This is a genomic window from Aeoliella mucimassa (assembly GCF_007748035.1).
Lineage (GTDB): Bacteria > Planctomycetota > Planctomycetia > Pirellulales > Lacipirellulaceae > Aeoliella > Aeoliella mucimassa.
The window spans coordinates 2,941,246-2,998,916 of record NZ_CP036278.1 but is presented as its reverse complement, the minus strand read 5'-3'; the positions used below and the strand labels follow the sequence as shown (position 1 = coordinate 2,998,916).

Annotated in this window: 50 protein-coding genes and 1 tRNA gene (1 of these 51 running past the window's edge); 21 read left to right on the top strand and 30 right to left on the bottom strand. The window is 57.4% G+C overall.

Annotation, left to right across the window (positions count from 1 at the left end):
- A protein-coding gene (locus tag Pan181_RS12025; RefSeq protein ID WP_197529200.1) for a CAP domain-containing protein crosses the window boundary here: on the bottom strand, window positions 1–188 show its start. The gene continues 892 nt to the left of window position 1, outside the view; the window shows 188 of its 1,080 coding nt (coding positions 1–188); its start codon is at window positions 186–188; its stop codon lies off the left edge, out of view.
- Between the two features lie 338 nt (window positions 189–526).
- Here Pan181_RS12025 and Pan181_RS12020 point away from each other — a divergent pair, with 338 nt between their 5' ends.
- Window positions 527–1,327, top strand: a complete 801-nt coding sequence (locus Pan181_RS12020) for a hypothetical protein (RefSeq protein ID WP_145247065.1) — start codon at window positions 527–529, stop codon at window positions 1,325–1,327.
- On the opposite strand, the gene Pan181_RS12015 is transcribed toward Pan181_RS12020, so the two are convergent.
- Window positions 1,290–1,949 carry a gluzincin family metallopeptidase gene (locus tag Pan181_RS12015; protein ID WP_197529199.1) on the bottom strand — a complete coding sequence of 220 codons (660 nt, stop codon included), beginning with the start codon at window positions 1,947–1,949 and terminating at the stop codon, window positions 1,290–1,292. The two genes, Pan181_RS12020 and Pan181_RS12015, sit on opposite strands and share 38 nt — an antisense overlap.
- A gap of 351 nt (window positions 1,950–2,300) precedes the next feature.
- Here Pan181_RS12015 and acnA point away from each other — a divergent pair, with 351 nt between their 5' ends.
- Window positions 2,301–4,997: an aconitate hydratase AcnA gene (gene acnA / locus Pan181_RS12010; RefSeq protein ID WP_145247063.1), complete on the top strand. Its 2,697-nt coding sequence runs from the start codon at window positions 2,301–2,303 to the stop codon at window positions 4,995–4,997.
- 137 nt (window positions 4,998–5,134) lie between these two features.
- Here acnA and Pan181_RS12005 read toward each other — a convergent pair whose 3' ends face one another.
- From Pan181_RS12005 to Pan181_RS27025, 9 genes are all read right to left on the bottom strand, one after another.
- The gene (locus Pan181_RS12005) at window positions 5,135–6,637 is read right to left on the bottom strand and encodes a sialate O-acetylesterase (RefSeq protein ID WP_197529198.1); all 1,503 of its coding nucleotides are present in this window, start codon (window positions 6,635–6,637) and stop codon (window positions 5,135–5,137) included.
- 191 nt (window positions 6,638–6,828) lie between these two features.
- Window positions 6,829–7,281 (bottom strand): TadE/TadG family type IV pilus assembly protein, encoded by a 453-nt coding sequence (locus tag Pan181_RS12000; RefSeq protein WP_145247061.1) that lies wholly within the window; start codon window positions 7,279–7,281, stop codon window positions 6,829–6,831.
- Window positions 7,282–7,339: 58 nt separating this feature from the next.
- Window positions 7,340–8,482, bottom strand: coding sequence for a pilus assembly protein TadG-related protein (locus tag Pan181_RS11995; RefSeq protein ID WP_197529197.1), 1,143 nt, complete (start codon window positions 8,480–8,482; stop codon window positions 7,340–7,342).
- A 90-nt stretch (window positions 8,483–8,572) separates the two neighbouring features.
- Window positions 8,573–9,190, bottom strand: coding sequence for a hypothetical protein (locus Pan181_RS11990; RefSeq protein WP_145247059.1), 618 nt, complete (start codon window positions 9,188–9,190; stop codon window positions 8,573–8,575).
- A 354-nt stretch (window positions 9,191–9,544) separates the two neighbouring features.
- The gene (locus Pan181_RS11985; protein ID WP_145247058.1) at window positions 9,545–10,090 is read right to left on the bottom strand and encodes a hypothetical protein; all 546 of its coding nucleotides are present in this window, start codon (window positions 10,088–10,090) and stop codon (window positions 9,545–9,547) included.
- A gap of 129 nt (window positions 10,091–10,219) precedes the next feature.
- On the bottom strand, window positions 10,220–11,854 hold the full coding sequence (locus Pan181_RS11980; protein WP_145247057.1) for a DASS family sodium-coupled anion symporter: 1,635 nt from the start codon (window positions 11,852–11,854) through the stop codon (window positions 10,220–10,222).
- A 137-nt stretch (window positions 11,855–11,991) separates the two neighbouring features.
- Window positions 11,992–13,263, bottom strand: a complete 1,272-nt coding sequence (locus Pan181_RS11975) for a lactate racemase domain-containing protein (RefSeq protein WP_145247056.1) — start codon at window positions 13,261–13,263, stop codon at window positions 11,992–11,994.
- On the bottom strand, window positions 13,260–14,387 hold the full coding sequence (locus tag Pan181_RS11970; RefSeq protein ID WP_197529196.1) for an NAD(P)/FAD-dependent oxidoreductase: 1,128 nt from the start codon (window positions 14,385–14,387) through the stop codon (window positions 13,260–13,262). Before Pan181_RS11970 ends, Pan181_RS11975 begins: the two co-directional genes overlap by 4 nt.
- 46 nt (window positions 14,388–14,433) lie before the next feature.
- Entirely contained in the window at window positions 14,434–14,649 is a 216-nt protein-coding gene (locus tag Pan181_RS27025; RefSeq protein ID WP_145247054.1) for a glutaredoxin family protein, read from the bottom strand.
- Window positions 14,650–14,962: 313 nt separating this feature from the next.
- Here Pan181_RS27025 and Pan181_RS11960 point away from each other — a divergent pair, with 313 nt between their 5' ends.
- Window positions 14,963–15,673: a hypothetical protein gene (locus Pan181_RS11960; RefSeq protein ID WP_145247053.1), complete on the top strand. Its 711-nt coding sequence runs from the start codon at window positions 14,963–14,965 to the stop codon at window positions 15,671–15,673.
- A 119-nt stretch (window positions 15,674–15,792) separates the two neighbouring features.
- On the opposite strand, the gene Pan181_RS11955 is transcribed toward Pan181_RS11960, so the two are convergent.
- Window positions 15,793–15,981, bottom strand: a complete 189-nt coding sequence (locus tag Pan181_RS11955; protein WP_145247052.1) for a hypothetical protein — start codon at window positions 15,979–15,981, stop codon at window positions 15,793–15,795.
- A gap of 408 nt (window positions 15,982–16,389) precedes the next feature.
- Between Pan181_RS11955 and Pan181_RS11950 the strand changes: the two genes are divergently transcribed.
- Entirely contained in the window at window positions 16,390–16,755 is a 366-nt protein-coding gene (locus Pan181_RS11950; protein ID WP_145247051.1) for a hypothetical protein, read from the top strand.
- On the opposite strand, the gene Pan181_RS11945 is transcribed toward Pan181_RS11950, so the two are convergent.
- From Pan181_RS11945 to Pan181_RS11920, 6 genes are all read right to left on the bottom strand, one after another.
- Window positions 16,752–17,552, bottom strand: coding sequence for a DUF1295 domain-containing protein (locus Pan181_RS11945; protein ID WP_231943822.1), 801 nt, complete (start codon window positions 17,550–17,552; stop codon window positions 16,752–16,754). The two genes, Pan181_RS11950 and Pan181_RS11945, sit on opposite strands and share 4 nt — an antisense overlap.
- Window positions 17,553–17,554: 2 nt before the next feature.
- Window positions 17,555–18,586, bottom strand: a complete 1,032-nt coding sequence (locus Pan181_RS11940) for an SAM-dependent methyltransferase (RefSeq protein WP_145247050.1) — start codon at window positions 18,584–18,586, stop codon at window positions 17,555–17,557.
- A 49-nt stretch (window positions 18,587–18,635) separates the two neighbouring features.
- Window positions 18,636–19,898, bottom strand: coding sequence for an SAM-dependent methyltransferase (locus Pan181_RS11935; RefSeq protein ID WP_145247049.1), 1,263 nt, complete (start codon window positions 19,896–19,898; stop codon window positions 18,636–18,638).
- Window positions 19,814–20,608 (bottom strand): DUF1365 domain-containing protein, encoded by a 795-nt coding sequence (locus Pan181_RS11930; protein ID WP_145247048.1) that lies wholly within the window; start codon window positions 20,606–20,608, stop codon window positions 19,814–19,816. The genes Pan181_RS11935 and Pan181_RS11930 overlap by 85 nt, the downstream gene beginning before the upstream one ends.
- 22 nt (window positions 20,609–20,630) lie before the next feature.
- Window positions 20,631–21,959 (bottom strand): NAD(P)/FAD-dependent oxidoreductase, encoded by a 1,329-nt coding sequence (locus tag Pan181_RS11925; protein ID WP_197529194.1) that lies wholly within the window; start codon window positions 21,957–21,959, stop codon window positions 20,631–20,633.
- A 122-nt stretch (window positions 21,960–22,081) separates the two neighbouring features.
- A complete protein-coding gene (locus Pan181_RS11920) occupies window positions 22,082–23,524 on the bottom strand; it encodes an aldehyde dehydrogenase family protein (RefSeq protein ID WP_145247047.1) in 1,443 nt (480 codons plus the stop codon).
- Window positions 23,525–23,731: 207 nt separating this feature from the next.
- Here Pan181_RS11920 and Pan181_RS11915 point away from each other — a divergent pair, with 207 nt between their 5' ends.
- The 6 genes from Pan181_RS11915 (at window position 23,732) to Pan181_RS11890 (ending at window position 31,946) form a co-directional block, all read left to right on the top strand.
- Window positions 23,732–24,247 carry a hypothetical protein gene (locus Pan181_RS11915; protein ID WP_145247046.1) on the top strand — a complete coding sequence of 172 codons (516 nt, stop codon included), beginning with the start codon at window positions 23,732–23,734 and terminating at the stop codon, window positions 24,245–24,247.
- A gap of 141 nt (window positions 24,248–24,388) precedes the next feature.
- Window positions 24,389–25,927, top strand: coding sequence for a c-type cytochrome (locus Pan181_RS11910; RefSeq protein ID WP_145247045.1), 1,539 nt, complete (start codon window positions 24,389–24,391; stop codon window positions 25,925–25,927).
- A gap of 184 nt (window positions 25,928–26,111) precedes the next feature.
- The gene (locus tag Pan181_RS11905; RefSeq protein ID WP_145247044.1) at window positions 26,112–26,831 is read left to right on the top strand and encodes a hypothetical protein; all 720 of its coding nucleotides are present in this window, start codon (window positions 26,112–26,114) and stop codon (window positions 26,829–26,831) included.
- A gap of 61 nt (window positions 26,832–26,892) precedes the next feature.
- Window positions 26,893–28,671, top strand: a complete 1,779-nt coding sequence (locus Pan181_RS11900; protein ID WP_145247043.1) for a HEAT repeat domain-containing protein — start codon at window positions 26,893–26,895, stop codon at window positions 28,669–28,671.
- A gap of 511 nt (window positions 28,672–29,182) precedes the next feature.
- A complete protein-coding gene (locus Pan181_RS11895; protein WP_145247042.1) occupies window positions 29,183–30,154 on the top strand; it encodes a hypothetical protein in 972 nt (323 codons plus the stop codon).
- Window positions 30,155–30,728: 574 nt separating this feature from the next.
- Entirely contained in the window at window positions 30,729–31,946 is a 1,218-nt protein-coding gene (locus Pan181_RS11890) for a glutamate-cysteine ligase family protein (RefSeq protein WP_145247041.1), read from the top strand.
- Window positions 31,947–31,953: 7 nt separating this feature from the next.
- On the opposite strand, the gene Pan181_RS11885 is transcribed toward Pan181_RS11890, so the two are convergent.
- From Pan181_RS11885 to Pan181_RS11870, 4 genes are all read right to left on the bottom strand, one after another.
- Window positions 31,954–35,811 carry a hydantoinase B/oxoprolinase family protein gene (locus tag Pan181_RS11885; protein ID WP_145247040.1) on the bottom strand — a complete coding sequence of 1,286 codons (3,858 nt, stop codon included), beginning with the start codon at window positions 35,809–35,811 and terminating at the stop codon, window positions 31,954–31,956.
- Window positions 35,812–36,148: 337 nt separating this feature from the next.
- On the bottom strand, window positions 36,149–36,361 hold the full coding sequence (locus tag Pan181_RS11880) for a hypothetical protein (protein ID WP_231943821.1): 213 nt from the start codon (window positions 36,359–36,361) through the stop codon (window positions 36,149–36,151).
- 292 nt (window positions 36,362–36,653) lie between these two features.
- Window positions 36,654–37,394, bottom strand: coding sequence for a hypothetical protein (locus Pan181_RS11875; protein WP_145247038.1), 741 nt, complete (start codon window positions 37,392–37,394; stop codon window positions 36,654–36,656).
- Window positions 37,395–37,550: 156 nt separating this feature from the next.
- Complete coding sequence (locus tag Pan181_RS11870; protein WP_145247037.1) at window positions 37,551–38,231, bottom strand: PEP-CTERM sorting domain-containing protein; 681 nt, start codon at window positions 38,229–38,231, stop codon at window positions 37,551–37,553.
- A gap of 1,247 nt (window positions 38,232–39,478) precedes the next feature.
- Here Pan181_RS11870 and Pan181_RS11865 point away from each other — a divergent pair.
- Entirely contained in the window at window positions 39,479–39,913 is a 435-nt protein-coding gene (locus tag Pan181_RS11865; RefSeq protein ID WP_145247036.1) for a transcription termination/antitermination NusG family protein, read from the top strand.
- On the opposite strand, the gene Pan181_RS11860 is transcribed toward Pan181_RS11865, so the two are convergent.
- A complete protein-coding gene (locus tag Pan181_RS11860; RefSeq protein ID WP_145244898.1) occupies window positions 39,914–40,855 on the bottom strand; it encodes an IS5 family transposase in 942 nt (313 codons plus the stop codon).
- Between the two features lie 569 nt (window positions 40,856–41,424).
- Window positions 41,425–41,498, bottom strand: a tRNA-Asp gene (locus tag Pan181_RS11855).
- A 357-nt stretch (window positions 41,499–41,855) separates the two neighbouring features.
- Here Pan181_RS11855 and Pan181_RS26110 point away from each other — a divergent pair.
- From Pan181_RS26110 to Pan181_RS11840, 4 genes are all read left to right on the top strand, one after another.
- Complete coding sequence (locus Pan181_RS26110; protein WP_197529193.1) at window positions 41,856–42,017, top strand: hypothetical protein; 162 nt, start codon at window positions 41,856–41,858, stop codon at window positions 42,015–42,017.
- Window positions 42,018–42,074: 57 nt separating this feature from the next.
- Complete coding sequence (locus Pan181_RS11850; protein ID WP_145247035.1) at window positions 42,075–42,953, top strand: GGDEF domain-containing protein; 879 nt, start codon at window positions 42,075–42,077, stop codon at window positions 42,951–42,953.
- Window positions 42,954–43,113: 160 nt separating this feature from the next.
- Window positions 43,114–43,866, top strand: a complete 753-nt coding sequence (locus Pan181_RS11845; RefSeq protein WP_145247034.1) for a heme-binding protein — start codon at window positions 43,114–43,116, stop codon at window positions 43,864–43,866.
- Between the two features lie 309 nt (window positions 43,867–44,175).
- Complete coding sequence (locus Pan181_RS11840; protein ID WP_145247033.1) at window positions 44,176–44,553, top strand: VOC family protein; 378 nt, start codon at window positions 44,176–44,178, stop codon at window positions 44,551–44,553.
- Window positions 44,554–44,757: 204 nt separating this feature from the next.
- Here the strand turns inward: Pan181_RS11840 and clpX are convergent, their stop codons facing one another.
- On the bottom strand, window positions 44,758–46,041 hold the full coding sequence (gene clpX, locus Pan181_RS11835) for an ATP-dependent Clp protease ATP-binding subunit ClpX (protein WP_145247032.1): 1,284 nt from the start codon (window positions 46,039–46,041) through the stop codon (window positions 44,758–44,760).
- 430 nt (window positions 46,042–46,471) lie between these two features.
- The gene (locus tag Pan181_RS11830; protein ID WP_145247031.1) at window positions 46,472–46,897 is read right to left on the bottom strand and encodes a DUF2244 domain-containing protein; all 426 of its coding nucleotides are present in this window, start codon (window positions 46,895–46,897) and stop codon (window positions 46,472–46,474) included.
- A gap of 275 nt (window positions 46,898–47,172) precedes the next feature.
- Here Pan181_RS11830 and Pan181_RS11825 point away from each other — a divergent pair, with 275 nt between their 5' ends.
- The 4 genes from Pan181_RS11825 (at window position 47,173) to Pan181_RS11810 (ending at window position 50,253) form a co-directional block, all read left to right on the top strand.
- The gene (locus Pan181_RS11825) at window positions 47,173–48,942 is read left to right on the top strand and encodes a hypothetical protein (RefSeq protein WP_197529191.1); all 1,770 of its coding nucleotides are present in this window, start codon (window positions 47,173–47,175) and stop codon (window positions 48,940–48,942) included.
- 68 nt (window positions 48,943–49,010) lie between these two features.
- Window positions 49,011–49,253 carry a hypothetical protein gene (locus Pan181_RS11820; RefSeq protein WP_197529190.1) on the top strand — a complete coding sequence of 81 codons (243 nt, stop codon included), beginning with the start codon at window positions 49,011–49,013 and terminating at the stop codon, window positions 49,251–49,253.
- Window positions 49,250–49,702 carry a type II toxin-antitoxin system VapC family toxin gene (locus Pan181_RS11815; RefSeq protein WP_145247028.1) on the top strand — a complete coding sequence of 151 codons (453 nt, stop codon included), beginning with the start codon at window positions 49,250–49,252 and terminating at the stop codon, window positions 49,700–49,702. The genes Pan181_RS11820 and Pan181_RS11815 overlap by 4 nt, the downstream gene beginning before the upstream one ends.
- Window positions 49,703–49,881: 179 nt before the next feature.
- Window positions 49,882–50,253, top strand: coding sequence for a hypothetical protein (locus tag Pan181_RS11810; protein ID WP_231943820.1), 372 nt, complete (start codon window positions 49,882–49,884; stop codon window positions 50,251–50,253).
- Window positions 50,254–50,315: 62 nt separating this feature from the next.
- On the opposite strand, the gene Pan181_RS11805 is transcribed toward Pan181_RS11810, so the two are convergent.
- Entirely contained in the window at window positions 50,316–51,131 is an 816-nt protein-coding gene (locus tag Pan181_RS11805; protein ID WP_145247026.1) for a glycerophosphodiester phosphodiesterase, read from the bottom strand.
- Window positions 51,132–51,877: 746 nt separating this feature from the next.
- On the opposite strand from Pan181_RS11805, the gene holA reads away from it, so the two are divergent.
- Window positions 51,878–52,933 (top strand): DNA polymerase III subunit delta, encoded by a 1,056-nt coding sequence (gene holA / locus Pan181_RS11800; protein WP_197529189.1) that lies wholly within the window; start codon window positions 51,878–51,880, stop codon window positions 52,931–52,933.
- 15 nt (window positions 52,934–52,948) lie between these two features.
- Here the strand turns inward: holA and Pan181_RS11795 are convergent, their stop codons facing one another.
- The gene (locus Pan181_RS11795) at window positions 52,949–53,914 is read right to left on the bottom strand and encodes a type I phosphomannose isomerase catalytic subunit (protein WP_145247024.1); all 966 of its coding nucleotides are present in this window, start codon (window positions 53,912–53,914) and stop codon (window positions 52,949–52,951) included.
- A gap of 214 nt (window positions 53,915–54,128) precedes the next feature.
- Here Pan181_RS11795 and tatC point away from each other — a divergent pair, with 214 nt between their 5' ends.
- Window positions 54,129–55,121: a twin-arginine translocase subunit TatC gene (gene tatC / locus Pan181_RS11790; RefSeq protein ID WP_145247023.1), complete on the top strand. Its 993-nt coding sequence runs from the start codon at window positions 54,129–54,131 to the stop codon at window positions 55,119–55,121.
- Window positions 55,122–55,154: 33 nt separating this feature from the next.
- Here tatC and Pan181_RS11785 read toward each other — a convergent pair whose 3' ends face one another.
- Both Pan181_RS11785 and Pan181_RS11780 read right to left on the bottom strand, forming a co-directional pair.
- Window positions 55,155–56,678: a coiled-coil domain-containing protein gene (locus tag Pan181_RS11785; protein ID WP_145247022.1), complete on the bottom strand. Its 1,524-nt coding sequence runs from the start codon at window positions 56,676–56,678 to the stop codon at window positions 55,155–55,157.
- Window positions 56,672–57,655, bottom strand: coding sequence for a DUF6384 family protein (locus tag Pan181_RS11780; RefSeq protein ID WP_145247021.1), 984 nt, complete (start codon window positions 57,653–57,655; stop codon window positions 56,672–56,674). Before Pan181_RS11780 ends, Pan181_RS11785 begins: the two co-directional genes overlap by 7 nt.
- Between the last annotated feature and the right edge of the window lie 16 nt (window positions 57,656–57,671).

Sequence of the window (57,671 nt, the reverse complement as noted above, 5' to 3'; positions counted from 1 at the left end):
GACTGCATGGCCTCGGCCAGCACAGCCGCCTGGGCTGTCTGATCGCGGCGGGCGCGGCGGAACTTTACCACCAATTGGCGTACCGCTCGCTTTTGGCTGGGAGTGAGTTGCTGCGTCGGCTGCTCCGCAGGCTGCTGCTCCTGAGCTACGTCGTTATTGTCCGCATAAGCGCATGCAGAAGGTGCCATTAGACAGGCCATGGCCATTAGGCACGCCAAGAGAGTGCGCATGGATTGCTCCGTTCGATTGTTGCCTCAAGTGTTCCTTAACTCCACCTCTAGTTTATCAATGGAACGATAGCAGTGCTACTTTGGTTGGTCATGAGCTCTTTTTTTCACAAATTCCCCGTAGTTTTTACCCTATTTCGCCAATCTTCCACGGTTCTGCAGGCATCTGGTTGACACCCGTCAAATAGCCAGCCACCTTAGAATGGAAAGGTCGGCGCGCCTATGATGAAAGGCACGCCGTGTGTCGTGTTTTAGGTCCCTCTCCCCGTGTACCGATTTCGCCTGATCGGAGTATCGCTATGGTTTGCCGCTGCCTTACTGCAATGTTCCTTGGCCTGGCCGTTGTGACATCCTCCGGCTGCGATATGTTTTCGTCCGGTCCCTCCTTGGCCGCTGCCGGTGCGACGTCGCCTGATGCCAAGCAACAGGAGGAGTCGGCCCCGGAGACGACCACCGAAGAGATGTCGGGGGATACAGCTGGTTCGCTACCTGGCGAAGCACCACTGGAGGAAACCTCGTTCCCCAATAACGAATCCCCCGAAGCTGCAGCCAAGCCCACAGCGGAAGAGCAATCGGGCCCCGACCTGAGTGCTCCGTCCCCCGAGGAACCACCCGTCGCGAACGATCGCGTGGTAGCCACGCCTGCGGAAGCGAAGGTGGAAGAACTGACCCAACGTGTCGTCGCGTTGCAAACTGAAGTCGAGGAGCTGAAAGCCACGCTCTATTCGCTGCAACAATCGATCGCTCGCAATGAAGACCCCACTGTGTTTGGCGAGCGGGCACTCGGTGCGATGGCCGAAGACTCGGATCTACGGAGCAACCTTGGCCAGATGCTGCAGGGCAAGGTGCGACTCATCAACGAGACCGAGCAAAACGCAGTGGTCTATATCAATGGCACTCCTTGGACCGTACTAACCGGTGATAGCTACGTGCTCGCCCCTGTAGGAACTGTTTCGTTCCTTCGCGATGGAGAGACCGAAGCGACGCTAAAAGGCATCCAGGAGTGGAAAGAAAACTCCGCGACTGGGCAGTTCGAGCTGGTCTATCGGTTGGAAGATACCGCTACCGAGCATAGCGTGATGCGGAAGTCGGCAGAGTAGCCACCGCTTCGGAAGATCGCTTTTCGTCTAACGACTCGCGTACATGCTGCTGCCAGGATGTCTGCAGCTCGCTGAACGATTGAATGGCGTAATACTCGTTGAGCGAATGGGCGGGGTCCGTAGAGCTGTCGTTCAGAAATCTCACGAACTTCTCTGCTCCTCCTTGAGCGATTAGGTAATCGCTAACGCTCACGGCCGATGCGTATTGCCATCGCTGTCGTACAGGGCTTTCGAAGAGCGTTTTCAGATCGGGCCAGCTATCGGTCGCGACGAACTGGGCTAACTGGGTTTGCCGCAGGTCGTGACGGCGTTGGTTATCGTAGCGACTGGCGATGCCTTCGTTGCCCCAAACCGGCAGAGACTCGCCAAATTCGGCCCCCAACACCACGTGGACTAACTCGTGGTGCAAAAGATAGTCAGTTACCGCCTCTTCGGAGCCGACGAGCCAGACCATGTGCCGTTTCCCCAGGGGATCGATCACAGTTCGGGCGAACGACCGCTTGGGGTCGATTTCTACGTAAATAGAAGTGGGCGTGCGGGTGGCTGGGAGATGTCCGCCCAGCCACTCCGCACGTATCCGGGAGCAGTACTCTTCGGCTCGCTCGACTACCTTGTCGGCCAACCGACTGCTAGAAGTAAGAACATAAAATTGCTGGCTACTAGCCACCGCGGCAGCGTTGGCTGGCAGACACTCGGTTCCACTCCATAAAATAACAAGGGCAATAAGTCCCTTAATTCGTTGCATTCCTTGCAACATAACTCTGAACCTCCTTGTTCAGACTGGGAACGTCCGTCCGTGGTTGTCCCCGAAGCGTTGGGCCGATTATGGGTGCTAGCAGCGACCTTCTCCAATAGCGATTATGAAAAAACTTCTTGATTGATTGTCGGATGGCATCCCTCCCGATTTGCTAGCAAATCGATTAGAATTCGCCTGATTCCCGTTTCCATTGAACCTCAAGCCCCCCGCTCCGACATGTCCGACGCTTTCTCCGCACGTAGTACGTTTGATACCGGCAACGGCACCGCCGATTTCTATCGCCTTGCAGCGCTGGAAGAAGCTGGGCTGACCAAGGTCGACGCCTTGCCCTATTCCATCCGTGTGCTCTTGGAGAGCGTGCTTCGCAACTGCGACGACTACGTGGTGACTCAGGACGACGTGAAAGCGCTCGCCGCCTGGGCCGACAGCAAGGGCTCAGCAGCCGTGGAAATCCCGTTTAAGCCGGCTCGCGTCGTGCTGCAGGACTTCACGGGTGTTCCCGCCGTGGTCGACTTGGCCGCCATGCGATCGGCCATGCAGCGGCTCGGTGGCGATCCCAACAAAATCAATCCGCTGGTCCCGGCCGACTTGGTGATCGACCACTCAGTACAGGTCGACTACTTCGCCGGCAACACTGCCTTGGATCTCAATATCGAACTTGAGTTCGAGCGCAACCGCGAACGCTACGAGTTCCTTCGCTGGGGACAAAAAGCGTTCGATAACTTCCGGGTGGTCCCCCCTGGTACCGGTATCGTACACCAGGTGAATCTCGAATACCTGGCGAAGTGCGTGTTCGTCCGCGATGGAGTAGCAGTACCCGATTCGCTGGTGGGAACCGATAGCCATACGACCATGATCGATGGTCTTGGCGTTGTTGGTTGGGGCGTTGGTGGTATCGAAGCCGAAGGCGTCATGCTTGGCCAGCCGATCTACATGCTGATGCCACAGGTTGTCGGTATGGAACTCACCGGCAGCCTGCCCGCTGGGGCGACGGCCACCGACCTGGTGCTGACCGTTACCGAGATCCTCCGCAAGGAGAAGGTGGTCGGCAAATTTGTCGAGTTCTTCGGCGACGGTATCAAGAACATGTCGCTTGCTGATAGGGCGACGATTGCAAACATGAGCCCCGAATATGGTGCCACGATGGGCTTCTTCCCCATCGACGATGGAACGCTGGAATACCTGCGACTCACTGGGCGGACCGACGAGGAAATCGAACTTGTCGAGCGCTACACGAAGGCCAACTCGCTGTTCCGCACCGAAGCTGCCCCGGTTCCCACGTTTACAAGTGTCGTCAAACTCGATTTGTCGACAGTCGAGCCCTCGCTTGCAGGCCCCAAGCGTCCTCAGGACCGTATCGCCCTATCGGACATGCAGCCCGCTTTCCGTAAGGCGCTTCGCGATCCGGTTGGCCCCCAAGGTTTCGGCCTGGAAGAGGAAGCCACCAAGAGCACCGCACCGGCCAAACTCGAGGGCACTGGCACTCACGACCTGACCCACGGCGACGTGGTGATCGCTGCCATCACCAGCTGCACTAACACCAGCAACCCCAGTGTGATGGTGGCTGCCGGACTGGTGGCCAAGAAAGCCGCTGCCATGGGCCTGGCGGCCAAGCCATGGGTAAAAACAAGCATTGCTCCTGGTAGCCGAGTGGTCACCGATTACTTCGAAAAGTCGGGCCTCGACGAAGAACTGGCCAAGGTCGGATTCTTCACGGTTGGCTATGGTTGCACCACCTGTATCGGCAACAGTGGTCCGCTGCCGGAACCGGTAAGCGACGCGGTAGTGAAGGGCGACCTCATCGTGTCGGGTGTGCTGTCGGGCAATCGCAACTTCGAAGGCCGCATCAATCCGCACGTAAAAGCCAATTATTTAGCGAGCCCCCCGTTGGTAGTGGCATACGCCTTGGCGGGTACCACCGATATCGACTTGGTGAACGATCCGATCGGCACCAGCGATAAGGGTGAGCCGGTATTCCTGAAGGACATTTGGCCAACCCACTCAGAAGTACGCGAGGTCGTCTCGTCCTGCGTTCTGCCAGAGATGTTCCGTAAGCAGTACGACGGAGTCTGGAATGCCAACGAAAAGTGGAACGATATTGCTACCAGCGAAGGTGGTATCTACGAATGGGATGGAACGAGCACCTACATTCAAGAGCCTCCGTTCCTGGTCGACCTCACTCCCGAAGTGAAGCCGATTGCCTCGCTCAATGGTGCCCGCTGCTTGGCATTGCTAGGAGATTCGGTCACGACCGACCACATTTCGCCTGCAGGGTCGATTGCCAAGGACAGCCCCGCCGGCAAATACCTTCGCGAAAATGGAGTCGAACCTGTCGACTTTAATAGCTACGGTAGCCGTCGTGGCAACGATCGGGTGATGACCCGCGGCACGCTTGCCAATATTCGCATTCGCAACCAACTCGCCCCCGGCACCGAAGGTGGCATCACCCGCTACTTGCCGTCGAACGAGGTAATGCCGATCTACGACGCCTCGATGCAGTACCAGGCCGATGGTACTCCGCTCGTGATCGTCGCTGGCAGCGAGTATGGCACCGGTAGCTCTCGCGACTGGGCAGCCAAGGGCACTTTCCTACTGGGTGTACGGGCGGTGCTGGCGGCCAGTTACGAGCGAATCCATCGCTCCAACCTGGTGATGATGGGTGTGTTGCCGCTGGAGTTCGAACCTGGCACCACCTGGGAAACTCTGGGGCTCACCGGCGAGGAAACATTTGCCATTCCGGCGCTCGACGACTCGCTGCAACCGCGCCAGAAGCTCACAGTCACCGCGACTTCTGCCGATGGCTCCCAGAAAGAGTTCTCGATGCAAGTACGTATCGATACGCCTGTGGAACTCGACTACTACCGCCACGGCGGCATTCTGCAGTTTGTGTTGAGAAAACTGCTGGCCGACTAAAGCAGGCGTGTTGCGGCATGCCTCTAGGCATTCGATTCGAGACGCATAGCGAGCGTGAGGCAAAGTGCCTCACGCTCGCCTTTTTTGTTTCCCTAACTTTTCCTAGCAGTATTCATTGTTTGCTGAAGTGTGTCGAATCAATGCTTGCCCGCAGTCACCATCGGCCAGTCGTCGGTGCGGAACGGAGTAACCGGCAAATCGTGGGATGAGTTCAGATTGCAGACGGGATTATCCGCCCAAGCATATCGCACCGCGACCGGTTCAGGAACCTCGTCGCTGGAGACCTCCACTTTGTTCCGCTTGTTGCCAGTAATACGGGCCTCGGCCCACACCCAATTGCGCTCTTCCCCCGCGATGGCAAAACCGAGTACTGGTTTCTTATCATGCGTCTTTAGCCCGCCCCCTACGTTGTCTAGCTCGACCACGATACTCCCTTCTTTCACCTCCATCGAAACGAAGCGGGGGTAGAGATAGGGAACCTCGATGCCATAGTCACGCGTCAGGGCAATGCGAGCCAGTCGGTCGCCAACCAGTTGCTTATCGCTGGGGTGCACATCGATTCCATCTCCAGCATCAATGATCACCACTTGAGCGGTGTTGGCAACGCGATCGAGTGTGAAGGTCTGGGCTTCGCGCAGCTCAGCCCAGTCGCTTTCGCTGGGGTGCTCGCGTTCCGCCCGGTAGTCCGCTAATTGCACCCAATAGAAGGGGAATTCACCTTGCCCCCAATGCTCTCGCCAGGTATCGATCATCAACGGGAACAGTTCACGATACTGCTCCGCCCGACTGGCGTTCGTTTCCCCTTGGTACCAAATCACACCACGAAAAGCCATTGGCATGAGTGGTTCGACTCGAGAGTGATAGAGATTCGAGGGCCGCTTTTGGCTGAGTAATTGATGCCTTGGGCGCTGCCAATTGGGAATCGGCTCGCCAGCGGCCACAGCTTCTAGCATCCGGTTCTTCCAGTCCTGATGAATCCGGGCGTACTTTTCTCGCTCCGCAGGTTCATCCGATTCTGCTACCAAGTCGTCCCACCGCTTCAGCAGCGGCTCGTAGAGTGGATTGCCGCTAAGCTCTTCGCGAGGCACCCAAGCTTCGCAGGACGATCCTCCCCACGAGTGATCGATCAAGCCGATTGGCACTCCCAGTGTTCCTTGCAGACGGTTGCCGAAGTGGTACCCGATTGCCGAGAACTCTTTGCGAACTCCAGGCTGGTCGGTTTCCCAGGCACCGTCGAAATCATCACAGGTTTTTTGGGTACCGACTCCGTTTACCGTGAGATAACGCAGGTTGGGGTTCGGAAGATGTAGGGTATCGAGATCGCCATCGGCATTTGCAGCAAGAGCGTACTGCATATTCGATTGCCCGGAGCAAATCCAGACTTCGCCAACCAGTACGTCCTTCACTTCCAGTCGATCTTGCTTCGCTTCGACCACAAGCGAACGCGGGTCGCCGACCGAGAGTGGATCGAGCGTTACTTGCCAGCGACCATTCTCGTCGGCAGTGGTAGTCTTGGTCTGCCCTGCAAAGACGACATAGACCGTCGCTTGCGGATCCGACCATCCCCATACCGGCACCGGCTCATCCCGCTGCAGTACCATGTGATCGGTAAACAGCGATGGCAAGCGAAGTTCCGCCACGGCGACGACCGTGAGCTGGCAAAACAGTATGTTGCAAAGAAATAAAGTACGAATAGTCCGCCAGTGCATAATAGGATTCCGCGAGAAAAATGAACCAGATCGGCTGACCTGTTACAGGTTGCCCACTCGTCTAACTGTAAGTGCGACAACGGCTGTTTTCAATCTTCTCGCGGAAATGGAGCGGTTGTTGGCTACTCAAACCCTTCTTTGCGCATAACCGATTCGGCTTCAAGCGTCGTACTCCCCAAAAACCAAGGGGAAGGGACCCATGACACTTCCGTGTAAGGCACGGATACATTCACCGTGATTTCGGTTCCGGCCGAGGCTGCCCCCGGATCAGGGGATATGGTCACGGTGACTCCCGGTACCGAGGCACCCTCGGCATATTCCTGGGCGGCCGTCCTAGAATCCGCTTCGGAAGCATGCAGCCCGATCGCTTCACGCACGCCCACCCGTGAAGCATTGGTAAGTACTTGCTGCACCATCAGCCCACGGCCTAGTTCGATAAAACCGATGACCATCAGAAAGAACACAGGTGCGACCACAGCAAACTCAACTGCTGCTACGCCGCGTTGCAGAGCAACTGCCCGGGTGAGATTGCGAGCCTTGCGGCGGTTGCTGGTTGGATGAAGTCTACGAAACATGGGAACGCCCCTGTTCTTCTTTGTTAAAAAATGATTCTATGCACCTTGGTTCAAGGCGTTACTCGATGAGAATCACTGGTGAGTACACGTAGCTACTTCCACCGACCGTGGTCGCAGGAATCACTCCCCGTCCCACTGCGGGAGCCATTTGGATAGTCACGTGTTTCTTCCTCATCGGGCCGGTCAACTTGACATCCATGATACGGATTCCTTGCCAAGCGACGATCGTATAGATCGCATTATTGCCAGGACCATTGACCTCTTCGAAGATCGGAATCACTCGTGGATCACCGATGATGCTGGCGAGTTCATCCTTTACGCCAGCACTAATCCCGGTATCGCCGTTCAAGTACAACTTGCCACATTGATCGAACACCAGGCTACCACCATGGTGAGCCAAGTCTTCTGGCGAAATACCGTAGACAATCTGGCGGGCGATGTCGGCAGTGCTGTTGTTGTTGCTACCGATGTCAACCATCCCCCGGTTACCAGGCGAGCCGTTTCCTTGCGGATAGAGATTTACTTCCAGACGACCATCACCACCGGCGGCTACGGAGCCAGTCTCCTTATTGTAAGTGTAGCCATCTGAACCAGTAACTCCGTTCTTCCAATCGACCCAAGTATCGTAGTCGAGAGCAATGGGGAGTATTTCGACCCAGCTACCATCGGAAGGAATCTCAAAACCATCCACGTCCCGAGCGAGTGCAGCCGTGGCATAGGCCTCGATCGCCTGACTTTCGTTGCCAAAGATCCGAGCGAAAAACAGCGGCAACTCGCCATTCACATTTTCGTCGCGTCGCACCTTTACCCGCACCGCGTTAAAACGGTCCGGCTGCGTGGTATCAAAGGGAATGTTCGGATCGGTAAAGTCCGAAATATAGCCGAATACCAGGTCACCACTCGGGGTGTTACTAGGATTCAAGTCGACTGCTGGAGCTACGGTACCTACGAAGTTGGCAGCACTCGGTGTGTTTGCTTCTTGACGAGCGTAGGTTTGTGCGTCGGCGGGATCGTATCCCTCATTGATGCGGTCAATAAACTCCCAAGCAGCAGCTAGCGCCGAAGCATCCGCGGTACGCTGAATCTCTTCCTTACTTGAGAGCACATAGCCGATGTCCACGGCAAAGGCAACCATGCCGAGCAGCACCACGCAAAAAACAGCCGCGAGAATAGTCAACGCACCCCGACGATGGCGGAACACGTATTGAGACCGAGTAGGGCGATTTCCAAGATACATAACAGAGTCCCCAAAGCAAGTGGGAATGGAATAGAGAACCGTGGCTAAGCGAGACTAGGGGTCGATATCGGTATCGATATCAATTGGTGCCACGAGTTCGTTCGACGTACCGTCGGCCGTCTTCCAGACTAGTTTCTTTAGTACTAGTGAGGAGACTCGATTGCCGGCAAAGGTGATTCCTGATTCGCCAATCGAGACGGCAGGACGGTAGTCGTTTAAGCGTTCCATATTGTATCCGGTCCACATGATGAGACCGTCTCCGTTGCCGAAATTGCCCCAGGTACTGGAGACTCCATCGTCAACATCAAAACATACTCGGTTGTCGCGAATACTTAGCTTCTGTACCCACGAGACCGTTTCGTTGTCGTACGACAGAAGGTCGGTCTTATTCGAGTTCGCAGTGTAGATCAGTTCGTCTCCGTTCCAACATTGCATCTGCAATCCACCAGCGACAAAGGTTGGCGAGGTCGAATGATTCAGCAAGAAGACGAAGTGCAAGGCTTCCATTCCGCCGGTAGGAGACATGACCAAAGAGACCTGCGGAGCACAGCGGTCGATTTCGGGACCACCGACCGTAAGTTCCCAATGCTCCTCGATGTAGATCACATCATTCGGATTGGGCACCTCCTCAGCGACTGCGGCGGCGCTGGCCACCATTGAAATTAATCCCATAACCCAGATGCGCAGGGACAAACGATGGCGACCAGTAACCATGGGTAGGCCTCCGAAGCAAGATGTAAGGCGAGGAGCAGGTGCTGGCAGTGAGGATCACCGGCAGCGAGGAAAAGTGGGGCAGGGGAGCAGTTAACGTCGCTGCAGATGCAACAAGTGGCTAACTTCTTTCCCTAATATGAAACCTATGTCGACTCTTCTCGTGAGGTCGGAGGTATTATTAGAATTGCGGCCAATCCAAACTGCAGCCGAAGCATAGACTTTATAGACACATCTGCATGGATATAGATGTGTCCCCATACCGCTGGCCGCTATCGACAGAATGGGTGCTTTGAAATACCACAAAGGACAGCATTAAGCACCGACTACCAGCTCATCGCTGTGCTCGTCCGACAACTCCGCTTCACTTTGTGGGTGAATCGAATCAGCAATACTACGATCGAGCTGTTCGCGAAACTCTGGCGACATAGTATCGGCCAAGCGTTCGCTATTGATGCGAGAAACGAGATCGTTAAACGCGTTCGCTAAATCGTGCCAGTCGTCTTCATCACGAAACTCGATCGGAACGAGCTCGCCACTGTCCGCGGCCTCTCGCAAGTGCCGGCGGAATCGCAACAAAGGACCAGCAAATCGGTTGGTATCGCACACCATCTTCCATAGCATGAATGGCATCACCAACAGCGAAGCGACCGCTCCCACCAACACCATCGGCAGGATGCTCGACATGAACTCGTTGGGCCCAATAAAGCCACCCAATCCGGGCGTAATAAACATCCACCCCAACACAGTGAGAATGCCCGCGGTCACCAAGCTCATCGCCCAACATCGCACAAAAAGGCCAACCAACCGACCTTGAACTTTGCTATCGACGAACTTGTGCTGACGAGCATGCGTGGACATTCAGAAAACCTCGCTAGTGGCAGAAAAGTGGGTACAATCCCAACACAAGCATAGCTCACAATTCGATCTCCGTCGGTAACGATTTATTTCTTTAGAGATCCTGCAATCAGCGTACTTCCGGGGCCGGTTTTACCACCAGCCCAGCAATTTCCACCACAAAAGGCCGGGGCCGAGCCATACCAGCAGGTGCAGAAGCGACATCACGAAGCCTATCCAGAACCAGCGACGAATCGGCACGTAGCCTTGTCCAAAGTAGATGACCACGGGGCCAGTCGAGTAGTTTGTGGTGCACCCACACAGATTCGAAAAGTAGGCCACCAAAGCGATCATCACCAATGGGGGGACCGACATGTCGCCGGCAACGGCAAAAAACACCCCCGTAAATGCCAAGATATGCCCGGTGAGCATGCTGAAACCGTACATCGAGTAAAAATAGATCACCGCCAACAGCACTGCGGCCATGATGCCGGTGATCCCCCCCAGATTGGCCTGCACTTGCTCTGCAAACCAATCGACGAAGTGAGTTGCCTTGAGAGCATCGGCCATGGCAACGAGCCCCCCCAACCAGAGCAAGGTATCCCAAGCCGAGGAGTTGCCAGTCACCTTCTCGTAAGGCAGAACGCCAGCGACGACGAGCGTCAGCACTCCACTCATCGCTACCCAGGTTGCGTGAAGCTTACCACCAAGTAGCAGTTCTTGGATTGGACCGGTCGCCCATAAAAACAACATGACCATCAACACACTGCCCATGATGATCTGATGCCGAGACCACTTGCCCATTTCGTTCAGTTCGTTTGCTACCGCTTCTTGGGCGGCATGCGAATCGCTTAGCTGCGGTGGTGCCAGGCGGTACAACACCCAAGGCACTACCCCCAAACTGATCAGCCCTGGAACAATGCTTCCTTTCAGCCACATCCCCCAACCGAACTCGACTTGCAGGATGTCACTGGCAGCCTTGCTAACCAGGGGATTCGCAGCCATTCCGGTTAGAAACATCGCTGCAGTGATAAGGTTAAGATGGGCTCCACAGAGCACTAAGTACTCGCCCGCGCGGCGTGGCGACTCGTTGGGTGTTGATCCCAATACCTTGCTCATCGAATCGACGATCGGCATCATTAAACCACCCCCTCGGGCGGTGTTCGATGGCACAAACGGGGCGAGCACCAACTCGGCTGCCGCCAGCGCATACCCTAAGCCGAGAGTAGTGTTACCCAACTTGGCCACCATCATCAAGGCGATCCGCCGCCCTAGTCCGGATTGGATCATTGCGCCAGAAATAAAGAAGGCCGCCACGACTAGCCATACTGTCGTGTGACCAAAACCGCTTAACACCGCCTCAAGCGATTCCTGCGCTCGTTGCTTGTAGGTCTTGTCGACAAGGGTTTCGCGGATCAATATCTTCGTATCGTAGTTGGGATGGTACTCGACCAACGTTGCTGGTTGACTTGGCGACCGCGACACCTGCACCAGGTTGTCTTCGTGCAAGCCAAGTTTGATCATCCAGTCGTCCTGCGCCGTGGTGGCGATGGTTCCGGTGCCGGCCAGCACCAGCATTCCTAGCAACACGCTGGCACCCATTGGCAATGGTCGTAGCAGAAAGCTCAGAATCGTGGCCACAAACACCGCGAAGGTGCGCCAGGCCGCCGGGTTCAGCCCCTCGGGAGCAGGCATGAACCACATGACCGCCCCCACGATCAGGCACACCGATAACCGTAACGCAAAGAGGGGATCAACACTGGAACCAGTGTCAGGAGCATTTTCCATGCGGCTACCGCAGATGAGTGAATGAGAAGCGAGAAAGGACGTGATTAGCGGTATAAGCTTAAGGACAATACTGTCCGGACGCAATCTTACTGCCTAATTCTCGTCGGTTCACTCAAACAACTTGGCTTCCATGCCCGCTAGGGGACTCGATCGGCACTTGCCCAGAGCCCTAAGGCTGGTTTGGGAATGAAATAGATATCTTCGCCATCCACCACATTCGGGCCAGGCTCGAGTTTCTCTGGATCGTACCGCTCCAGCATCTCATCTAGATTGCCAAACTGATAGCCAACGGCTTCGATCTCTTCCTTCGTCAAATGACCGGGACAATAGGTCACCTTAAAGCGATTCTCCGACGATCCATGAATGAGATGGGCCGCGGCCCCCAAGTTGCATCTTAGATCGGCGTTCTGCTCCACCGCTTCCATCACCTCGGGAGTCGTTCGGTACCCATATTTATAAATGAGTCGATCGATGAGGCGGTCTTCACCAAACGTACCGACACCTGGGCCGAGGACGACGAGTTCTCCGCCATCGGCCACCGCCATCCGGGTGCGATAGATCGCCTTGTTCCCCAACCAAGTACTGTGAAACTTGCTTTCATCGAGATACACCACGAACTTCTTGGGTGGAGTTTCGAGTACGGTGAAGTTCACTTTTACCGATAATTCAGCCGCTCTCTCAAAACACTCGACATCGTCCCCGATAAACAGGCCTCGAATCGCCAGGCCTCCGCCCGGCTTAGCGCCGATCACGGTCAACACATACACGAGTGGCCAATCGCCACAGAATGTATCCTGGGCGTAATTCAGGATTCGCCGCAAAGGGGTATCAGCGACGCCCATCATGCGTTCCATGCCATACACAGCACCAATGAAGTGACTCTCGTTGATACCTCGCTTTCCGCCGGTGCCGACAAAAAGATTCTTGTTGTAGTTGGCCATGCCAATCACTTCGTGGGGCACCACTTGCCCGAACGACAACAATAAGTCGTGTTGCCTGCTCGCGATCAGGTCGTTCACCTCGACTGGCCACGGCTTTTTGTAAATGCCGTCGGTCGCTTCACTCACAAAATCGGCTGGTACCTGACCTATCTCCGTCACTTCGGTCCGCCAGCGGTGAGGACGAAACAACTTGGTCGGAATCCCCGGAAACATGCTCCTCAGCTGTTGCGGTGTCATCGGATCGTGTGTTCCGAGCGCTGGCAGGATATCGACTAGCCGATCACCAAGCAGTTGATGCGTCAAGCAGGTGAGCATGCCCGCCTGGCTATCGAGCCGCGTATAGTCGGGCGGGATGGCTAGAACCTGATGTCGATCGCCAAAGTGAGCAAAGGTCGATCGCAAGGCTTCACGACAATCGTCGACGGTGAATTCCGCCTCGGGACTTCCTGCTGCGTAATAAAGCGTCATCGTTTTAGCGAGAAGGGGGTAAGGTCGATGGGAGGTTGTTCGCCGGCAAGCAGGTCGGCGACCGCTACGGCCGTCGCACTTGCCATCTGCAGACCCGAACGATAATGGCCCGCTGCTACAAGCACATTATGCGCGTCAGGCACCCGCCCGATATAGGGCAAACCATCTTCCGACGCCGGTCGCAGCCCCGCCCAGGTGTTTTCGATCGGAACTCCCACCAAACTCGGTAAGGTAGTGCGGGCGAATTCCTCCAATTCCAAAATTTGGGCGGCATTTGTCGACTTATCAAAACCCACGTCATCCACGGTAGCCCCCACCATCAACCGCCCCGCTTCTCGCGGAACCAGATACTGCCCGAGGTGGTGGACAATGCGCTGGAGCAACGAGGGTAGACCAGGCTCAAAATCGAGCATCTGGCCACGAATCGGGCGTACTCGGAGCTGAATTCCCAACTGCTCGCCCCACACGCGACTCCAAGCCCCAGTGGCGATGATTGCCTGCTGGGCCACTATTGTTCTCGACTCGCACTGCACTTCAACCTGTCGATTATCCACCCGATCGAGTGACTTCGCTGCTTGCGGATAGCAGACCGGTACCTTCTGCTGCTTGAGAGCCGCCACCAAGGCGGCCGCATGGAGACGATTGTCGATTTTTGATTCCCCAGGCACCAAATAGCCAGCGAGCACATCGGTGGTATGCAAACCAGGTTCCAGCTTGGCCAGTTCTTCGGCACTCAAGCAATCCGACTCGTAACCTCGGGTGCGCCATTCCGCGAACTTGGCATCGAGCTCCGCTATGCGCGTCGGAGTCTTGGCAAGGTGCACACCGCCGATCGGTCGAAGCTGATTATCAATGCCCGTTTCCGCAACAAGCCGTGTGCTCCATTGAAGGTTGAGTTGTCCGGATAGTGCGGCCAATGATTCCAACGCCGGATGTGGGTCGTACCACGAGCCTGGCGGCAAGATACCAGCACCAGCCCACGAGGCCTCAAGCGCAGGTGGCTGTCGATCGATCACCACGACATCGTTCGCTCCGCGGCTAACGAGTTCGTAAGCAATCGATAGACCAACAACACCGGCCCCAACGATCAGCGTTTCGCAAGAATCAGGCAGCAAGTCACTCACAGCAGACCACCGAGATTGGCTTAACATCAACATCCCATGTCAGACATCACAGCAAGCGTTCTAGTAGTCGCCGATCAATGCGGCCACGGAATCGAACCTTGCCATCTATCACCACCACAGGCACGCAATTCGTGTATTTCGAAAGCAATTCGGGCCGTTGATCGATGTCGATTAACACCGGATCAAGGCCGCAGGAGCGGAGTAATCGGTCGGCATCATCGCACAAATGACACCCTTGTCTGGTATACAATTCCACCTGCATGGGGGGGTTCCTGCTGCCCAAAACACCCCGCCACAGAGGGGTGCTTGGCCGGTTTGCACGGGACGATCGGCAAGTTGTCCAGTTCGTAAGGTACGGCCAAATGCAGACTTGGGGAATCTATTTGCCGGGCCGCTGGGCATCAGCCTACGATGGAATTGGGTGGCACGACCAGCCCCCCACCCCCCCGGCTCCAGGATTCGGAGCTACAGCTCGCCTTTTCTGACCTTGTGGTCAAAACCGCCGCGATGGAGTGAGTGCGGGAGCACTTCAGCGAGTTCCCATGCATGCCTACCATGCCCAAAGCGAGGTGACCATGTCCCGCCGCCGTTCGCAACTTGCCAAAACGCAAGTTCGCTTGGTTAAACGACACAACACTGCCTGTGCGAGTCGCGACGCCAAACGTATCCAGCAGAAATCGCGACGAACACACGTCGGTCACAGCACGCTGCGCGAACCGTTCTCGCCTCCCGAGGACTGGCACGAACCGCATGGCGAAGGAGGCGATTACAAAGTCGTCGTTCAAGAGCCAGGATACGGATATCAACATGTGGTGACCCCAAGTGAGGTCCGCGCACGCTTATCCGAGTTACCTGCATCGTTCCTTTCGGACCTCGAGGTCGTACAACTCAGTCGCATCACACGCAAGAAACAGAGTTTCCCGTGCTATGGAATGCAATGGGGTTCGACCCTTTACCTCTACCCGCTCGAAGAGTCGCTGGTGGAATGCTTCACCAAACCGCCGCAGCCTACGTTCATCAACGAAGCCCGCATGTATGGAGGCCGCTGGCATCAGGACGGCGAATCCTGGACTCTGGAGTGGACCGCCGAAGCGATCCGTGATTTTTACCTGAATAACATCCTGATTCACGAATTGGGCCATTTGCTCGACGATCGGAATACCTCCTACGTCGATCGAGAGCGCTACGCCGAGTGGTTCGCGGTACAGTATGGATATCGGGCTAGCGGAGGTATTGATTCCCGCCGGCCGCAGCGACGAGTGACTCGACGACACCACAAATGCTAGGTCTAACTTTCCCGCTATATAAAATAAGTATCCTTATTCCCCATGATCATAAAAAAGGCCAGACGTAGCTGTTCGCCACGTCTGGCCTTTTGTCGTTTTCAAGATCGCTTGAGCAGAAACTACTCAGCAGCTTCTTCAGCGGGTGCTTCTTCGGCGGGAGCTTCGTCAGTCGCACCTTCTTCGGTGGTGGCTGCTTCGCCTTCAGTTACTTCAGGGGTGGTGGGAGTAGTCTCAGTCTCAGTACCACCGCAACCAACAGAGTAGCCAACCAGGCTGAGCATCAGCATCAGAATGCCAAACTTCTTCATCGTTAAATCTCCAGACAGAAGGATGTCCCCCCACGATTTTGGGGACCGTAAACTCGGATGTTGTAACCGGCAGACATATCCGCCGTTGTCTTGTATTCGCCCCCGAGGGGGCAATATTGCCGGTGAGGCCGCACGGCCCACGGATCTTATAGTAACAGCGGTATGCCCCGACGCAAACCGGTAGCTAGCAGCAAAATGGATGCCGCGTTCCCCTAACCCGCAAACTTTGCCAACAAAAAGACGGGTCGTAACGGCTGCCGGACGAAACTCAGGGTTTCGAGCCCTTTTGGCCGAACTAGCAACAGGCGAGTTTTCCCCTGCGGCATCCTCCACAGGCTCCTGGAGAGCCGCTGCTCCCCTTCGGAAACCAGACCTGCAGGCACCCTTTACCCAATGCGAGTTCGACCCATGATCACCAATCTTGCCCGAACCGTGGCCCTTCTCGGCCTTTTTACGTTCGCTTCTTTGGCATCTGCTCAGAATAATCCTCTCGATATGATGTCGGAAGAGTCCCCCAGCGATTCCAGCTGGCATAGCGAAACGACCCCCGAGCCGGAACTTACCCCCCGGATGATCATCCAGCAAAAGGCCCAAGCCCGTGCGTATCAGCGGATTGCTCGCATCGAATCGATGAAGTGGTACGGCATGAGCGCTTCGCGTCCGCTGTCGAACGCCACTCCGTTCGCTGGAGTTCCGAGCCCCCGTTGGGAAATGCCGGGCGGCCGTCCCTTCAGCTGGTACCCATCGCGTTCCAGCGTGATCCTCGTTCGTTAGTCACCTGGCACCTCGGCTTTGGGGAACCACGGGAAGAACGCGCTCGTGCGTCGCTTGTATTCCGCATACGCGGGCCGGCGATCCGAGATATCACTCTCCAGCAGGGTGACTCCCGACACTCGCATTAGCAATACGCTCATGAGCAGTGGACTGACGACCGTCCAGGCGTCAGTCCACATGCCGAGCGATACGAGCCAGTGTCCCCACCACACGCAGAAGTCGCCGAAGTAGTTCGGGTGGCGTGTGTATCGCCATAGTCCTTGATCGCACACTTGCGATTCATTCTCTGTATTCGCTTTGAAGCGGGCGAGTTGCCAGTCGCCGATCGATTCGAAACCCATTCCGACGATCCAGAGCGCAATTCCTCCCCAGTGCAGCGGTTGCAAGTCTCCAAACCAGTAACTGCTCTCCAGCCCCACAACCACCGGCAGCGCGACCGTCCACATCACAACGCCTTGCAGCGCGAACACGGTCAGCAGACTCACCCACCAGAACTGCGGACCGATCTTTCGCCGCATCGACTGGTAACGCCGGTCCTCTTCTTCTCCAATGTTCCGAACGGTTAGGTGCACGCCTAAACGGAGTGCCCACAAGGTCACGAGCGTGAGTAGAACGTACGCACGCGTCTGATGAACTGGCATCGCCCACCAGCACCCCCACGCGACGATCGCAAAGCCTGGACCCCAACCGATGTCGACAATGCTCACGTTGCGCAGCGGCACGCTCACCAGCCAGAAGCAAAGTATGTAGCCGGCAACGATGCCTGCCGAGAGTTGGATGAGTTCAAACAGCGACAATGCTAACCTCGGGGTTTCAGCAAATAGTGCCCAACGCCCCACTGCCGCCCGGCGTCGTACGAAAATAGCTCGGCGCAGGCCATGAAGAACATCCGCCAGCGTTGTAGTTGCACCGTGACTGGGGCGGGATTGTCTCCTTCTGCCAGCGCAGCCTTTGCCTTCGAGTGGTTCACATCCAGCTGCTTCAGCCAGGTCTCGCAAGTGCGTGCGTAATGCCTTCCGTCGATCCACCACGAGTCGTCCACCACCATGTGGTCGGCAAACTCCCGCAGCAAATCGTAACTGGGCATCACCCCGCCGGTGAAGAAGTGTTGCGTCATCCAGTTCTGGGCGTCGCTGCCTTGCTCTGCGTCGACCTCAAACGGGTAAGCAAACTGGCGATGGCAGAAGATATGCACAAACAGCTGCCCACCTGGGTTCAACCAACTGCGAATCCGACTTAGCAGATTCTGATAGTTCCGTACATGTTCGAACATTTCGACCGACACCACACGGTCATAAGTGCCTGGCGGCTCGAAGCTCGCAATATTTGCGGTGTGGACGACAAGATTATTCAGTCCACGCTCTTCGGCTTGCTGCAGAATGTACTCGCGCTGCGTTGCCGAGTTCGACATCGCGGTAATCTGGCTTGCCGGGTAATGCTCGGCCATCCAGAGCGATAGCGATCCCCAGCCGCAGCCGAGTTCGAGCACCTGCTGCCCGTCGACCAGTCGCGCTCGCTGGCAGGTGAGGCTCAGCATAGCGGCCTCCGACTCGCCTAACGACACTTCTGGAGAGTCCCAATAGCCACAACTGTACTTCAGGTGCGGCCCCAGCACGGTCTCGAAGAACTCGGTCGGCACCTCGTAGTGTTGCGAGTTGGCCTGGTCGGTTGCCACGGCTACCTCGTCGACCTCGCGGAGCCATTTTGCAAAATCGGCGGTGCTCTCTTCCGCAAGGCGTGACTTCCTCAGGCGTTCGGCGAGCAACCGTCGCATGCCATACCGAATCGCGCGATCGGGTAGGTAACGTTTTTCGGCTAGAGTGGTAAGCATGATTCGATTTACTTACGAGAGAACGATGGGAATAGGTAGTGAGACCGATCTAAGCCTTGATGAATTCCATTTGCACGACACCGATATGGCGTTCTTTGAAGCCCGCGATGCAATACGAAAGGTAGTAGTCCCACATCCGAATGAAGCGATCATCGAAGCCCAATCGACGCACTTCGTGGATGCGGTCGAAGAACCGCTCGCGCCAAGCTTCGAGAGTTCGGGCGTAGTGCAGCCCGTAATCTTGCACGGCCACCGGTAGCAGCGCGGTGTGTTGCCCGACCGCGCGGTGGATGGCTCCCATCGAGGGGAGGGCACCGCCGGGGAAGATATAGCGTTGGATGAAGTCGACCGATCGGCGATAGTCGTCGTACCGCTGATCTGGAATCGTGATGGCTTGCAGCACCATCTTGCCCCCCGGCTTGAGCAAGTCGCTGCATTGCCGGAAAAAGTTTTTGTGATACTCATGGCCCACCGCTTCGATCATTTCGATACTCACCAGCTTATCGAATTGGCCTTTCAGTTCTCGATAGTCGTGATCGAGCAGCGTGAGTCGACCGCGAGCCGGAGAGCGATCGAACCGCTCCCGCGCCAAGTTGTACTGCTGCTGAGAGATGGTGGTGGTTGTCACTCGGCAGCCATACTGCTCAGCAGCATGGCGGGCGAGGGCGCCCCAGCCGGTGCCGATCTCAAGCAAGTGGTCGGTTGGCTTGAGTTCCAGACGCTGGCTAACGACATCCATCTTTCGCACCGATGCCTCGGCAAGCGTCGACTCGGGCGAGTCGAATACGCCCGAGGAATAGTTCATCGTCTCATCGAGCCAGAGTCCATAGAACTCGTTCGATAGATCGTAATGGTCCGCAATGTTCTTGCGGCTCCCGGCGAGTGTGTTGCGACGCAGCCAGTTCCAAGTGCGTTCGAGCGGTTTGCGCCACCACCGCCAGCCTTGGTTGAGTTCGCACGAAACGTTCCAATCCTTTGCAAACACACTAAGCAAGTCGGGCAGGTCGTCGGTGGCCCAGTCGCCATCCATGTACGACTCGGCGGCCCCCAGGCTCCCTCCGGTCAATACGCGGCGGTAGAACTGCGGCTGACGCACGTAAATCTCCGCGGCCATCGAATGGCTATCGCCTTGGCCAAGCGTGTAGCGATTGGTGCCTTCGTGCAGCACGATTCGCCCACCTTGCAGTTGGTCGAGCCGCTTCAGCACCAGGTTTCGACTCCAACGAGTCAGCCGGCAGGATTCATCGGCGACGACGCCTGACTGGTCGGGGTTGCGGTAGATTGGTTCTTGGGGTGTGGAAAGTAGGGACATCGCTTCATCCAAAGTCGGAAAGCTTCGAAATAAATCGCGGAAAGCACACGCCCCGCATTGATGGGACTCGTCGCTAGATGACGCATCAGCGACCCGCTGGTCAGGGGGCGCCGCTCAAGGTTCATGGCCGCATCAAAATAGGCCTGCCCACTTCGTTCGGTCGCTAAATGCAATTGAAATTGTTCATCGGGCGGTTGCACTTGCCATACGTACGATTGATCCATGCCCATGAATGGAGAGACATGGAATGTCTTCGCATGGCGATAGCACCCCGGCGCGGTTTGATTGTCTGACCACAGCACGTAACAATGCTGCTCGCCCCACGGGGTGTTATTCACTTCCGCTACGACAGCAGTGAGCGTTTCGTGCTGGTCGAAGCAGTAGTACATATTCAGCGGACTGAAGTAGAACCCCAACGACCGCGGTTGCGTGAGCAATCGAATCGGTCCGTTTGCTAAATCGGCCCCCGTTCGCTCGTGCACCAACTGTCGCACGGACTGCTGTAACGGAGTATCGCGATCACCAAGGTGATCGTTACGCCAAAGTGCTGCAGGCGCGAATCGGCGATCGCTCAGGCCGGTAACCTGGCGGCTCAATACCGGCCACTCCTCTAAATCGATATACAACCAAAACAGTCGGTAGCGAAACTGATGCTCGACAGGCGTCCGCCGGCGGTGACTCACCGAAGATCGATAGATGCAACTGTTCATGATTGCTCCATCGGCTCCCAGGTCAGTTCGCAGCAGCGGCAACACGCTGCTCGCAATTTGTTTGATCCACGACAGGTTTTCTCAACTCGTCTAAAGTCACTCCAAACTCAGCGGCCACACGCAGGGCGCTGTTTACCCCATCTTCGTGAAAGCCATATCCCCAGTACGCACCGCAGAACCAAGTGCGCTGCTGGCCATTGATCTCGCGCCAACGCTGCTGGGCCTGCACGCTCTCGAGGGTATACGCGGGGTGATCGTACTGAAATGTCTCGTGGATTTTCTTCTCGTCAATGTCTGTTACCGGATTGAGTGTCACGAACACCGGCTCGTTGGTCGGCAGGTTCTGAAGGCGATTGAGATCGTAGGTGACACTGGCCGCGGCCGGCTGATGGTTCTTCGTTTTGGGAATGCGGTAGTTCCAGCTCGCCCACGCCCGCGGGCGGGTCGGCATCACCGTGGTGTCGCCATGCAAGATGGCCGTATTCGGTTGATAGGGGAGGGCACTTAGTATTTGTTGCTCGGCTAGGGTTGCATCCGAGAGCATGGCAAGCGTTTGATCGGCGTGAGTGGCGAACACCACCTGGTCGAACTCCTCGGCTGGTTGATTCTTGGCATGTACGGTGACTCCACTTTCGTGACGAGTGACTCGTTCGACCGGAGTCGACAGCCTTACTTGCTCCTTGATGGGCTCTAACAGTTTGGCTACGTAGTTCTTGGCTCCTCCGACGATCGTCCGCCATCGAGGGCGATCGGCCAGTTGCATGAGTCCGTGATTGTGCATGAACCCCAGGATAAAGCGGGCGGGGAGTTGCTCGATGGCCTCCGGCGCTGCCGACCAGATGGCGGCCAGCATCGGCACCAGGTAGTACTGTCGGACTTTGTCGCTCACTCGGTGTTCGTCAAGGAACTCCCCCAAGGTGATCGATTCGTCCGACTGGTCAAGTTGCTTCGCGTAGGCTTCTCCAACTTGGTTGAATTGCAAAATGCCTCGCACCAGACCGTAGAACCAGGGCCGAAGCAAGTTTGTTCGCTGCGCGAACAACGTGTTTACGCTACTTCCGTTGTATTCGAGACTCGTCGCGTCGCATCGCACGCTAAAGCTCATGTCGCTCGGCTGCGACTTTACGTTCAGCAGGTCGAGCATCCGGCAAAAGTTGGGGTAGGTTCGCTCGTTGAACACCATGAATCCCGTGTCGACCGTGACCGGCTGGCGGGATATCGCAACATCTACCGAGTTCGTATGGCCGCCGGCATAGCTGGCTGCTTCGAATAGCTTGACCCGATGGCGTGATGCCAGGAGTCGTGCGGTGAGGTTACCGCTTATGCCGGATCCGATGATCGCTATGTTCAAGGCAGCCCTCGCACAAGAAATGTCCTTGCGAAAGTGCCCCAAGCGCTTTCGCCGAATGTTTCTAGGCAAGGCACGTTCGTTCGGCAAGCAAAAAGTTGCCCGCGCGAAGCGCATTTTGTCATTCACTTTTCCCCCGGCGGAGTTCGCATCACCAGCAGTCTTGGCTCACTCATGTGCGCGATGGCGTACCGCACCCCCTCGCGGCCAAGTCCGCTCTCTTTCACCCCGCCATACGGCATGTTGTCGACACGCCAGGAAGGGATGTCGCCGATTACCACGCCGCCCACTTCCAATTCGTCCCACGCCCGCTGCACCTTCACCCAATCGCGGGTGAAGATGCCAGCCTGCAAACCGAACTGGCTATCGTTTACCATCGCGAGCGCCTGATCGAAATCGTCGAACTGGCTCAGCACCGCGACGGGACCAAAGGCCTCTTCGGCACAGATATCGAGATGCGACGGGACCGACTCAAGCAAGGTGGCCTCGAGCATCGCCCCTTCGCGTTTGCCACCGCATAGCAGGTTGCCGCCAGCTTCTACCGCCTGGGCGATCCACGACTCCAGCCGCTCGGCTTCGTCGGCGGTGATCATAGGACCGATAAACGTCTCCTCGAGTTTCGGATCGCCCATTTTGAGTTGCCGCGTGGCGTCGACCAGCAGTTCTCGGAACGCATCGATCACCGCAGCGTGCACCAGAATGCGTTGCACTCCAATGCAGCTCTGCCCCGATTGGTAGAACGCCCCAATCAGAATGCGCTCGACAGCATCTTGCAGGTCGGCATCTTCGTCGACCACCACCGCCGCGTTGCCGCCGAGTTCCAGGATCACCGGCTTCTTCCCGGCGCGTTGTTTTAGTTTCCAACCAACCTCCGGCGAGCCGGTGAACGACAACAGCTTCAGCCGCTCGTCGGTGGTGAACAGATCGGCCCCGTCGCGACGGCAAGGAAGAATGGAGAACGCGCCGGCCGGCAAATCGGTTTCGGCCAACACTTGGCCGATGAGCAGCGCCCCGACCGGAGTCAAACTGGCGGGCTTTAGAATGAACGGACAGCCAGCCGCGATGGCGGGAGCAATTTTGTGGGCTGCCAGATTCAGCGGAAAGTTAAACGGCGAGATAAACGAACAGGGCCCGATCGGCACCGGCTTGACCATGCCATGGTAACCGCGGGCGCGGGGCGAGATCTCCAGGTTGAGTACCTCGCCGGTGATGCGTACCGACTCTTCCGCAGCGATCCGAAAGGTATCGATCAAACGATTCACCTCGCCGCGGGCGTCCTTAATTGGCTTGCCCGCTTCGATGCAGAGCGACATCGCCAGCTCGTCGTACCGCTGCTCGAACCGCGCGACGCAATGATTCAGCACGGCTTGCCGCTCGTAGGGGGCCAGTTCGCGCATCGGCTTTGTCGCCCCGACAGCCGACGCAATCGCTCGGTCGATATCCTCCGGCGATGCTAGCGGCACCCGGGTAGCGACCTCGCCGGTGTACTTGTCGGTAACCTCCAAATCGGTATTCGGTGATTCGGGGCAATTCGCCAGGTAAAAGGGATACGAGTCGTCGAGTTTCATGGGAAAAGCCAAGCTGGAAGGGAAGATGGGAAACGTTGCGAGCGATGCCAGCATCACCGCACTATAGCAATTCGGCATTGTTTCGACGCGATGCTTGTCTTCGCTGGGAGGTTGCGGGTATCTTGAATGGCTTGCAGCGGGCGGTTGTGCTCGTCTTACCTCACTCCCTACGTGCCACTGAGCACCACATTTGAAGGAACATCCCCCATGGCCGGAACTCGCACCTTGTTGGCAATCTTGATCGCTTCGGGCTTGATGCTCACTGGCTGCCTGGGTACCGAATCGACCACCACGATCGAAGAGCACGACCATGACCACAAGCATGTCGAAGTGCACTCGCTGGGCGAAGCGGTCACCGTACTCCAAGAGATGCGCGACGAATTGGCCGAAGCTTACAAGAACAGTGATATCAAGACCGTGGATGGCTTGTTCCACGATGAAGTCAGTCCCATATCGAAGCAATTGAATGAACTGGTCACCGAATCGGGCCTGCAAGGTGATGATCTTGAAGCAGCCAAGGCCGCAGTTGAGCAATTGCTCAGCGTTTTCGACGTGCTGCATCCCTCGCATGCTGCCGATGCCACGATCGATCCTGCTACTTATGACGCGCAGGCCGACAGCTTTAACGACGCGCTGGTGAATCTCGAAATGTTGGCTGCCAAAGCACCGGCTACCGAAGAGACCCCCGCAGCCGAAGAAGAAGGGGAAGCAGCCGCGGAGTAATTCCTCGGCAGTTGGCCAGAATTCGGCGGCTACCGGCAAATTTGTTCTCTCTTCGGGCCTTGAGTTATAATGGTAGTGCTCACGCAGTGCGCGTCGGGCATTCGTTCTAACACTTGTCCCGCTGCCCTGAGGACTGCCCGTATGTGTCGCGTGCTTGCTTTCGTTTGCGCTTTGTTGCTGCTTGTGCTCCCTTCGCTCGCCTCGGCAGCATCGGTGGCCGAACAACGACGAGAGCTTTCGCGAGCATCCACCTCGCTTCGCGCTGCGGAGCGGTTTGCCAAGGCTGGCCGGATGGAAGATGCTGCAGCGTCGTTCACCGAAGCCCAGCAGGCACTCACCACTGCGGCCGATGAGTTGGACGAGCGGTTGCTCAATACCTTCGATCGCACGAAGGAGAAGCTCGCCGAGTCGCACGCCGAGCTTACCAAGGCCGGCGTGAAGCTTCCCGAGCTGACCGATATCGCGCCGACTCAGGCGGCAGTTCCTCCTTCGCTGGCAGGCAACGGCACCCCCGTGACTCCTGCGAATGGCGACACGGTGAGTTTCGTCGACCACGTGGTGCCGATCCTCAACCAACACTGCGGCAGTTGCCATGTTTCTCGCAGTCAGGGTGGGGTGAGCTTTGCCAACTACAACAAGTTGAAAACAAGCGGCCAGATCGAAGTCGGCTCGGGCGCCGAAAGCGGATTGATCGACGTAATCGTGAGCGGGCGGATGCCACCCAACGGCGACGTGGTTTCGCCAGCCAAGGTGCGCACCTTGGTTACCTGGATTAACCAAGGTGCCAAGTTCGATGGCGACGACGCGACCAAGGTGCTCGGCCAGCTCACCAAAACGTCCGGCGGTGCAGCCACTGCCGACGCGATGGAAGCAGCCGCGCCGGCCGCCGAGCCGGCTCCCAAACTGAGTCGAGGCGAGATTTCCGCCGCCCGCAAGGAGGCGTCCGAAGGTTACTGGCAACTCGCGATCCCCGACGAAGAGTTCTCCCGCCGGGGCGGAGATGATTTCCTGGTGCTCGGCAATTTGCCCTCGGCCGCGCTCGACAAAGTACTCGCCTCGGCCGACGCCCAGGCGGAGCAGATCCACAAGGCGTTTCCCAAGGTCGACCATCCGATCAACGAAGCGCGAGTGACCATTTTCGCGTTTGCCAAGCGGATTGATTACAGCGAGTTCGGCACGATGGTCGAGAATCGCCAGTTGCCGTCCGACCAGTTCAGCCATGCCAAGCTCGATGCGACGAATCCGTATGTCGCGATTCATTACGTCGATTCGCAGCAGAGCGATATGGAGCGTGAGCTGACAAAGTCGATCGCCACGCTGTGGGTCGCCGACCGCGGCAAAGGCCACTTGCCGGAATGGTTTACCGCCGGGGCTGGACGGGCCATCGCCTCGCGGATTCACAAGACCGATCCCGTGGTCCGCGAGTGGAAAAAGAACCTGCCTGCGGCGTTGGCCTCGCAGGCTCGCTCCAACGACTTCATGACCGGCAAGATTGCTCCCGAGGTGGCTGCCACGCTGGCCTACGGATTCACCGACGCCTTGCTCGAGAAGCCGGGCAACTTCGACCGTTTGGTCGACACCACGGCCGAGCTGGGGGATTTCGAACAAGCCTGCATGAAGCTCTTTGAGCGCACGCCGGCCGATCTGGCGAAGCTTTGGGTGGAGTCGGAGCAGCGCTGACGATCGCGAGAAATCGCGGTTTCGACTCGCCAGAACCAGTGGCCTTTCCCGTATTCGCCCTACAACGGCACCCAAATTCGCGCGAATTACCACACTTTTGCCTGCTACTTTGCTCGCCCGCACCCCGGTATAATAGGCTTTCGACTCTGGGAGTTTTTTTCTTTTCCTTGTGAGGAGCCGTGCGATGTCTCTCTGCTCGCGGATAAACTTTGCAGGCTGCCTGGTTGCAGTCTTGTTGATTACCTCAGTGAACCATTCCAACGCTCAACCTCCTTCCGGTCAGCCTTATCAAGGCTCGAGCCCCGCGACCAACAACGTGTACGCAGGCGGCGGCGGTTACGGAGGCGGCTGGGGCGATGGATACCACTCGTCGACCGCTGCCGAAGGGTACCTGCGAGGCATGGGCGCGGCTATCAGCGCTCAAGGGCAGGCGAATCTGAACAACAGCATGGCTTCTCGCAACATGCAGGAATCCTACAATCGGGCGCTCGACAATCGTGTGAAGCAAGTCGATACCTACCGCTGGCGACGCGACACCGCCGAGGCCCGTCAGGCGCAGGAGCAGTACGAGCGACGTCAGAAGACCGAGCAGCACCTGGCCAAGGTAAAGCTCAAGAACCTGTCCGACGACCAATTCAACGTCGCTACTGGCGAGATCGCTTGGCCAGTGCTGCTTCGCGACTCGAAGTGGGATGAATACCGGGTGCCGCTCGAGAAGCTCATGTCCAAACGCGCCAGCTACGGAGCCCTCGACATGGACGAGTACACTCAAGCGGCCAAGCTCATCAAAGACTGGCGAGCGGCCATCACTGCAGTGAAAGACGACTACCCAACCACCGCAGTGAGTGCAGGACTTCGCTTTCTGTTGAGCTTGAATCGTGAGCTCGACAGCATGATGGGTTAGCCCTCGCGTTGTTCTCTTGGTCTCGTTCATTCCACCGCTCATTTCCTTTCGAGGCATCAATATGTCTGCTATTCGTTTTCACCATGTGTTGGCACTGGCCGCTCTGCTGCTGCCAGTCGCTGCGGCCAGCCAGGCTCAATCCACCGATGCTCCTGCAGCCCAATCGACCGAATCCACCGAACTCACCTCGCGCGAAGCGGCCGTCGTCGAGCAACTCGACCAGCTTCTCAGTCGTCCAGGCGTCGTAAAAGAACGCGCCGCCAGGCGCATTGGTCGCGCGCTCGACTCGAAGTCGATCGCCATCCGCTGGCGGGCCGCGCGCGTCGCGGGCCGCCTGGGCCTGGACGATGCTGAGACCATCGCCAAGCTGCAAGCCGGCGTCGCCGACGATAGCTGGCTCGTCCAGTTGCACTCGATTGCCGCGCTCACGAACCTCGGCGACAAGTCCGACGCGACCGTCGATGCGCTGACCACCGCGGCTTTGTCCGACAACGCCCGCGTGGCGATCGCGGCCATCAAAGCGCTCCGCGCCCTGGAGGTCGATCCCGCCAAGGCAGCGAGCACCATGAACAAGGTGCTCGCTGGCGAAAACCAGGCGGTTGCCACCCACGCGGTCGAAGCGATGGTGGAAGCGGGTCCCAAAGCGGTTCCTTTCTTGAAAGAAGCCCTCAAGCAACCCAACGCTGCTTTCTGGGCCTGTGTGGCGATTGCCGACCTCGGCCCCGATGCGGCCGAGGTCACCCCCGAACTGGCCGAATACCTGCAGTCGATCGACAAAGTTGAGTCGGCTCCGCAAGCGCTGCTCGCAGTCGCCGAAATTGGCCCGGCTGCCTCGGCGGCCGAGCCGGCCATCGTGGCGGTGATGAACCGCTGGAAGGACGATAAGTCGATCCAACTCACCGGCATGTACGCACTCGGTGCCATCGAGGCCAGCGATTCCGACCAGTTGCTCACCGCTGGCAGCAATAGCGACGACCCGTTCACCGCGATGGTCGCCTCGTGGGCAATGGCAAAGATCCATCCTGATAACAAATTGTTTGTCGACGCGGCCGTGCTGCGACTGGTCGGCGGACTCGAAAGCGACCAACCAACGGTTCGCCAAGCGGCTGCCCATGGGCTTGTAACTCTCCATCTTCCTCCAGGCACTGCTGCTCCTTACTTGATTAAAGCGGCCAAGAATCCTGTAGCCCGCGATCATATTGCCGACGCCCTGGCAACGCTCGGCCCCGACGTGGTACCGCACGCCGCGCGGGCGATGGCCAACCCCGAGTCGCGTCCACTGGCTTTGGAAGTCCTTAGCCGGCTCGGAACCGATGCCGCAGGAGCCACCGAGGCCCTCGCAGCCAGCTTGCAGGATTCAACTCCACTAGTTCGCCAACGCACTTGCAGCGTACTGGCCCAAATCGGACCGAAAGCCGCGCCGGCGACCAAAGAACTGGCGGTGCTGCTCAACTCGCAGGACGGCGCAGTACGCCATAGCGCGATGTACGCACTTCGCGAAATCGGTCCCAAGGCCGAAAATGCCAAGGGAGCCTTACTCGGCAAACTCAAGTCGTCCGATCCGGCGAACGACGATACTCGCTTCGACCGCTTTGCAGCCGCCTGGACCCTCGCCCGCGTCGCACCAAGCGACCCAACCGTGGTCACCGCGGTGCTGCCGGTGCTAAGCGAAGGAATTACCAGCGACACGCTCCTGGAACGAAGCGAATCGATCGTCGCCGCAAGCGACCTCGGCCCAGCAGCAAAACCACTGAAGGAAGCGCTCACCAAAGCCGCCGAGTCGGACGCGGATCTCGAGAATCGCGAAGCCGCGCAGGCAGTGCTCGAATCGCTCGAGTAATCGCGCCCACGCAAAACGCACTGGTAACACACCGCGGTTTTGCCCCCACTTCACGAGTGGGGGCAAAACCGTTTTTCGTAAGTACCTGCGAATAAACGGTTTGCGATTTTGCCCCCACCCCCAAAATCGAAGAAACGATTCGTGGGGGCTTCATTCGGGAGTCATCCACTCTCCCCATTTGCGTAAGCCGTTGCAACAGCAGCACTTACGCCGAGCCCTCCAATTGCCCTGGGATTCGTTTTGCCCCCACCCCAAGATGTAGTGGGGGCACAATCGACAAGACTACTCCAACGCTTCATTTCTTTGTTCTCCACAGCCACAACTAATATACTTTTGTTCATGTTCCCATTAGAACACACTGCCGCTGAATTGCAAGCATAAAATGGCCGTTTTTGCCCACGCTCAGTCTGATATTCCACGACGACTTGCCCCCCACAGCGCGATGGTAAACGGTAGAATGAATTCCTTCGCAGATTCTGCGCTCGACGCAGGGGACAGGCACGAGGGTACGATGAATGGACTTTGCGTAAGCTTGGCGTTGCTGCTGATAGGTGTTTGCGCCGGGTGCCAGAAAGCAACCACCATCCCAGAGAGAGAACCTGCTCCGCTGGATGCACCACAACCATCCGCCACGACCGCACTCGAATCGGAGGCGGGATCAGCTGCGGAAGCCTCCCTAGCTCCACAGGAATCGGAGGCTCCCGATGCCTGGATCGCATCGCTAGCGACGACTGAAGAACTGCTGAAGCACGTCGAAATAGGAATGCCGATTAATGATGTTCTGAATAGTGACCTGTTCGGGCCGAATCCTACAGGGATCCTTCCGTTCTCGGATCCACGCATGGTTTACGCCTTCTTTAAAGGCAAAGACCATTCGAATCGATTCATTGCTGAGCCGTTGGTGATTCTCTGTTGCCGGACGAATGAATTGCCAGAGACCATTCGCGCCAACTCCAAGCTCAACATCACCGCAGTTGCGCAAGAAAGCATCGATAAACACGGATCCCAGAAGCTAATCTATCTTTTGCCAGAGTCGGTAAAAGGACAAGCATGCACGATCCATCACGGGCATACAGCGAGAGAAGAGCCGCGCGAGCAACCGCCCACACCGCAGAGCATCTTCGAGCACCACGCCCCCAACACCCGCGGGCTGGCGGGCGAATGGCGATTCGTATTTGGTTCTGGTGCTACGATTGGTTTTCCTTTGATATCCTTTCTCGATCTCTTTGCCATTCGCGATTCGGAAGTGGTTCGCATCAAGTCGTATCGCGATCTCGAAGCGTTGGACGACTTGTCGGTAACTAGCCCCCAAGGAGGCTTGGCATACGTCCGCCTTCTGACCTCCGGCGAGACTTACAGCTGCTTTGACTCTCCGCTGGCGGTAGAAGTAAATGATCCCCCGGCAGAGCCGGGGGCTTTCAAGTGTACGCCCGGAGGGCGTGCTCATTTGTTTAATAAGTGGAAGTACGGCGTAGCCACCTGATTGTGACCACGTCCAGAGGACGTGGTTTTCCTTCAGAATAAATCAAGATCAAGCAAAGGCAACCGTTTCTGGAGATCATTTCGAAATCACCAGGCACCTGGTGTATGGCGTCGATGACATCCGTGCGAAGTACCCGTGCTACGAAGTCACGGAGCGGGTCTCGCGAGAGGAGACGTACGAGTTTGTAGAAAGGCGCTATCAGCGGATGGTTGATGCCGACCAAGTCCCATTGGCTGAGTTCTACTAACGAAACGGCCAAACAATTCGGTGTCTTCCGTTTTTCTGCAACTTCAGCCTGGTGGTCACGATTCGACCAGCCGTGGATACCTCCAGGCGTACGAATTGGTTTCTTGGGAACCGATCTGTCGCTGACCACTTTTGCGAGGGGAGCGTTCTCCCGCATCATCCACCATCGCAAAAACTCTATTTTCTAGCGGTTTTTGTACGGCCGGGGCGATCTCTGCCGTTTTCCTTCCCTGCTGGCATCGATTTTGCTCTTAGTCCTTGCATCCCGAGGAGGGAGGTTAAAGAGACACCCTTTAACAAGTAGTAGGAAAGGCGAGTGGACGGATTGATGAAACTCTCAGAACAAATCAGCAGCTACATTCACGAAGGAATTACCAGTCAGGCGAAGTCGCGGATTGGTATCGAAATTGAAACCATCTGCCTGACTCCCATCGACACCCGCCCTTCGTTTATCGGCGAAGGTTGCTCGATGCAGGAAGCCCTCATCCAGTTTGGCAAACGATTGGATGGAGAGTTGATCAAAGAAGCCGATCACGTGATCGGCGTCGAAAGTCAGTTAGGCAATCTGAGCCTTGAGCCTGGGTGCCAACTCGAGTGGTCGTCGCCCGCCGCGGCGAGTCTTCGCGAATTGCGACAATCCATGAAGCGGTGGTGGGCGATCCGCGACGAGGTACTCCCTCAGGTCGGTCTCCGCCCGACCCCCATGGCGCTCGACTTGCTTCGCGATTGCCAAGACACTTGGCCGCCGAAACAACGTTACCGCTGCATGCGTGACGACTATCAGGCGATCGGGGAGCGTGGGCTCATCCCAATGCAACAAACCGCCGGTATCCATCTATCGTTCGATTACCATTCGGAGTCGGACTGGCAGCACAAGTTTCGCGGTATCCTGAGTGCGATCCCCGCTTCGATCGCGTTGTTCTCGAACCGCCGCCCTGGCGTTCGCAACTTCCGGGCGAATCGTACGCTGTACTGGCATCGATTCGATGCGGTTCGCACTCAACTCCCCGCAGTCGCCTTCTCGGAAGAGTTTTCCATCGAGCATTACGCCGCGTGGGTGGCATCGATTCCCGATCTGTTTGAGACACTCGCTGACGACGAGGCTTCGGACACGGAGCACGCTGAACACCATCTTAGCCAGGTGTTTACTCCTGTTCGCAGCAAGAGAGTGCTCGAAGTGCGGGCGAACGATCGGGTCGCTGATCGCATGGTACCGATGGTCGCCGCTTATTGGACGGGACTCTTGTACGATGAAGATTCGCTGCAAACATTGACCGACCTGACCTACATGTGGAAACGCCCCAACGCTTGGCACGAAGCTTTCTTCGATGCGGCGATAAATGGCATGAGCGCTTCGGCGAGTTCGATGCGACGCACGCTGCGTATACTCGACATCGCTCTCGAAGGTCTCTACCGGATTGATGATACCGATGCGACCGCGATCGATGATCTTCAGCGACTGCGCTGGAAGCTGCATGGCAAACCAGTGACAACGATTTCCATGGAGTCGGTCACCAGCAATAGCCCTAGTTGCTCGATGAACTAACTGGTTACTACGCAGAGTCGTCGGAAGCCGTTGCCGTGGGCACTCCGAATCCACCACCGCCTGGTGTCTCGATAGTGAGCACGTCGCCTGCGTTGGCAGTGAATTGCACAGAAGAATCAAGTTCTTCTGCTTGGTCGCTACCGGCTCGCAGCAAAAGGTTGCGGCCCGACCGACCCGGCTTGCCTCCCGCGACTCCGTAAGGCGAGGTCGTGCGACGCTGTGTGAGCAGCGAAACAGTGAGTGGTTCGAGAAACTCGATGCTCCGCACCATTCCGTCGCCGCCATGGTGATGGCCCACTCCCCCCGACCCGCGGCGTATCGTAAACCGTTGCAAACGGACTGGGTAGCGATCTTCGAGCACTTCGGGGTCGGTGAGCGAAGTGTTCGTCATGTGCGTATGCACCGCGCTGGCACCATGGAACTCCGGCCCGGCTCCAGAGCCACCGCCGATAGTCTCGTAATACCCAAACGCGTTCTCCCCTTCGCGGCCGAACAAGAAATTGTTCATCGTCCCCTGACTCGCTGCGACCACTCCCAAGGCTCCCAGCAGCACGTCGACGATGCGCTGCGATGTTTCCACATTGCCACCGACCACCGCTGCGCACTTACTGGCATCGTCGCTGGCTGGCGGATTGAGCAGGCAATCGTCGGGCACCACGATGTCGATCGGAGCCAGTACGCCGGCGTTGAGGGGGATGTCTTCTTCAATCAAGCAGCGGAAACTATAGAGCACCGCGCTAGCAACGATCGCCAGGTTGGCATTCAAGTTCGTTTCGAGTACCGGGCCGGTACCGGTGAAATCGACCGTGGCCGAACCACCGTCCGCACCATGCGTAACCGTGATGCTCACTTCGATCGGCGTTCCATCGTCGAGGCGATCGGCGAACGCATGCACCCCGGCCGGCACGTTCAACAACGCGGCCCGCATCTTGGCCTCGGCCACCCGCTGAATGTGCCCCATATAACTCTGTACGACCTCGAGCCCGTAGCGCTCGACGAGCGCGAGCAGTTGCCGCACCCCACTTTGGTTCGCAGCGGTCTGAGCGTGGATATCGGCTAGATTCTCGTCGATCGACCGCGAAGGGTAGGGGGCCTCGGCAAGGTGCTTTCGCAGCGATTGCTCGCCAGACGCTTGGTTCTCGACCAACCGGAACTGTCGGATCAACACCCCTTCTTCCGCGAGATTACGCGAGAACGGCGGCATCGATCCCGGAGTGATTCCACCAATCTCCGAATGATGCGCCCGACTAGCAGTGAAAAACAACACGCGCTGGGACTGGCCCTCGTCCGTGGAATCGAACACGGGAGTAACGACGGTAACATCCGGCAGATGGCTTCCCCCGCGGAAAGGATCGTTGGTGACGAACACGTCGCCCGGGCGCATCGCCGGCACGTCCTCCATCAGGCACTTCACGCACTCGCTCATCGCCCCCAAATGCACAGGAATGTGCGGGGCGTTGACCACCAAATCGCCATTTGCGTCGAAAATGGCACAACTGAAGTCGAGCCGCTCTTTGATGTTGGTCGACAGGGCGGTGTTCTGCAGCGTCACGCCCATCTGTTCGGCGATCGCGGCAAAGCGATTGTTAAACAACTCGAGGGCAATGGCGTCGACTTCCTGGCTTAACTCAGAATGCTCCGCCGCGCCGGTGAGATCGGTCAGCTGCAGGTCGTTTCGCTCGGTGACTCGGCACTCCCAGCCTGGTTCGATGACGACGGTACTGGTGGACTCGACCACAATCGCCGGCCCGCAGAAGACGTGCCCCGCCTGCAGATCGTCGCGCTGGTACACACTGGTGCAATGCCACTCGCCAGCGAAGTAGGTCTGGGTGTGATTCGACGCTACCGCGGTTTGCTCACTATGAATCTTCGTGACCGGCCAACTCGGCTTGGCAACTTTGCCGGTGACTTCGATGCGGGCGGCGTAGATCTCTATCGGGCGATCGAACAGGAATCCGAACAGCTGCTGGTGCATGCTTGCGAACTCCCGCGCGTAATCCCCGTCGGCAGGGCAGGGGATCGTGATCGTGGTGTCCTGCCCCGAGTAGCGAAGGTCGAGCATCCGCACCGCAGGCTCAATGTCGGCAGCGGCGACTCCTTCGTCGTACACTTGCTGCACGAGGTCTTGCTCCAACTCTTGGAACACGTCCTCAAGTTTTGCGAGTTGCAATTCGTCGTAGGGCTGACTCACATCGCGGGCGGCAAACTTTTTGACATCGGCCATGCCAATACCATATGCACTGAGGATGCCTGCGTAGGGATGCTGCAGCACTTTCTTGATGCCAAGCTCGCGGGCGATCGCACACGCATGCTGCGCGCCGGCTCCGCCGAAGCTCACCAGCACGTAGTCGCGGGTGTCGTATCCGCGGGCGATGGAGATTTTCTTGATGGCCGCTGCCATATTAGCATTGGCAATGTCGGTGAGCCCCGCGGCCAATGCCTCCGGTGAGTAGGTCTGGCCGGTCGCGGTTTGCACCTCGTCGATAAGCTGCTGCAGTCGCGATTCGACCGCGGAGCGATCGAGCGGAAAGGCAAAATACTCCGGCAGCACTTTGCCGAGGTAGACATTGAGATCGGTGACCGCCAGCGGACCACCGGCTCCGTAACAAGCAGGCCCCGGCGACGCGCCCGCGCTTTGCGGGCCGACCATGAGCTTCTGGCCATCGAACCAACAGATCGATCCGCCGCCGGCCGCGACAGTTTCGATCGCCAGCATCGGCGCTACGATGCGAACCCCGTCGCCCGACTCTGGATCGGTGACCTCCATCTCGAAACGGCGCTCGTATTGCCCATCGAAACGACTAACATCGGTACTTGTACCGCCCATGTCGAAGCCGATCGCTCCGGCAAAGCCCGCTTCGCTCGCCACGTGGGCGTAGCCGATCACGCCGCCGGCCGGACCGGAGAGGATGCTGTCTTTGCCGATGAACTGCTCGGCATCCACCAGCCCGCCCGCACTCGTCATCAACTTGAGAGCACCCGAAGCGAGCTTGCCATGGATCGCTCGCAGATAGTCGCGAATCACCGGCGTCAGGTAGGCGTCCACCACCGTAGTGTGGCCACGAGAGACCAGCTTTTGCAAATGGGTCACCCCGCGCGAGATGTGGTGGAATCCCAATTCACGGGCGATTCGCTCGATGGCCAGTTCGTGCTGCTCGTTGCGATAGCCATTCATCAAACAAATCGCAAGCGACTGGATACCTTGCGACTGGAGCTCGACGAGTTGCTGGCGGACTTGGGATTCGTCGAGCGGAGCCAGCACCTCGCCCTGGCTGCCGATGCGTTCCTCGACCTCTAGCACACTGCGATAGAGATCCGCATGGCGTCGGATGTTCAAGTCGAACAGCTTCGGACGAGTTTGATATCCGATGCGAAGCACATCGCCCAGCCCCGCAGTCGTGACAAACGCGGTTACCGCGCCTTGCCGCTCGAGCAGCGCGTTGGTGCCTTTGGTGGTTCCCAGGCGGATGGTGACCTGCTCAAGTTCGTCGTCGAGTCGCTTGCCTAGCAACCAACGCGTACCCGCGATGGGGGCTTCCTCCCCGGAGTGGAGTTCGTACCCCTGGCCGATTCGTGGTTCACCTTTCAGCGGAGCCGCGAGAGTCGACTCTCCCTTCTCCGCGTCGAACGACTCGACCTGCACCTGCTGGTCGCCGATCTTGAGAAGGTAGCCATCAAAGAAGCCAGGGGGATCTGCTTGCCGCTGCGGATCGATAATCACGCACGCGGTCGAGCCTTCGGCCACCGCCCCTTTATAGACGCCGGAACTCAAAAGCTTGTGCGTGCGGATTTCACCTGCAGGAGTTACCGCCAGGCAATCGGTAAAGGTACCCCCAACGTCAATCCAAACAGTCCACGGCTTCATCGATAGCATCCTTTAGCAGTCACGTCCGATGCGACCAAGGACGCTCGTTTCGAAACAGTCCGCGGCCCGCTCGTCAACTAGAGCCCGAACACCAACTCCCCCCACGATACGCGGGGCTTTGGCTAACGCTTCGATTGTAGCTAATCGAGAAACGACGCCCAAGCGAGCCTGGGGAACGCCATTTTATCGAGCCATAGAACGCAGCCGAGCAAGAAATCCTCTGTCGTGAAGCAATTCAGAACTTCCTACGGTTGTCGAAGCGCCCAGATAAACGGACGGAGAGTGCGAGGTTACAGACTCGCTGAAGGCACTTGTCCTGCGGTGAATGAGGCCATCTCTAACGGAGCTTCTCTTGCAAGTACTGCAGATTGAGTTCAGCTAGCTCGATATTCTGATCCGCCAGGTACTGGTTCAGCGATTGGATGTGGAGCTGGTACTCACGTTCCCTCTCGTGAGTGATTCTTGTACCAGAGAGCATGCCAACCGCAAAAAGGGAAATACCGCAGAGTATGCGTAACGCAGGCATATCTACGTAGACCAATAGAGCCACGATGGCGAGGCCGATCGTGAATAAGAGAGCATATGCAGTGAAGGGACGCATCTAGTCGGCCTCTAGCGTCGATGTATATATGATGCCTGCCCTAACGGAAGTTTAGAGCATTCTCGACGGCGGCGAACTAGAAAAATGAAGAATTAGCAGATAACAGGTATAAATAGTCGTTTATTTAGTGAGTATGCGTATTCTGTTGAACTTTCCAGCATTTAGTGGTGGTTGCCTTCCGTAGAGGCTTTCCTTAACTGTCTGACCAAGGACAGTCCCGAGTAAGTGGCAAATGATATGTTCACGCCATTTGAACACGCGTTTTCCGCTTGCTGTAAATCACCATTCCGGCCACTATTAAGCCCGTCCAAACGAAGACCGTCATCGGCTCGGGAACAACGAGAACCAGTTGGTCCTGATACTGCTGCGTACCATACTTGTTGGTCAAGTTCATGACTCTAACTTGCCCCAAGTACCCAGACGATTTGTCCCAAGAGGGATCTGCGTTGTAGTCCGTTAACCAACCGGGACCTAGAGAATTGTAAGGGTTAGTATAGGTACTTGCTAAACTGCTGGAACTGATTCCCAAAGCGTTCCGAATTGTAGTGTCGTCGTGCCCGATTTCGCGCCACAGAGCATACTGCAGTGCATTTGCGCTATTCCGAGCAGCAGTTCCGGAACCACTATAGTCAAACCCACTCAGCGAACCATTGCGAAACTCGGTGTAGAGCCAAGCCATGTAATTTGTGATCGTGTTCCCGCCATTCACCGTAGTGTCAGAGATGCCGGCTACATAGTAGATGGCTCCATTGGACACATGCTCAGTGATCTCCACGCAGAATGTTTCAAACGGAGAAAATGATTTACCTGCTGGTGAACCACCATCGGTGATCAGAAATCGCCCACCATGCGTACCCGGCAAATTGGCATTGAAATGGACCTTGCTGCCCATTTGAAGCGAAGCCAAGGCTGGTGTTGCAACCACTATCAGCAACACGCCGATCGCAGCTGAAATCGCCCTCATCAAAGCTGAAGTAACCATAAGAATATCCGCACTGTAGATGTTTTTCGTGGTGACTAGCGTTGTGCAATTACAAATCAACTAGCGTGTCGATTCATAAGTAGAAAGCAACCAAGAACCGTGACAGTTCTTCGCAGAACTGCCACGGCCTTGATGCTTATTACAATCGAGCCTTAACTAGGCTTGGCGACGCCGATAAACGGCGAAGCCAACCAACCCCAGGGCCGACCACACTACCATCGTAGCGGGCTCGGGTACGGTAAAGCTTGCGTCGAAGTTCGACGTCTGATTAGCAGCAGTGCTGTTAATCGTAGTGACAAGCGTCAACGAGTAGGCACCATTGGTAGCGACACTACCAGCACCTTCAGCATCGAAAATACCACTGCCACCGAGAGTCGAACCGATTTGAGTGGTTTTGACAAACTCACCATTTCCCAAATCAATGTAGGCATCGTAAGTGACTGCACCAGTGGTACTCTTGGCACTATTAATTGCCAAGTCAGCACCCATTGGATTCGAGCTTGGGCCGAAATCGGTATCCGTCATTTCGACGGTCAAGTCGCCATTCCCTGTACCACTGTACTTAGCCGATACAGTCATCGACATTACTGGAATAGCTGCCGATCCGTCGTAAGGCTTGGAGTAGGTCGAGGTTACAGTCAAAGTGTAATCACCAATCGCCCCAGAGTAGTTGATTACCCCAAGTGATCCAATCGTATCACCGGCAGCATTGTCGTAAATGGTGACAGTGGAGGCTCCGTTCGTCAGCTTCAAAGCGAACGAGGCATCTGCCGACGAAGCAGACACAACACCGATAGCAAGCGCTGCAACTGCAGCGCAAAGTAAACGAGAGTTCATCTCAAACTCCTAGAGAATTCATAAAACCAGTAATTTCAGTCAACACAATGTTAAACTCCGCTTTAGGCGGAGCACTGAAACCGTGGTGGTCTGAACAGGGAGTTTGGTGGTGGAATTGGCAAGCTCAAGCGTCCTTCGCCGCTGAGCCACGCCACCAAGGCAAAATCGATTTCGATCGACTGCTTGAGAGCGTTCGAGTCGCAAGCCATGCTGCCGCTCGAGCCAATTGAACTGGTCGAGGCAGTAGTTGAAGTGGTTGAAGCTTGGCCGCTCGCAGGAAGAAGTCCAAGCTCCTTAAGCTGGTAGCTTGGATCGTTCTCATTGGTTGGTCGCTCGGCATCCGATGTAGCCGAGCAGCCTTTGGAGCAATTCTCAGAGTTGATTGAGAAGTCAAAAACGTTGAGTTTTGGAACTACAATACTCGCCGATGCTGGGGTCGCCAGGAGGGTAAATCCTCCCAAAAACACCAGGAAAACGAGTGTCGTACTGTCCCAACGCCTGAACACAGAATCGCTCCAACTACAGAAGGAATAGTCCACCATCAAACGCTAGTTCTACCACCTCGTTCCAATATTGCAATAGAAATCCGGCCGGTTTTCCGCAAGAGACTTGACATAGCACAAGATAGTCTTTCGCCAATTTCTGCCATTCAATTAAGACAAACACACTTGTATTTCGCCTTTCTAGGCCAAGTCGCAACCGATTGCTATGCAAGTCAGAAGTACATGCGACCCTCCTGTGCTCGGTCGATCGCCTTCAAATGATATTGACCTTCAACTCACGTTCGTTTTTGGCTCGTCCCTCGCTATAGTTCAGTACCACTATGTGGCTACACCAGCGAATGCGACTACTAACGGAACATTACCTGTTTCTGTCACTTCTCATCGCCCACACTTGTTGTGGGTGATAAGTACGAGAGATTCGGCTGCTGGCCTGGTAGTGAGTACACTTACGAATAGCGCACACATCGACTGGGGTTTTCGTTCTACTAACCAATGAGCTACAAAACAGATAAGCATATCGCTTTTTTGTTAATTAGTGCTTGCTAGCGCCTACTCCATCTGATAACGTGATTTTGGCGTTCAGCTATCCGCAGTAACGCCGGTGTCCAGTAATTCCATGAAGACCACTCAGGTCGCACTGGAAGCTTCCGTACTAGCTCTTTGAGTACGAGAACCTTCCAACTAGGCGGAAGGACACCGAGAGGTAGCGTTGAGTCACAGCTTACTTATTCTCCGGGGGGAGATATGGTCGCACACGAGCTACAAGCGGGTGATGTGGAGGAGGCGCTTTCAGAGACGGATCGCGCCCAGCGGGAATACAGCGAGTTACGCACGACGAGAAATCCTTATCTCTATCCAGCAGGATTACTCGACAGCGAGTATCGTCGCGCGATTTTCCAAGAATACGCTCATGAAACATCAGCGGAAGATAGTCAGCGAACGTGGTGGTTATTGCACGCGAAACCTCGACAAGAGAAACGTCTTGCTGACGAATTGCGTCGACTTGATGTGCCTCATTATCTTCCGGCCACTAAGTCCAAAGCCATCACACGTGGCAAGCCTAGATACTCGTGGATGCCGCTTTTTTCAGGCTATCTGTTCCTTTGGAGCAACGAAGCACAGCGACTGTCCGCGTTACAAACCAATCGCATTGTTCACAGTTATCCAGGGCCTTGTTGACTAACTCCACTCGAACTGTGGAAGCCCGAGTTGGGTGAATTGATTGATGATTTTACAGCGCAAGCGGGCTTCCGTTTGTTGGTTTTCGAATACTCGGTTTTTGAGATGGCTCCCAAAGCTTTGTTTCACTCGGTACATGGTCGTTTCCGCCAAGCTTCTACGATGATAGCCCACTTCCTCTTTCCAACTCCTACGCCCCTTGCGTCGAATCTGACGAATTGCCTCGTCCCGGGGCAAAGGCTCCTCCGCAGAGTTGCCATGTTGTTTGATCTTGGCGTTGTGCTGCGGCGGAATCACCGGCTCAATGCCTTCGGATTCCAGCCCTTCATAAACCTTCCACTTGTCGTAACTACCGTCGCCGTGAAACTTTTTTACGGGCTGCTCCACCTGCTCCAGCATTTCGGGAACCGCATCGGCATCGTGGCAACTGTTCTCGGTCAAAATCTCCGCCACAATCTCGCGGGTGTCAGGATTCACCGACAAATGCAGCTTCCGCCATGTCCGCCGCTTCGACTTGCCATGCGTCCGCATCTTCCATTCGCCCTCGCCAAACACTTTCATGCCGGTGCTATCCACCACGATATCGATGTCGCCCCTCTTGTTAGCGATATCGAGCGAAACATTCAGCTTGCTGGCTCGCTTGGCGAGCGAAGAATAATTGGGAATCGCTGCCTCGACGCCCAACATCGCCACCAGCGAGCGGCCGAATCCCTCAGTCTGCCGATAGGGAAGTTTCAGCAGTTCGCGAATCGTCAGCAAGCACTCGATCGCCGTATCGCTGAAGACAAAAGGGCGACCGACTTTTGTCTGGTCGTTAGGATGTTCCCAGTTCTCCAACGCCTCGTCGCTAAACCAAATAGTGATGTTTCCACGCTCGATGAGCGACTTGTTATACTCCTTCCAGTTCGTGACTTTGTAGGTTCGTTTTTCTTTCGTAGCCATGTTCGATCTCCGTAAAAAAGGTACGTGGTTCCATTCCACGTTAGTTTTTACGGAGGTTTGTGACTAATTGTTCAACAAGGCCATTCAGAAATCATAAATCCCAAACTCCCCTGTCCCCTGAATCCTGCTTCCTGACTCCTCTCCAAAATAGTTACCCATGGGTGGGAATCTATTTTGGGCAACTATCGCGGAGGTGTTGATGCAACTCATTGTCTACCAACGACTTGCGATAAGTGCGCAGCGGGGAAATAGATTCCCACTCGATGCGTTATTGGGAATGGGAATCTATTCGTGCGCGAAAACCACTGGTTTTGTAGAGCGGGTGGAGATTCAATTTTCCCATCGTTGGGAACATTGGGAATCTATCGCTCGAGTGCGCTTGGCGAAGCTCGCGGAGTCGGTTCTGGCGGAGTCGCTGGTTGCGGCGAAGCTCGATGCCGGGGAGCGAGGAAGCTTCTCGATCCCCGTAGCGGCCCGGGGGCGGAGCGGCGGTCGGCTTTACGGAGAGGAGAGGTGCAGAAACGCAAACACCCCGCTTGAAGTCGTGCTTGCAAGCGGGGTGTCTAAAGCGACGCGGACGGGACTCGAACCCGCAACCACTGGATCGACAGTCCAGGACTCTAACCAATTGAGCTACCGCGCCAAGTTGTGTGGTTCCTCGACCGAAGCCGGGGAGCTGGCCGAGATAGTAATAGTATTACTCTCGACCGGAGCCCAGCATTTTAATCAGCCTTTCTTGGGATCGTCAACAGGACCCACCCGCCGGTTTTCCCGAGTTTTGGCATCTTTTTTCTCGAAAGTTGCCTGTAACGACGCATTCTCGGCCCTGGAGGTTCGCCGTGGGCTGGTCGGCCGCTGGGAGGGGTTCGAGCGGTTGTAGCGATTGCAGCCGGGAGGGCATGGGGGTTTTCGCCATAGCCAGCCCGGGCGGAGGACGGTCGCCTCGATCGCGACCTAAATTTGAGCGAAGAATCGTATACCTACCGCGAGAGCTATCCCCATGGAAATCATCACCGAAGCCCTAGGCACCTGGTGCAACTCCGCCGTGAGCGGCACCTGGCATTGGTTCAACACTCTCAATCGCGAAGAGTGGATGGTGGTACTGGCGGTTGGCTCCGCATTGGGCTTCCTCTGCATGCGTGGATTGCGGGCCGGAAGGTAGGCACCACCACCGAGTGGGTGCCAATCAAACAATAGGCGAACGGGAGATTCACCGACGATGTTAGTGTGGGATTGGTTAAACGGAGCCCTTATCGGCCTGCCGGCCACGGCCGGATTGGCGGCGGTGGCTTTGATTGGCTATGTATTTGGCCGTCGCAGTCGCCAGCTGCCCGAAGGCAATCTTGGCTCGGTAGGACCACGTGAACTGCATCGGGCGGCCCGTGTTGCCAAACAGATGGAAGACACCATCGAGCAAATTCGGCGGCAACTCGCCGAGCATCGCTCGTACGTCGACCGGTTCAAGAGCAAAGTGAACGAGGCTGCGGAGTTCGATCCTCGTGCTGCATTGCACATGCTGTCGGCCGAGTCGGAGCAGGTGATCCTGCCGACGTTGCGGCTCGCCTCTCGGTTGTCGCATGCTTACGACGAACTTCGTCAGCAGTCGCAAGTGCTCTCGAACTTCACCGAAGGGCGGACCGATCCGGTCACTGGTTTGGGCAACACCCCGGCGCTCGAAGAGCAGTTGGAGTTGGCCCTCGGCGATCACGAGCGGGGCAAAACGCCCGCTTCGATTGCATTGATCAGTGTCGAAGAGCCCGACGACATCGCTCCCGGCAGCGAGGAGCACCGGGAGTTCGTGAAGCGAATCGCAGCGGAAGTCGAACGCTGCGCCCGCGACCCCGACTACATTGCTCGCCTAGGCGGCGTGGAGTTTGCGGTGCTGTTGCCGAAGACGAACCTTTCGGGCGCGCGGATTTTTGGCTCCCGCCTGCGGAAGCAGATCTCGGAGAGTCGCGGTCTGCTAGCGGGTTGCGGCATTGCCGAGGCACTGCCGGCCGATACGCCGCAGAGCTGGTTGTCGCGAGCCGATTCGGCGCTCTACAGCGCCCGGCAACGGAGCCCAGTATCTGCACACCGGCGAGTCGCTGCAGGCTGACAATCAGCCGCTGAAGAAACCTGCTCCGCAGGACGAAGAGCTGGCCACGGCCGACGCGTAGATCGTTCGCACCGCGGGCGACTGCTCGCAGCTTGTCGTTTCTCAAGCAGTCGCAATAGTCCTGGTAGATGCCAAACTTCTTTCTATCGGGAGAGCGACCATGTGGGTACGTACTGCTGCGGTTTTGTTGCTAGGTGTCGTCACAAGCTTCTTGGCTAGAGCCGCCGAACCTGAGAAGGACGATCCACCAAAGGAAGGTCGCGTGATTGAGCGTCTCTCGGGCGACTCGGAGGTGGAAGCCGAGCCTCAGCCGGATGGCTCGACTTTCTACCGCAACGAGGTGCGTCGAGTGACGACTCCGCTGCCGGAAGGGTACCCGAGACCAACGCCGCCCGAGGTGGTTGAGGTGAAGAGCTATCCCGAAGTCCGCCGGGCGACGTTTGCCGGGCAAGGGCAAGGGCAGGGGCCCAACGGCATGAAGAACTCGGCTACCGGATTCTGGCCATTGTTTGGGCATATCAAGTCGCGCGGCATCGCGATGACCGCCCCGGTCGAAATCGAGTACGAGGGGCTCGAGCCAGGCGACGACCAGAAGATTGACGGCTGGAACATGGCGTTCCTGTACCGCAGCAAGCAAACCGGTCCGACTGAGTCGTACGCCAACATCACAGTGGAGGATGCCAAACCGGTAACGGTTGTCGCAACCGGCATCGCTGGTGACGCCACCCGCGAAGCGATCGACACCGCCTTGCAGCAGTTGCAGAAGTCGCTCGCCGAGTCGACCGATTGGCAGCCGGCCGGCGATCCCCGCGTGCTAGGCTACAACGGCCCCGATGTGCCCGCCGCCGAGCGCTGGAGCGAGGTGCAGTTGCCAGTAACCAAGAAGCCAGCAGCTGCGGAGCAAGACGAGTAGATCTACTTTTCGATGTTTGTTCCCAGCGTTCGAAAACCCGATCGTGAGAAAAACGGGGTACGATTGCTTTGCCTGGGAAGCCAGGTAAGTGCCTGAGTTTCGCGGAAATGCTGCCAATACAGCAGTGACACGCGGACGCTTCGGGAGGGTGCTGGGGGCATGAACAAGTAGGCCAGCTCGTTTGGTTTCTGGACATGCTTTCGTGCTTATCTTGTTCGTTAGATTTTATTGCGGACCTAACTGTCTCATTGTAAGATGCGGCCCGGGCGAGTCTGCCCCTCCACTAGTCTTCTTGAGCAGAGGCAAAGCATGAATCCTGTTATTTGGTTTGAAATCTACGTCGATGATCTCGATCGGGCCACTAAGTTCTACGAGCAAGTGCTCGGGATCGAGCTGAAAGAACTGGAGACTCCCGGCGACGAGCTGAAGATGATGGCTTTCCCCATGGAGATGAACATGATGGGAGCCGGCGGAGCCCTCTGCAAGATGGAAGGCATCACGGCTGGCGCGAACAGCACCATGGTCTACTTCGCTTGCGAAGACTGCGCGGTGGAAGCGGACCGTGTGGAAGTCGCCGGCGGCAAAATTCTCAAGCCGAAGTTCTCCATCGGCCAGTACGGCTTCATTGCCATTGCCTACGACACCGAAGGCAACATGTTTGGATTGCACACCCCGCCTGGTATGTAACCGCAGCTTGCTGCAGGCGAGCTGAGCCAGTCCACACTCATCAAAAGAAAAGAGCCCGGGCACGATTGCCCGGGCTCGATAATGATGGCGACTTAACCCCCGGCGGCCGGAGCCCCAGGCTTGAACGTCGTCCATCCATGGATACGTTGTAATGGCGTTTGGCGGGAAGCAGCGGTTCGGCCGCTTCCCACGCTTAGCCTTTGGTTATGCACTCTTGTTGACAGGTGTCTCATCGTCGAACAACTTGGCGCGACCTTCGACGATATCGTCGGTGATCACGTAACGCTGTCCGCGAGGTTGGTCGGGCAGGTCGAACATGATGTCGAGCATCACGGTTTCGATAATCGACCGCAGGCCACGAGCACCGGTCTCGCGTTCGGCAGCTCGGCGGGCAATTGCCTTAAGAGCTTCGTCCGTAAACTTGAGATCGGCATCCTCCATGCCAAAGATGTGCTGATATTGGCGAGTTAACGCATTTCGTGGTTCGGTTAACACGCGTACCAGGGCATCTTCCGGCAGTGGACGCAGCGAGCTGACCACTGGCAAACGGCCTACCAACTCGGGGATCAGGCCAAATTCCACCAGATCGTCGGCTTGTACTTCCGAGAGTGCATCGCCGAGGCTCAGCTCGTGGCCGGCCCCATCGCTTTGCGTAAAGCCGATGCTGCGGCAGCCCAGACGCTTGCGAACGATGTCTTCGATACCGGAGAACGTACCACCACAGATGAACAGGATGTTGGTGGTGTCGAGCTGAATGTACTGCTGCTCGGGATGCTTGCGTCCCCCTTGCGGCGGCACATTCGCCGTGGTGCCTTCGAGCATCTTCAGCAGTGCTTGCTGAACACCCTCGCCCGACACGTCGCGGGTGATCGACACGTTCTGGCTGGTTTTGCCAATCTTGTCGATCTCGTCGATGTAGAGAATACCCCGCTGGGCGGCTTCGATATCGAAGTCGGCTGCGTGCAGCAGCTTGAGCAGCAGGTTCTCGACGTCCTCGCCCACGTAGCCAGCTTCGGTCAGCGTGGTCGCGTCGCCGATGGCGAACGGCACGTCGAGCGTACGAGCCAGGGTGCGTGCTAGCAACGTCTTGCCGCAGCCGGTGGGGCCAACCAGCAAGATGTTGGACTTATCGATTTCGATATCGTGTTCGTCGTCGGCCACCATCAGTCGCTTGTAGTGACTGTGGACAGCGACGGCCAACACGCGTTTGGCAGCCTCCTGGCCGATGACGTAATGATCCAGTTCGGCCACGATTTCGCGTGGCGACGGAATCTTGCTGAACAGTTGCTTGCTGCCACCGCGTCGTTTGCGTTCCTGATCGAGAATGCTTTGGCATAGCTCGATGCATTCCCCGCAGATGTAAACGTCGCCTGGTCCTTCGACCAGCGGGCCAACATCACGGTAGCTCTTACGACAAAACGAACAAAAGGCGTTCTTCTTCGAAGTTCCGCCTCGGCGTGTGCTAGTTAGATCCCTGCTTGAGGGCATGATTGCTCCTTCCCCGTCTCGTGTGCCTGGGTGGTAATCCTGATCGGTTGCCAACCAGGTTCTTCCTGTGGTGTCGCTCGATGACACAAACGTTGTCCGTCTTGCTTTTATGAGCCCACATCTCGTCGTCCCGACGAGGCGTTGCTGGGAGGGCTGGACTCAGTGCTTGACGATTGCTTGTGACTTCACGCGAGGCGAGGCTTCCATGTCCACGCTCTGTCGAGCAGTGTTCGAACTCCAATACGCAGTACCGATGGTTTCCGTTCATCGACCGCCTTCCCTTCTTTGGGCCACTTCCTTTGCGGACCCTGGCACAACCGCGCTAGGTGCACTTAATGCCCGCGGGAGTGTCAATTGATATAGGCTGGCTGGTCGTTATCTTTTATCGCTAACTTGCTCGTTCCGTGGCAAAGCTGGCGGGCCGTGGCGGTTATGACTTGTTTGGATCCGAGTCGTTGCCAAGCTCGCTATGAAGTTGCGTTGCTAGCTTTGCTTTTATTGTTCGGTATTCACCATCGCTAAGCGTACCCCGAGAATGCAAATCTCGGAACTTGGTGAGCAGTGCACTGGGGTCGTCCTCGTCAGTACTGGAGTTATCGCGCAACTTTCCCAGCAGCGATCCGTGTTTTCGATACCTTCGAAACAGTATCACAGCCACGGTTAGCAGCGCAAATATCAACGCGAACCACAAAGTGGCCGTAGCTAACCCAAAGGCATTCTTCGTCCAAGTTAACGCAACAATTCCCAGCACCTTCAGGTCCCGTCGTTCGGCGGTGTTTGCCCCGAGCGGCGGCCGATCCGCCTGCGGAAACGGCAACCACCCAATATTATGGGCAAATCGGCCGTCGTCGTCCATATTAACTATTTTGACTCCCGAAATATCGCTTTTTGCCCTCGGAAATAGTCTGTCTATCGAAGGCCATCCGGTGGTTGTTTCGCCTGCGACACTCTTGTCCCTGGGAACCAGCTGGCAACCCGCGCGACGGAAACCGCACCCCGCGCGCCCAAAATTCTTCCAAAGCCGCACCCCCTACTCAACCGATACATCTTCGCAGGGGGGCTGCCAGATGTGTTGCGGCAGCCAGTCGGTTGGGGGGACTAGCCGACGTTTTTATAACGGCTTGAATCGATTTGGCTGTGCGCGCAATTACCTGTCTATACGTACGTCTGGTGCTCTCGATGGTGCTCGCCGCTCTGGCGAACAGCACCCTCACTTACGCTCAGACCTCTGCTCTGCCCGATCCCGTTTACTGGTCGCAACAGGTGTTTGTCATTCCCTACCAATGGGACAACACCAATGCCGCCAGCGATGCGGTCGCGGTCAAGCTGTACCTGTCGCAAGACCAAGGGCGCACCTGGAACGAGATCTCGCAAGCCAAGCCCGAGTTGCAGGGATTCAACTATCACGCACCAAGCGACGGGGAATACTGGTTTAGTATTCGCACGTTCGACAGCCAAGGCCGCGCCTGGCCTGAGGGACCGTATCAACCCGAGCTAAGGGTGATCGTCGATACGCAAAATCCAACCATCCAGTCACTTACGGCTGCTTTAACGCCCGAAGGTATGGTGACTGCTAACTGGCAAGCAACCGACAGCAACTTCGACCCGCCGCGGGCGAGCATGCAGTATCGTTTGCCGGAGAGTCCGCAATGGCAGAGCGTTCCGCTCAATGGAATGCAGTCTCCGTCGCCGAACGTGCTGCAAGGCTCGGTGCAATGGCAAGTTCCCACGTCGGCTGCGACCGTTTACGTAAGGCTCGCCGTTCGCGACAAAGCAGGCAACGTGCAAGAAGCAGGGGCCGAAGCGCGAGTCGGCGGCGTGCCGAACACGCAGCTCGCCAATACCACTCGGCGAATGCCACCGCTCCACCGCGCCGAAACTTGGCCGAGCGATGGCCAGTCGCAGGTTCCCTTGGGAGCCCCGCCCGCCAGTGCGTACCAATCGATCACTACCAACACGGGAGCCCCGCCGCGCAGCAATAGCCTGGCGTCGCTACCGAGCCTGAACACCAATACTCCGCTGATGCCTCGCGAATCGGTGGCAACTAACTCTCCATTCCGACTTCCGAGTTTGAGCGACAGCCAAGCGGCCGGGGCGACCACCAACACTTCGTTAGGGTTATCGCCGCCCGAATTGAGTCGTCCGCAAAACAGTCCACTTGGTAATCCGCTGGGTAATCCGCCGAGCCAGGTCTCGGGCGGGTGGAATACGCAAGGCACCGCGCCGAGTAGCGGTGGTGTTGGAATGGGATTGCCTAACACGAGTAACCGCGCACCTTCGACTAGTTTGCCGATCCAGTACCTGAACCGTACTGAATTCGAGATTGGCTATAACGTCGATATGGCGGGTACTGCGGGCGTGACTCGTGTGGAGTTATGGGGAACTGAGAATGGCGGCCAAAGTTGGCAGCGGTTGGCGGTCGATACCGACAATCGCAGCCCGATACTTGTGGCTGTTCCAAAGCCGGGTGACTACGGCCTGGCCATCGTCGTGGCCACCGCGGGCGGAATCGACCCAGTCCGCCCGCGGCCCGGCGACGAACCACAGATGATGGTTCGCGTCGACACGACGGCACCGGTTGCCCGGTTCACGGGCATCCAGCAGGGGACCGGCCAGTTTGCCGATCGCCTGCAAATCGATTGGCAACCAGGCGACCCCACCGAGGCAGTGCTGTTGTCGTACAGCAGCAGCCCGTCGGGCCCTTGGATCTCGATTGCCAATCAGCTGCCCAACACCGGGCAATACTCGTGGCGTCTCGGTCGTCACTTGCCAGAGCAGTTGTACCTGCGTATCGATACCCGCGATCTATCTGGCAACACTTCGACCGACCAAACAGGAGTCCCGGTGCAAATCAGTCTGCCAACCCCAAGCGGCACGTTGGGCGCCGTGCGGGGGCTGTAGATCCGAGTCGCCCGGCGACTCGCCATCGACTATACTTGTGCAGAGGAGACTCTATTATGAGCACAGGTATGAGCCACGATAATTTGCAGTACATCGAGCAGTTGGTCGCTTCTGGCATATTTCGCACCCGCGACGAAGCCATGAACGAGGCGATTGATTTGCTCCGTCACCGCATCGAGTCGCAGGACACCGATTCGGAGGCTTACGAGTCCTGGTCCGCTCGATTTGAAGAGTGGCTAGCAGGCCATGGCGATATCGAGGCCGTTGCCGAAGACGACCGCGAAGGTATCTACGCCGGGCGAGGGGAATGATTGTTCTGCTGGATACCAATCTGTTGTTGCGTGCCATGCAGCCAAGCCATCCCGACAGCGGCGTCGCTCGATCGGCTATGCATTCGTTGAGAGCGGTCGGGCACCAGCTTTGTGTCGTCCCGCAAGTTGTCTATGAATTCTGGGTCGTTGCTACGCGTCCAACTGAAGTGAATGGATTGGGTTTGTCTACGGAGCGAGCCAATCTTGAAGTTGATCGAATGGTCTCTCTTTTTCCCCTTCGCCGCGACGAGCGATCCGTCTTCGACCACTGGCGGGATCTTGTCGCTACCTATCAGGTTGCGGGCAAGAAGGCACACGACTGTCGACTCGTTGCCGCCATGGTCCGCCACGGCATCAGTCACATCCTGAGCTTCAACCATGCTGACTTCACCAGGTTCGAAGAGATTACCGCGATTTCACCAGCGAAGTTAGATATACAGAAGCGATAAGAGGACCTAAAGCGGCACGTTGGGTGCCGTGCGGGGGCTGTAGATCCGAGTCGCCGAGAGAGCGTATCTCTCACCACCCACATTCTGGGAGACGCACCAATGTGTGGTACAATAGCAGTATCACTTTTCAAGCGTTCTCATCGTTCAGGGGGGTTATAGCTATGCTCGAAAGTCCTCTCGTGGCTGTTGTTTTGCTTCCGATCTTGTGGTTCGTAAGCGAGTTTCAAGATAAGCGGTGGCCTCGCATTCTGTTAGGCATTGGGGCGATTGGTATGAGTTACTTGGTAGCCTCTGCTGTTGGCGGGGTGCAGAGTCTTGGAGACAATGCCTACTTCGGCAATGCATCCCAACAGCTCGTCGACACGACAGTAACGCAGCTTGAAGCCGATAATGCAGAGCAAGTGCTTAAAGAGTTAAAGACGCTGCAAGATAAATACCATCCAACCTACGAAAACCGTGCGGACTATGAAGAACTCGTCGAAGAGTACAGCCAGAGCTTCGCAGAGGATTCCCCGGCAGAAACAACAGACGGTGAACCAGCGGAGGAGTGAGGTTGCTAACGTCTTGTCCGATTGGTTTTCGGTCAGTACGCAATACCGCTCAGCTCACTCCCTCACGGCAATCCCTCTTTCACCTTCTGAATCGCCATTGGGATGTCGGTGCAGTGCACGTCGACTCCCAGGCCGATGGCCAGGTAGAAGTCTTGCGGCGATCGGCCCGGCCAGCAGTTCACTTGGAACCCCTCGGCGTGGGCCTGTTCCACCAGGTCGCGCGACGTGCCGCTGATGCGGCAGGCGATGTGGTTGGCCTGTAGTTCCTTGGCCTCGGCGATGAACTCCGGCGTCAGCGGGGCGCTCTTGATAAACGCCGTGCGGGCGTCGGCGTCGAGTCCGCGGATCGCCTTGAGCGGACGCTTATCGAACGAAGTGAACACGTACTTCGAACCAGCGGGCTGCAGCCGGGTGGCCGCTTCGTGCAGCTTCACGCAGTACTCGTCGATGCGACTATCGGGGTACAGATCGTGGTTCTTGGTCTTCATCTCCAGCTCGATCATCACGCCTGGCTTGTCGGCAAAGTACTCGAGCAGTTCGTCGAGGAACAAAAACGCTTGGCCCTGCTTGGTGGTAATCTGCTTCAGCTCGTCGGCGGTCATGTGTTCGACCGCTCCGGTGCCGTTGTGGGTTCGTTTCAGGTCGTCGTCGTGCAGGATCACGAGCACGCCATCCTTGGTCATGCGAATGTCGGTCTCAAACCCGCGAATGCCCGCCTCGTAGCAGGCGCGAAACCCTTGCATGGTGTTCTCTTCGTACTCGTAGGCCCCCCCTCGATGGGCGAGAATCACCGGCACCGCGTCCTGGGCAACCGCCGAGGAAACTTGAGTAAGCAGCGTACTGACCAACAGACCACACAAAGCGACGCGGAACATCATGAAAGGCTCAATCAACGTAAGAGAAAGGGGCCGCACCAACTCGCCAACCGCCATTCTCCCCGCCGCGCAGCGGGAATGCAACCGTGACAGTTCTACGCTTCCGGCACCAGTGAGAGCCGAAATTGTGGATTCCTAAGTCGAGTTGAAGCCCGCAGGCTATCGCGGCAATGGTACTTCACAGATAAAGCACCGATAGCCCGCCACAAATCCATGCCCGTCCGTGTCGATCCGTGGCTCCACCTTTTCAGAAACGCGTAGGCCGCTTGGGCTTCGCTGGTCCACCGAACAAGGCAGTGCGGACTTCGAAACGCTTGCGGGCGACGATCGGTAATCCTCTCTCTAGGTCCGCTCCAACTGGCCAATAATCGTTGTTGAAAACGGGCGGCAAACTGGTCTAATAAGGGTCGCCTTGGGCTGCCAGCTGGCGGGGTGTCGAGCGTTGTGCGACACCTTGGCCGGCGACGTGGTATCGAGGTCGTGTGTCACCTGAACCGGTGAGAACGCCTGGGGTTCGGGGCGAAAAATAGATTCCCATGGGTGGGAATCTATTTCGGCCTCCGTCGCTAGGTGTGGTAGTCGTAACGCGTTACCTAGTAATGGCTTACGACGCCTGAGGGAGCTGCAAAATAGTTTCCCAACGGATGCGTTTTCCAGAAATGGGAATCTATTCGTCCCCCGCAGCTCCCTACCAAACCCCTCCTCTGGAGGGGCAATCCCCAACACCCTACTTCGAACTCCCAACCTTCATGCTCTCCCTCGAATTTCTGACTGCGAAGACCCTGCCCGAGCGAGGACCGTTGTGCGCGGTTTACGGCGACGACGACTACCTGCGGCGCGAGGTGCTGCTGGCGCTCAAGGGGGGCGAGGCGGCCGACGTGTACACCGGCAAGGACGTGGAGTGGCGCGACGTGCACGATGCGTTGACCACGGCCAGCTTGTTTGGCGACGACGCGAACATGGTGATCGTTGAAGAGGCCGATCCGTTCGTCAGCACGTACCGTGAGAAGCTCGAGGCGTGGGTTGCCTCGCCGCAGGGCACGCGGACTCTCGTGCTGGAAGTGAAAACCTGGCCGAAGACCACCCGCCTGGCCAAGGCCACGGATAAGGTCGGGCTGGCGGTCGATTGCGGAGTGCCGGCCGACAACAAAGGGGGCCGGCAGTCGAAGTTCATCACCGCTGCGAAGAAGTGGCTGACCCATCGGGCGAAGCACGTGCATCAGGCGACGCTCGAGCGCGAGGCGTGCGAGTGCTTGTTCAACCTGTTGCCGCTGTCGCTCGGGCTGATGGACCAGGAGGTCGCCAAGCTGTCGCTGATGGCCGACTCCGGCGCGATTACCGCTCCGTTGGTGGAAGCCAACGTTGGCGACTGGCGCACCCGCCAAACGTGGGACATGATCGACGCGATGGTCGAAGGTCGCGCGGCCGAGGCCTTGAAGCAACTCGATCGGCTCCTCGCGGCCGGCGAAGAGCCGATTCCGATTCTTGCGCAGGTGGCTTACACGCTCCGCAAGTTTGCCACGGCCAGCCGACTAGTCGAGCAAGGCGAAGCGGCCGGCAAACGCCCTTACTTTCCGCAGATCATGATGAATGCGGGGTTCTGGAAAAACAAAACCGACGAGGCCACCAACCAACTGAAAGCGATCGCCCGCCCGCGAGCGATGCAGCTTTCGACTTGGTTGCTAGAGATGGATCTCGCGATGAAAGGGCATAACAGCACCCCCAGCGGCGCCCGCTTGGAGCTGGAACGCTTGATCGTCCGCCTGTCGGGCGAGGCTTCACCGCGGCGGATGGCTCGGTCGTAAGCCGCCGACCGCGAGTTAAGGCAGGTACATGTCGAGCCAGGTGCTCGGCTGGTTAGGAGCGAGCGTGATTTTCTCGCACGCCGCTGGCACCAGCACGGTTTGGCCCTGCTTGAGTTCCAGCGTGTAGTCGCCAGCAGTCAGCGTGACGTCGCCGTCGAGTACCGAGATCAGGTGGAAGCGTTCGGCCAGATCGAGTTCGAGCGATTCGCTACGCTTCGCCCGCTCGAGGATGAACTTGTCGCACTCGACCAGACGCTCGACACCTTCGACCGCGGTGGGTTCGGGCGTTTGAGGATCGACTGGTCCGCGGGCGTAGTTGGAGACTTCCAGCGACTCTTCGATGTGCAGCGGGCGCGACTTGCCTTCGGCGTCGACCCGGTTCCAGTCGAACAAGCGGAAGGTCGTGTTGCTGGCCTGCTGGATCTCGGCGATCACCAGACCTTCGCCGAGGGCGTGTACGGTGCCAGCTTCGATGAATACGCAGTCGCCAACTTGCGGCTCGAACGCGTGCAGGCATTCGTCGCTCGTGCCCGACTCGATGGCGGCGGCCAGCGACTCGCGAGTGGTGCCAGGCTTCAGTCCGGCGTAGATTTGGCTGCCTGGCTCCGAAGCGAGCACCACCCAGGCTTCGGTCTTACCGAGGTCGGGCGGGTCGAGCTTCGCGCCTTGCTCGTCGTTAGGGTGTACCTGCACGCTAAGCGTCTTCTTGGCGTCGAGGTACTTGAAGAGCAGCGGGAAGATCGGCTGCGGGTAATGCTTGCCGAAGAGGGCTTCGCCATGCTCGTCGACAATCTGGTGCAGCGTGCGGCCAGCGAGGGGGCCTTCGGCGACCACGCTTTGGTCGTCGCCATGGTCGACCGCTTCCCAGCTTTCGGCGTAAGTCGGGCCGTCGCCGATCGGCTTGGCGAGCAGCGTCCCGAGCCGGCGGCCTCCCCACAGGTATTCCTTGAACAATGGCTGAAAACGTAGGGGATAAAGCATGGCAGCAGACACGGGCTAGAGACGGAAGGGGAAAACGGATCGCAAGCCATCATTATCGGAAGTTTCGGTGTTTTCGCTAGTTGGGGCCGGGTTCCCCTAGGCTGGAGCTGTGGAGCCAGTGGGACCTGTGGCCGCCGGCTGTTAGAATAGAGGACTCCGCGGGCCGAACTGGTATCGGCCCCAGCACCCACCTTCGAGCCCCCTCCCAACGCAGATGCCCGCGCACGACGACCTGTTTGAGAAGAGCAAAATGACCTTCGGGGAACACCTGGAGGAATTGCGAAGTGCGCTGATCAAGTCGATTCTGGCGATTGCCATCGGTTTTCTGATCGGCATGTACTTCGCCAGTTGGTTCGTCGGTAAAGTGAAGGAACCGCTGCAAGACGCGATCGACGAGTACGTGCTCGAAGAGTCGACCGAGCGATACACGCAGGAGTTGCTGGAGCGCAAGAAGAAAGGGGAGGACATCCCCGAAGACATCGACGCAGCGGTCAAGATTCGTAAAGAGAAGGGGTTGGCTCCCAAAATCGTGTTCATGGAGCCCAAGCAGCTCGGCATCGAGTCGGATGAAGAGTTAGTGCCGATCACCCAGTGGCAGCGAGTGGAGGACAACGCGAATCAGATCATCGCTACTGGGGTGACACAGGGCTTCATGGTGTGGATCAAGGCCGCGCTTGTGCTTGGCATCGTGTTCTCGAGTCCCGCGGTGTTTTGGTTTGTCTGGCAATTTGTCGCAGCGGGGCTCTATCCGCACGAAAAGCAATACGTGCACATCTTTTTGCCATTTAGCCTACTCCTGTTCCTCGCTGGGGCTGCGTTGGCCTTCTACGGGGCGATTTACTACGTGCTGCAGTTCTTGTTCTCGTTCTACAAGGTGCTTGGCGTCGCGCCGTATCCGGTGATTAACGAGTGGATGAGCTTCATCATGTTCCTGCCGATTGGTTTCGGCATCGGCTTTCAGTTGCCGTTGGTCATGCTGTTCCTCGAACGCATCGGCATCTTCAATGTGCCGCTTTACTTGAAGCAATGGAAGATTGCGGTCGTCGTGATTTGCGTGATCTCTACGATCCTCACGCCAGCCGATCCGCAGAGTATGATCCTCATGGCGGTGCCGCTGGTGATTCTCTACTTCGGTGGTATCGGACTGTGCCGCTACATGCCGCGGCGGAAGAAGCCTTTCTCCGAAGTGGTTTCCGGAGAAGAGTAGTCTGGCTCGCTTCTCTTGCTGGTTAGCGGTGGCTTAGAATCCTCGACCGGTGGTGAACCCCCCGCCGCGCCGGTGGGGTGGGCGGTGCGACGAGCGGCGTTGCTGCTGCCGCGCGGGGCCTCGGCGGTGCATGCTGCGATTGGCCGCCTGGCGCATGGCTTCGCCGGCCACTTCGATCAGTACGTTCCCCAGCACGTGCGAAACGTCGCTATCGAACAAGCCCCCCAGGTCGTTCCATTGATCACTGGAATCGTCGTAGCGAGGGCGGACGAACTGCTGGTACCGGCGGACCGTGCTCCACAAGCCTTCCGAGGTGTTGTTGCCTTGTAGGTATCGATCGACTTCGCGCGAGACATCGAGTTGCCGCGAGAAGAACGACCGCCGCGAGTCGAACTCGCTGGCTCGGAACTTTCGCATTACCTGATCGAGCCCCGAGATTTTCTCGTGCCAGACCTCCAGCTTGCCACGATCTTCATGGCTTTGCTGGCGGGCATCGCGGAGTTGCTGGTTGCAGTGCTGGATCTCGCTAAAAATGTTGTCGTCGGTGGTTTGCGGAGTCGCCCGGGTGCGGATCGCCAGTGCGGTCTCTTCCATCGACCCGAGAAACTCCTTCAGCCGATTCACGCCTGCTTCGTAGTACTCGTTTTCACGCTGCTCTAGCGAGGCAATCTCGTGCTCAATCTGAGTGCGGGCGTCCTCCAGTTGGCGAAGCTCAACCAGGCATTGCTCACGCTGTTTGCCCTGTTCGGTGCCTTGCTGTAGGACGTTGGTCAAACCGATTTCGTCGGATAGACGGTCCTCGATCGCTTCGATCTGTTCCATGAGCGAGGTGAACTCGCCGCGCCGGCGCTCGACCTCGGCGGCCATGAGTTCAGGAGTCTTCTGCAGGAACTCGTAGCCCTGGCGGTTCTTGTTGTAGTGCACCAGCTTGGCCACCCAGCGGTCGAGCTGGCGGGTGAGTCCGCGGCCGCGATAGTCCGCGGTGCCAAACCCTCGTCGGTGCAAGTACTGGAACATCCGGCTCTTGCGATACGCGGGAAGCTTCGCAGCGACTTCGTCGCGCATCTCGGCCACGCGAAGCTCATTGCGCTTTAGTTCGGTCTCGGCAGCCAAGGCTTGTTGCGAGAGCGTTTGAAACTCGCTGTGCGTCCGCAATCGCTCAGCGAGCACTTTTTCTAGCTCGTCGCGTTTGGTTGCCAGCTCGTCGAGTCGATGCGTCAGCTGGTCGATTTCCGTTTCGAGCTTGCCGCGACGGTCGAGGTTGTCGTCCCAGGCGGTTTGCAGGTCCTTTTCGCGCTGCTGCTTGGTGTGCAGCAGTTGTTGGAGATGACCACGGACCTCGCGAAACTGTTTAGCAATGGTTTCGCTCGACATGTCGGGCAGGTAATGCTGCGCCAGTTCGACGAGCGACTCGCCCCGGCGTTCGATAACGTCCTGCATGAACTTATCGAGTTTGTCGAGATCGGCGCGGACCCCTTCGGCTCGATGACGGGCGTCTTGCACGGCCCGCTCAAGTTCGCGAAGGATATCCCGACCGGTGATTTGGGTGCCTACCACTGAGTGATCTGCCTTCCTCGTTCCAATGTCACGCCGGATCCGTTCTGCAGCGTGATCTCCAGCTCGGGCTCGCCGCGGCGCTTCACGGCGAACTCCCGCGAGTCGAGAATGCCATCGGCCTCTTTGTCTGCTTTCAATTGCTCAAACACCTCGAGCGGTACTTGCTCGGCCCATTTCGTGACGGTGACCATCTGCCCCGATTCGGCGTTGCGAACCTGCGTCGGAACCGGCTGCCCCCGGGAGTCGACCGCTTCGACGATGACGTACGAGCCGGAGACGCCGCCGGTGTCTTCGACCAACCGCTCGATGCCCGACAGGCCATCGTTGGGGATCATTAATCGGTATTCGGCGTTTAGCACCGATTCTTGCTGCAGTAAGCGAGATTTTAGTTGTTCGAGGGCCGAGACCTCGCCGCGGTCGCGGTAGCTGGCCGCTTCGGCGCGGGCTGCTTCGGCCTGGCTCGTTACTTCGGGATTGGTCGAGAGTGTTTCGATCGACTCTACGACTTTGATGGTCTGACTGTAGGTTTGCTGCGCCCGCAATTCGTTCTGGCGGTCGCCAGGGAGGAGACCACCGAACCACATGCCCCAGGTCAGCAGGGCTGCGGCCGCCAGGGCCAGGGTCCAGGCGGTGATCGTGTAGCGACGCACGTACACGCTGGCCAGAAACGTCTGGAAGCCAGGCTCGGGGGTCTCGAACTCGTGCAGATTATCGAAGTACTGCTTGATCGCAACTTCGATCTGCTCGTCGGTCACCGGATCGCCTGCCAGATCGGCCGCTTCGCGGAGTTTCTGCCGCAGCAGAACGATGGTATCCTCGCGGTTCAGCTCTCGCTGGGCGATCGACCGCTCCTTGCGAAGCGTCCGGGCGACATCCATCACGCGGGTCATTTCGTCGAGCGTGAGCTTGCTTTCCGCCGATTCGACGTCGAGATCCAACTGGGAAGGTTGGGCAGATTGTTGCGCCGATTTGCTCATGCGAGATCTCAAGTCC

Coding starts and splice junctions, on each gene's coding strand:
- Pan181_RS12020 (WP_145247065.1), top strand. CDS start 527: ATGGTTTGCCGCTGCCTTACTGCAATGTTCCTTGGCCTGGCCGTTGTG.
- acnA (WP_145247063.1), top strand. CDS start 2,301: ATGTCCGACGCTTTCTCCGCACGTAGTACGTTTGATACCGGCAACGGC.
- Pan181_RS12000 (WP_145247061.1), bottom strand. CDS start 7,281: ATGTTTCGTAGACTTCATCCAACCAGCAACCGCCGCAAGGCTCGCAAT.
- Pan181_RS11990 (WP_145247059.1), bottom strand. CDS start 9,190: ATGGGATTAATTTCAATGGTGGCCAGCGCCGCCGCAGTCGCTGAGGAG.
- Pan181_RS11985 (WP_145247058.1), bottom strand. CDS start 10,090: ATGTCCACGCATGCTCGTCAGCACAAGTTCGTCGATAGCAAAGTTCAA.
- Pan181_RS11980 (WP_145247057.1), bottom strand. CDS start 11,854: ATGGAAAATGCTCCTGACACTGGTTCCAGTGTTGATCCCCTCTTTGCG.
- Pan181_RS11975 (WP_145247056.1), bottom strand. CDS start 13,263: ATGACGCTTTATTACGCAGCAGGAAGTCCCGAGGCGGAATTCACCGTC.
- Pan181_RS27025 (WP_145247054.1), bottom strand. CDS start 14,649: ATGCAGGTGGAATTGTATACCAGACAAGGGTGTCATTTGTGCGATGAT.
- Pan181_RS11960 (WP_145247053.1), top strand. CDS start 14,963: ATGTCCCGCCGCCGTTCGCAACTTGCCAAAACGCAAGTTCGCTTGGTT.
- Pan181_RS11955 (WP_145247052.1), bottom strand. CDS start 15,981: ATGAAGAAGTTTGGCATTCTGATGCTGATGCTCAGCCTGGTTGGCTAC.
- Pan181_RS11950 (WP_145247051.1), top strand. CDS start 16,390: ATGATCACCAATCTTGCCCGAACCGTGGCCCTTCTCGGCCTTTTTACG.
- Pan181_RS11940 (WP_145247050.1), bottom strand. CDS start 18,586: ATGCTTACCACTCTAGCCGAAAAACGTTACCTACCCGATCGCGCGATT.
- Pan181_RS11935 (WP_145247049.1), bottom strand. CDS start 19,898: ATGTCCCTACTTTCCACACCCCAAGAACCAATCTACCGCAACCCCGAC.
- Pan181_RS11930 (WP_145247048.1), bottom strand. CDS start 20,608: ATGAACAGTTGCATCTATCGATCTTCGGTGAGTCACCGCCGGCGGACG.
- Pan181_RS11920 (WP_145247047.1), bottom strand. CDS start 23,524: ATGAAACTCGACGACTCGTATCCCTTTTACCTGGCGAATTGCCCCGAA.
- Pan181_RS11915 (WP_145247046.1), top strand. CDS start 23,732: ATGGCCGGAACTCGCACCTTGTTGGCAATCTTGATCGCTTCGGGCTTG.
- Pan181_RS11910 (WP_145247045.1), top strand. CDS start 24,389: ATGTGTCGCGTGCTTGCTTTCGTTTGCGCTTTGTTGCTGCTTGTGCTC.
- Pan181_RS11905 (WP_145247044.1), top strand. CDS start 26,112: ATGTCTCTCTGCTCGCGGATAAACTTTGCAGGCTGCCTGGTTGCAGTC.
- Pan181_RS11900 (WP_145247043.1), top strand. CDS start 26,893: ATGTCTGCTATTCGTTTTCACCATGTGTTGGCACTGGCCGCTCTGCTG.
- Pan181_RS11895 (WP_145247042.1), top strand. CDS start 29,183: ATGAATGGACTTTGCGTAAGCTTGGCGTTGCTGCTGATAGGTGTTTGC.
- Pan181_RS11890 (WP_145247041.1), top strand. CDS start 30,729: ATGAAACTCTCAGAACAAATCAGCAGCTACATTCACGAAGGAATTACC.
- Pan181_RS11885 (WP_145247040.1), bottom strand. CDS start 35,811: ATGAAGCCGTGGACTGTTTGGATTGACGTTGGGGGTACCTTTACCGAT.
- Pan181_RS11875 (WP_145247038.1), bottom strand. CDS start 37,394: ATGGTTACTTCAGCTTTGATGAGGGCGATTTCAGCTGCGATCGGCGTG.
- Pan181_RS11870 (WP_145247037.1), bottom strand. CDS start 38,231: ATGAACTCTCGTTTACTTTGCGCTGCAGTTGCAGCGCTTGCTATCGGT.
- Pan181_RS11865 (WP_145247036.1), top strand. CDS start 39,479: ATGGTCGCACACGAGCTACAAGCGGGTGATGTGGAGGAGGCGCTTTCA.
- Pan181_RS11860 (WP_145244898.1), bottom strand. CDS start 40,855: ATGGCTACGAAAGAAAAACGAACCTACAAAGTCACGAACTGGAAGGAG.
- Pan181_RS26110 (WP_197529193.1), top strand. CDS start 41,856: ATGGAAATCATCACCGAAGCCCTAGGCACCTGGTGCAACTCCGCCGTG.
- Pan181_RS11850 (WP_145247035.1), top strand. CDS start 42,075: ATGTTAGTGTGGGATTGGTTAAACGGAGCCCTTATCGGCCTGCCGGCC.
- Pan181_RS11845 (WP_145247034.1), top strand. CDS start 43,114: ATGTGGGTACGTACTGCTGCGGTTTTGTTGCTAGGTGTCGTCACAAGC.
- Pan181_RS11840 (WP_145247033.1), top strand. CDS start 44,176: ATGAATCCTGTTATTTGGTTTGAAATCTACGTCGATGATCTCGATCGG.
- clpX (WP_145247032.1), bottom strand. CDS start 46,041: ATGCCCTCAAGCAGGGATCTAACTAGCACACGCCGAGGCGGAACTTCG.
- Pan181_RS11830 (WP_145247031.1), bottom strand. CDS start 46,897: ATGGACGACGACGGCCGATTTGCCCATAATATTGGGTGGTTGCCGTTT.
- Pan181_RS11820 (WP_197529190.1), top strand. CDS start 49,011: ATGAGCCACGATAATTTGCAGTACATCGAGCAGTTGGTCGCTTCTGGC.
- Pan181_RS11815 (WP_145247028.1), top strand. CDS start 49,250: ATGATTGTTCTGCTGGATACCAATCTGTTGTTGCGTGCCATGCAGCCA.
- Pan181_RS11805 (WP_145247026.1), bottom strand. CDS start 51,131: ATGATGTTCCGCGTCGCTTTGTGTGGTCTGTTGGTCAGTACGCTGCTT.
- holA (WP_197529189.1), top strand. CDS start 51,878: ATGCTCTCCCTCGAATTTCTGACTGCGAAGACCCTGCCCGAGCGAGGA.
- Pan181_RS11795 (WP_145247024.1), bottom strand. CDS start 53,914: ATGCTTTATCCCCTACGTTTTCAGCCATTGTTCAAGGAATACCTGTGG.
- tatC (WP_145247023.1), top strand. CDS start 54,129: ATGCCCGCGCACGACGACCTGTTTGAGAAGAGCAAAATGACCTTCGGG.
- Pan181_RS11780 (WP_145247021.1), bottom strand. CDS start 57,655: ATGAGCAAATCGGCGCAACAATCTGCCCAACCTTCCCAGTTGGATCTC.